We start from the raw sequence: 56,033 nt of genomic DNA, 5'->3' as shown, positions 1-56,033 counted from the left end.
AGCCGACCGGGCGCCGGGGCGGGCTCGGCGCCAGACGCGCTCGCCGAAGTCGTAGCCTCGGGTGAGCAGTGAGGGCGAGTCCTCGTGCAGGACCGCGTCGACATCGTCGGACAGTCGGGAAGTCAGTCGCTGAAGCATGATCCGACCCTGTCACGCGCCCGCGAGGCAGCCCAAGGGGGAGGCGTCCTCGGACCGATTGTGCTAGCCGGGACGGTCGGTGTCGCCGATGTCAAGCACCTGCCCGAGTGAGGTTCGCGGCGCGCAGGATGGGGGGCAGAACGGAGGAACCATGGCCACCAACACCCGCGACCTGACGTGCACCACCCATGACGTGTTCCGCGTGCTGGCGAACGGCTGGCTCTACCCCGCGTGGGTGGTCGGCGCCTCCCGCATGCGCGACGTCGACGACTCCTGGCCGGCGGCGGGGGCCCAGCTGCACCATTCGGTCGGCACGTGGCCCGCGCTCCTGGACGACACGACCGAGCTGGTGGAATGGCACCCGCCGCACCGTGCGGTCATGCGGGCCCGCGGCTGGCCGGTGGGCGAGGCGCAGGTGACGATCCGTGCGCGCACGACCCCGACGGGGTGCCAGGTGCGCATCGACGAGGAGCCGGTCAAGGGCCCGGCGACGATCCTGCCCCGGTTCCTGACCACGCCGATGCTCCGCTGGCGGAATGCGGAGACGCTGCACCGTCTCGGCTACCTCGCCGAGGGCCGCGCGTCCTGACGCGGGCTTTGCGCATCACGCTCCGGCGCGCATGAACTCCTCGGCGGCGCGTACCTGCTCCGCCGACGGACGGATGCCGGTGTACAGGACGAACTGCTCCAGCGCCTGCCGGGTCGCGACCTCGGCTCCCGTGATCACCGTCTTACCCGCGGCCCGGCCGGCGGCTATGAGGGGCGTCTCCGCGGGCAGCGCGACGACGTCGAACACGATCGCAGCGGCGTCGATGGCCTGTTCCGGGAAGGCGAGGGCGTCGGCCTCCGCACCTCCGGCCATGCCGATCGGGGTGACGTTCACGATCACGTCGGCCGTCGCGTCTCCGGCATCCGCACGCCAGGCGAACCCGTACAGCTCGGCGAGGGCGCGGCCGGCCGCCTCGTTCCGGGCGACGATCGTCACGTCCGTGAACCCGGCGTCGCGGAACGCGGCCGCCGTCGCCTTCGCCATGCCGCCCGAGCCGCGGAGGAGGACCGAGGACGTCGGGTCGAGGTCGTTCTCCGTGATCAGCTGCGCGATCGCCGCATAGTCGGTGTTGTGGGCCGTGAGTACGCCGTCGTCGTTCACGATCGTGTTCACGGAGTCGATGGCCTGTGCCGAGGGGTCCATGCGGTCGACGAGAGCGATGACGTCCTCCTTGTAGGGCATCGAGATCGCGCACCCGCGGATGCCGAGGCCACGCACTCCCGCGATGGCCTGGGTGAGGTCGGTCGGGGCGAAGGCCTTGTAGATCCAGTTCAGACCGAGGGCCTCGTACAGGTGGTTGTGGAAGCGCGTGCCGTTGTTGCTCGGCCGTGCGGACAGCGAGATGCAGAGCGTCATGTCCTTGTTCAGCATGGTCACCGGATCAGGCTACCCCCGCATCTGTCAAGGTCCATGGCGGCGGATCACGACCTCCCCTATGGTGAAAGTGCATGCAAGGGGATCGATCGTCTACGCCTCTCCCCAGGGGGCGGAGGCCCTCCCCACGGGCCGGACGATCCGTGCATGCGATTGGGCCCTCTCGAGTAGTTCAGTCCCCAATGAACTCCTCGAGAGGGCCGCTTCCCGGCCGACTGCCACGAAGATTTTTCAGATTTGTCCCCCAAAAGGGGGACAAGACCCGCGCGGAGGGGTTAGGCTGTTTCTGACGCACCCTCCGGTCGTCTTCGGCCCTCATCGCTCCCCCCGCGGTGAGGGCCACACCATTTTCCGGGCGCGTCCGCTCATGCAACATTTGGATTACCTTCTCGCAACGACTATTCCGCTGGGGGTCCCCTCCACTAGCGTTAGCGATGTCGGTGCACCCCTGCGTCGGCTTCTACATCAGCAGAACAGGCAGTACATGAGCACCCAGGGCACGGTCAAGTGGTTCAACTCGGAGAAGGGCTTCGGCTTCATCTCCCCCGACGACGGAGGCGCTGACGTCTTCGCGCACTACTCCGCCATCCAGTCATCCGGCTACCGCTCTCTCGAAGAGAACCAGCGGGTCGAGTTCGATGTGGCGCAGGGCCCCAAGGGCCTGCAGGCAGAGAACATCCGCCCCGTCTGAGGCGGAAGCAACACCGGGAACTCCCCGTCGGAATCACGCGCAGGCGCTGACCCGGCGGGGAGTTTCGTCTTCCCTGGCGGCCTCGGGCCGGTCAGGGCAGGAGGAGTGCGCGCAGCTCGTCGACGGTCGCGACGCGGAACGCCGCGTCGTCGCCCTCGTGCGGGTCGCTGAATCCCCAGCCCACGAAGATCACGGGAACGCCGTTGGCGAGACCGCCCTCGACATCATGGTGCCGGTCGCCGACGAGGACAGGGCGGGAGGTGTCGGCGCCGAGTTCGCGCAGCCGTCGCAGCGCCTCGGCGACGATGTCGGTCTTGGAGGCGAGCGTGGCCTCGTCCGGCGTGGCGCCCACGGTCGTGAGGAACGACGGCCGGAGTCCGAAGTGATCGACCAGGGCGTCGACCTGGTTCTCGGGCTTCGAGCTCGCCGTCGCCTGGGGGATACCCGCCGCGTGCAGGTCGTGGATCAGCTCGGCGACGCCCGGATACGTCCGCACGTCGGTCGTGTACCCGTCGGCCTTGCCGAGGGTGCGGTAGAACGCCACGGCCTCGGCCGACTGCTCCGGCGTCATCCCCGCCTGGTCCTGGAAGGACTGGAACATGGGAGGACCGATCCAGTGCACGAGCTCTTCCCGCGTCGGCGCCGGGTGGCCGAAGTGTGTCAGGGCGATGTTCAGGCGACGCAGGATCCCGACCGAGGCGTCGACGATGGTCCCGTCGACGTCCCAGAGCACACACGAGTAAGGCGAAGAGGGCATGCCTCCAGCCTAGGGTCCCGCGAACGGGTGCCCGCCCGTCCTGCACAGGTGTGCACGAAACGTGTTCATCCACCGAACACGTGAACACCCTTCACGCCGACCTATAGTCGTGACAGCGGCGGGATCACGGGTGAGAATGGGGGCATGTACGTGTCGGTGGAAGTCATCACGATGCTGGCGACGGCCGCGACGACTCTCGTCGCGATCATCAGCGGATTCGGCTGGATGATCGGTCGGATGGACACGCGGTTCGCCGCGATTGACGCGAGGTTCGCGATCCAGGACGCGAAGTTCGACCGGATCGAGCACGAGCTCACCGAGGTGAAGATCGCGATCGCGCGGCTCGAGGGTCCGCAGCCGCGTCTGGTCTCGACGCGCTGAGGTCAGAAGAGGCGGGGGACGCCCGACTCGATGCCCTTCATGTCGTCGTAGTCGAGCACGAGGCAGCGGATTCCGCGATCCTCGGCGAGGACGCGGGCCTGCGGCTTGATCTCCTGGGCGGCGAACACGCCCTGCACCGGGGCGAGGTGGGGGTCGCGACCCAGGAGCTCGAGGTAGCGGGTGAGCTGCTCGACGCCGTCGATGTCGCCGCGGCGCTTGACCTCGACCGCGATCGCCACGCCGTCGGCGTCGCGCACCAGCAGGTCGACCGGGCCGATGGCCGTGGGGTACTCGCGACGCACCAGGGTGGCACCCTCGGCGACGCGGTCCACCTGCTCCGCGAGCAGGCGCTGCAGGTCCGCCTCGACGCCGTCCTTCTGCAGCCCGGGGTCGATCCCGAGCTCGTGGCTGGAGTCGTGGATGACCTCGTAGATCTGCACGCGGAGGGCATCGCCGGTCTTCTTGTGGGTCACGCGCCACACCTCGACGACGCCGGCGCCGGCCTCCTCCTCGCCCGGTTCCTCGGTGGCGAGCACGCACGGCGGGCTCATCCAGTTCAACGGCTTGTAGCTGCCGCCGTCGGAGTGCACGAGCAGACTCCCGTCACCCTTGTGCACGAGCAGGCGGGTGGCGAGCGGAAGATGGGCGTTGAGCCGACCGGTGTAGTCGACCGAGCAGCGGGCGATGACGAGACGCACCCGACGAGCCTACTTCGTCGTCGCCGTGGTCGCGGTCAGAAGATCGCGCCGAAGAGCCCGAGCTCGGTGGCGGCCGACCGGGCGATGAGGAAGCCGATGATGCCGATGATCCAGGCGGTGTTCTCCGCGCCCGTCCGCTCCATCCAGGAGGCGAAGCGCTCCAGCGGCCGCTGCACGAGCGGGGCCGCCACCAGTCGCAGCACGAGGAGCACGACGGCCGGGGCGATCATGAGCGCACAGTATCCGGCCAGGGACAGGATCCGCAGCGAGGTGTCGACGCCGGCGTCCGCCAGCATCGTCATCGCCACGATGTAGGGGAGCATCGTCGCGACCTCCACGAGGCCGGCGGCGATGGCGACGGCCATGACCGCGAACCCGCGCGTCTTCGGGTCGAGCAGCCGTTCCCGCCAGCCGGTGATCCGTCCGGGCCGGGGCGCGGCCGTCGCGGCGGCGGCGGACGGAGCGGGAGGTTGCATCTGCGCGCCCGATGCCGACACGGGGTCTCTGCCCGGCATGCCGGGATCCGGCGGCGCGACGGCGGCCGTGGGCGCCCCGCCCGGCGCTGCTTCGGCGGGCTTCGTCGGCATCACGAACGCCGTGACGAGGAGGGCGGCGCCGACGACGAGGCGGGTGATCATTCCCGCCGGGGAGCCCAGGAAGTCGGAGGCGACGTCGACGAGGTTCACCAGCCCCCACAGGAAGAGGAGTCCGACCACGAGATAGAACACGGCGATCGTCGCGAGATAGAGGAGGATCCGCCCGGCGCGCACACGCCCGGGGTGCAGCAGCAGGAAGACCGGGATGAGCAGTGTCCCGACGCTCAGACCGTCGATGAGCGCGAGCACGGCGAGGGAGAGGGGCAGCGGCAGCCCACCGAAGAGTTCCATGCCTTTACGATCCGGACCCCTGGGCGAACGCGGATCGGGCGAAAGTCGGGGGTCGTCCTGAGCCCCCTCATCCTTTGGTCGGATGCGACGGAGTGCGGGCCGTGGTTGCATGAGGTCATGCACGATCCGGCCGACGGAGGGCCCGCCGCCTGGTACCGGCGGCACCGATGGTGGGTGGACCCCGTCGGCATGGCCGTCCTCGCGACGATCATGGCTGCTCTCGGGTTCCACGGGATCTGGGGCCCCTTCTCGCTGCTGCCCGAGGACGTCTCGCCGTGGTGGGCGCTGGTGCTCGCCATCCCGGCCTGCGCTCTGGCCCTCGGCAAGCGTCGGCACCCGTGGACCGTGCTGGCCCTCGTCACCGTGCTCTTCGTCGCCGACCTTGTCACCGTCGGCGGCGTCGGGACGCTGGTGGTGCTGCTGGACGTGCTGTGGACGGCGGCCTTCCTCGCCGGCCCGCGTGGGCGCCGCGTGCTGCTGGTGCTGCTGGGCACGGCGACCATCGCGCTCTTCCTCGCCGCCCTGCTCTTCTCGGGGGCAGAACCACCGGTCGCGCTGCTGTTCGGCGTGCAGTTCGGAGCGATCTTCGGCACCGACTACTGGTGGGCGGTGGCGGTGTCGCAGGCGCATGAGCTGGCCGAGCTGCACCGTCAGCGGGCGGAAGACGCCGCGGCGACCGCCGCCAGAGACCGGGTGCAGGCGGTGCAGCGCGAGCGGGAGACCATGGCCAGGGAGTTGCACGACGTGGTGGCGGGGCACGTGATGGCGATGGCCATCCGGGCCGAGGCGGCGCTCGCTGCTCCGCCGGACCGGTCGGACGACCGTGCCGCGCTGCAGGCCGTGCGGGATGCCGGGCTGGACGCGCACGGAGCCCTGCGCACGATGATCGGGGTGCTGCGCCGCGGCGACGGCGCGCTCGCTCCGACGCCGGGGTGGGCCGACCTCGACCGCCTCGCCGCCGAGGCCCGGCGCTCGGGGCTGGACGTGCGGCTCGCCGTCGACGATCCGGGCGCGCTCGGCGGGGGCGGGGAGCAGGCGGTGGTGCGGGTGGTGCGCGAGGCGCTGGGAAACTGCGTCCGCCATGCCAACGGGGCGGTGGTCGAGGTCGCGATCGGCCCGGCCGACGGGGCGGCCAGCGTCGCGGTGCGGTCGCGAGGCGGGGCGCCGACCGCGACCGCCGGGCAGGGCGGCGACGGGTGGGGGCTGCAGATGCTGCGGGAGCGCATCACCGCCCTGGGCGGGACGTTCCGGGCCGGACCGGAGCCCGACGGCTGGCTGGTCGAGGCACGACTGCCGGTGGAGGTGCGGGCATGACCGCGCCGACCGTGCTGCTCGCCGACGACCACGGCGCGATCAGGGCGGGCCTGCGCATCATGCTGGAGACGCACGACATCGCCGTGGTGGGCGAGGCGGCCGACGGGGAGGTCGCGGTCCGCAACGCGGCGGCGCTCCGGCCGGACGTGGTCCTCATGGACCTGCGCATGCCGGAACGTGACGGGGTCTCGGCCACCCGCGAGATCGTGGAGCGCGGACTGGGAGATGTCCTCGTGCTGACGAGCTTCGACGAGGATGAGCTCGTGCTCGCGGCGATCCGCGCCGGGGCCGTCGGCTTCCTCCTGAAGACCGTCGACGCGCCGACCCTCGTCCAGGCCGTGCGTGCTGTCGCTGCCGGAGAGGGGGCGCTGGACCCGCGGGTCACCCGGCGTGCGCTCGCCGCGGTGGCGGCGTCCGCCTCGAAGCCTCCGCCGATGACGACGTTCGTGCTCCCGGAACTGACGCCGCGGGAGCGGGACGTCCTCGACGGGATTCTGCAGGGGTGGTCGAACGCCCAGCTCGCCGCGCGCCTGAAGATCTCGGTGCCGACGGTGAAGACCCACGTGTCGAACGTGCTCACCAAGCTCGGGGCGCGTAGCCGGTCACACGCGGCCGCGTTGGTGCGCGGTGTCGAGGACTGAGGTCAGCGCTCGGTGGTCGGAACCGCTGGAGCCTTCTCCTCCGTGCGGAGCGGCCGGGCGGCGCCGGAGAACAGGCCGGAGAGCACCACGAGCGCGACGAGGATGAAGAGCGTGTTGAGCAGCCCGATGTGCTCGCTGATGACGCCGAGCACGGGAGGGCCGCCGAGGAACGCCACGTAGCCGATCGTCGCCGCCGCACTCACCCGTGCGGCGGCCTTGGCCGGGTCGTCCGCCGCCGCCGACATGCCGAGGGGGAAGCCGAGCGACGCGCCGATGCCCCACAGGGCTGCGCCGACGAGGACCAGCGGCAGTGTGGGCGCGAGGATGAACAGCAGGATTCCGGTGGCGGCCGTCGCGGCCAGGATGCGCAGCACCAGCACCCGGCCGAACCGGTCGACCAGCGGTCCGCCGAAGAGGCGCACCACCGTCATCCCGACGGAGAACACCGCCAGGGCGACGGCCCCCGTGCCCTCCGCGAACCCGTGCCCCTGCTCGGTGCCCAGGGCGATCCAGTCGTTGGCCCCGCCCTCCGCGAAGGACATGCCGAGCATGACGGTTCCCAGCAGGTAGGTGCGGGGTTCGCGCCAGGCCTCGAGGGCGGTGTGCATCCGCTGACGGAACGGGGGCTTCTCGTGGTCCTCGGGGTCGAGCGCGGCCTCGCGCACCGGCACCTGGAAGAAGCAGACGACGGCGATCGCGGCGATGAGGACGCCCATCGAGACGGCGTGCGTGCCGACGTCGACCTTGAGCGCCGCGGCGAGGGCGCCGATACCGGCGCCGAGCACGGTGCCGAAGCTGAAGAACGCGTGGAAGACCGGCAGGATGGTGCGGCCCATCTGCTGTTCGATGGCGGTGGCCTCGACGTTCATCATCACGTCCACGCAGCCGTTGCCGAAACCGAAGAGCACCATGCCGACGAGCACGACAGGCACCGACCCGAAGACGGTGGCGCCGAGGCCGACGAGCGCGATTCCGGTCGCGAACGTGAGCATCGCCAGGAGCATGCCGCGTCGCGCGCCGGTCCGCGCCATCACCGCAGGGCTGGTGGAGATGCCGAGGATGGACGCGACGCCCATGCCGAGCAGGATGAGGCCGACCTGCGCGTTGTCGAGGTCGAGCGCCTCCTTGATCCCCGGCACGCGAGAGGCCCAGGTCGCGATCGAGAGGCCGCTGGCGAGGAAGATGGCGAAGATCGCGGTGCGCCAGCGCACGAACTGCGAGCGGGTGAGGGCGGTGTCCATGGCGGACAGCCTATCGAATCGATTCGACCTTCGGTGACGGAACCGGGCTATCCTCGGAGTATGACCAGGGAGACGCCGCGACGGCCCACGATCGCCGATGTGGCTCGCGAGGCGGGGGTCGCCACCTCGACCGCGTCCGTCGTCTTCAGCGGCAAGGCCAAGGTCGCACCCGCCACCCGGGACCGGGTGCTCGCCGCCGCGACCGACCTCGGCTACACCGGCCCCGATCCCCGCGCCGCCTCCCTCCGGCGGGGGCGCAGCGGCATCGTGGCGGTGGTCCTGGAGGGACATCTGCGCGCGGCGTTCCTCGATCCGGTCACGACCGCGATGATGGACGGCCTCACCGACGGCCTGGCCGACCTCAGCGCCGGGATCCTCCTCATGCGCGACGAGCCGGGCGAGGGCGGCTCTGCCATCGCGAGCGCTCCCGTCGACGCCGTGGTGCTCATCGGATGCTCCGGGCGCACCCGCGCGTCCCTGGAGATCGTGCTCGGACGCGGTCTCCCGGTCGTCGTCATCGAGGGCGATGCGGGGCTCGATGTGCCGCGCATCACGCTGGACAACGTCGCCGCCTCCGCGGACATCGCCCGTCACGTGCGCGACCTCGGTCATCAGGACGTCGCGCTCGTCACCCTCTCGCTGGACGCGGAGCGCGAGCGCACCCTCATCACGCCGGAGCGGTTGGCGAACGCGACCGTCGACGTGACGGTCGACCGTCTCGCCGGGATGCGTGAGATCTTCCCCGATGCCCCGGCGATCTCGGCCTCCGGAAGCCTCATCGACGAGGGCATCCTCGTCGGCCGGATGCTGCTGGCCGATCCCGCCACCCGGCCGACCGCCGTGCTCGCGCAGAGCGACCTGCTCGCCGTCGGCGTGATCCGCGCCGCGGAGGAGCTCGGACTCCGTGTCCCCGAAGACCTCTCGGTCGCCGGGTTCGACGGGATCCCGCTCGACGGCCTCGGCGATCTCACCCTCACCACGAGCGTGCAGCCCGCGGTGGAGAAGGGCAGGGCCGCCGGGGAGCAGGTCGCCCGGATGCTGCGCGGGGAGCCGGGCGTGACCCAGGACCTGCATTGCGTGTTCCGTGCCGGCACGACGACCGCACCGCCCCCCTCGCGCTGACAGCGCGCACCGGTCACGAACGCGCGGGCCCGAGGGGAAGCGTCGCCGGCGCGTAGTCGAGGATGCGGTACCGCCCGCACTCGACGAGGGCGGTGGGCTCCGCGGTGGTCGGCAGGTTCCACGGCACGGTCTGCGTGTCCTCGACGAGGAACGACACCGCACCCACGGCGAAGTCCCGACGATCGACGAGCCAGGCGTAGCCGTGGAGCTCGTGGTCGACCTGCACGAGCCGGGCGGGATCCGACGCGTGCAGCTTGGGCAGTCGGATCGTCCAGAACTGTCCCGCACCGGTGCGCCCCGACGCGTCCACCCAGTCGGTCACGCAGGCGAGATCGCGGTCGGGCGCGCTCGCCGCCTGCACGATGCGCGGCACGGCCGCCGCGCTGCCGACGAGGAGGGCGATGGCGACGACGGTGGGGACGACGCGAGTCATCGCGGCTCGCGGCATCCGGACGCGCGGGAGTGCGACGAGGGCGAGGATCGGGGCGAACACGAGCGGCTGCAGGTACCGGGCCGCGTGGGTTCCCGCCGCGATGCCGCCGACGATCACGAAGAGCGGGAGGACCCAGGCTGCCATCGCTACGAGGCGGATGCCGCTGTCCGACGCGTGCGCCGTCCGCACGACCGCGAGCACCGTCAGCGTCAGGATGACGACCGCGGCCAGCACGCCGCCGGGGGTGGACAGGCGCTCGATCGCGAGTCCCGCGTAGTACTCGACGGCGTGGGCCCACTCCGAGGGCTGCACGTAGCCCGCGCCGGAGTTCGCGATCCATGCCGAGAACGGAATGCGACCGAGGAAGCCCAGAGCGCTGCCCCCGACCAGGGCCCCGATCAGGGCCGGCGCGTGACGCCGGACTGGGGGCGCAGCGAGGGAGACAGCGCCGAGGATCAGGGAGAGCGGCACCGTGGCCCATGCGGCGAACAGCGGATTGCTCATGGTCGCGACCGCCGCGACCGCACCGAGGGCGATCACCGGCGTCACGCCTCCAGAGGTGTCGTCGAGGGCGCGCCGACACAGAGCCACGGCGAGGAGCACGCCCACGACCGTGGCCGAGTAGTACGTGGTCGTCAGCATCAGCGACGCGAGCTCGAGCGCGTCGCGCGACGTCGACGACTCGGTGAGGATGAGGAGACAGAACGTCGCGAGGGCCGCGACCGACCAGGCGACCGGTGCCCGACCCTCGACGCGCCGACCGGCGGCGAGGCGGATCGCCCCGTAGAGCGCGAGCACGTTCACCACCGCGTTGGCCGCCAGCACGCCGTCCACGTCGAAGGGCAGCACGGCGTCGAGGGCCGTGAACACCGCGATCTCGGGAAGGAAGAGCACACTGGACATCGCCCAGTCGCCCCCGCCGCCGTCCGGGATCGATCGGGCGACCAGAGCCACGATCAGCGAGTCCCCGTCGTCGAACATCAGGGTCGACCGGGGTGACGACGCCAGGTATCCGACGACGATCAGCGCGAGTCCCAGCGCGGCCGCCCACCCCGCCAGCTCCCGCCCCCGGACCCGCCGCATGCGACCACTCTGACACGCGATCTCGAAGCTCGCGGAGCCGACAGGCGCCTCGGCCCGGTAAACTGGACGGACACCGCCCGCCTGAGCCGTACGGCCGACGAGCCCCGAGGAGCCGCGTATATGCTGATGCTCCTCGCAGTGTTCCTTCTCGGGTCGCTCTTGATGCCCGTTCTGGTGCGCTGGTTGCGAGCTCAGGCTTTCGCCGTCGCCGCCCTCGTCCCGGCCGCCGCGTTCGTGCACGCCCTCGTGCTCACGCCGCAGGTGCTCGACGGCCCGGTCCCGTTCGTCTCGGTGCCGTGGATCCCGCAGCTCGGGCTGAACCTGTCCATGAACATGGACGTCCTCGGGTGGGTGCTCACGCTCATCGTCACCGGCGTCGGCGCGCTCGTGCTGCTCTACTGCCGCTGGTACTTCCACGACGAGGCGGCCGGGATCGGGCAGTTCGCGGGCGTCCTCCTCGCCTTCGCCGGCGCGATGTACGGTCTCGTCCTCACCGACGACCTCGTGATGCTCGTGATGTTCTGGGAGGCCACGAGCATCCTCTCCTACCTCCTCATCGGCCACTACCGACGCCGCGCCGCCAGCCGACGTGCCGCGCTCCAGGCGCTCCTGGTGACCACGCTCGGCGGACTCGTCATGTTCGTCGGCGTCGTGCTCCTCGTCGTCGACGCGGGGACATCGAGCATCCGGGAGATCCTCGCGATCGCGCCGACCGGTCCGATCGTCGATGCGGCGATCGTCATGCTCCTGATCGGCGCCATCAGCAAATCGGCGCTCTTCCCCTTCCACTTCTGGCTCCCGGGCGCCATGGCGGCCCCGACGCCGGTCAGCGCCTACCTGCACGCCGCGGCCATGGTGAAGGCCGGCATCTACCTCATCGCCCGCTTCGCACCCATCTTCGCGTTCAGCCCGACGTGGCGGCCGATCGTGCTCACACTCGGCATCCTCACGATGCTCCTCGGGGGCATCCAGGCGCTGCGGGAGACCGACCTCAAGCGTGTGCTCGCGTTCGGCACGGTGAGCCAGCTCGGTTTCTTCGCTGTCGTCGTCGGCTACGGCACGCAGGCGGCCGCCCTCGCCGGCATCGCGCTGGTGATCGGGCACGCGCTGTTCAAGTCGGCGCTGTTCCTCATCGTCGGCGTCATCGACCGCCAGCTCTCCACCCGTGACGTGACCGAACTCTCCGGCGTCGGCCGGCAGGCGCCGGTCATGGCCACGGCCGCGTTCATCGCCGTGGCCTCGATGGCCGGGGTGGCTCCGACCATCGGATTCGTGGCGAAGGAGTCGACGCTCACGGCGCTGCTGGATGATGCGCTGGGCGGCTCCGTGTGGGGTCTGGTCGCCCTGATCGGCGTCGCGCTCGGATCCATGCTCACCGCGGCATATGGTGTCCGCTTCCTCTGGGGCGCGTTCTGGACCAAGCGCGACGCCGACGGACAGCGGCAGCCCGACACGGTCTGGCCCGATCCGCCGGTCGGCTTCCTCTCGGCACCGATCATCCTCGCCGGGGTGACGCTCGCCGCGGGCATCGGCGCCCCCGCGCTCGACGTCGCCCTGCAGCCCTATGCGCTGACCGCCACCCCCGGACTCGACCACGAGGGCGCGGCCGTCGAGGGTCCGGGACACCTCGCGCTCTGGCACGGCCTCGAACCCGCTCTCGGCATCTCGATCCTGTCGATCCTGCTCGGCATCGGCCTCTTCCTCCTCACCCGCCGGACCGGGTGGGACCGTCGCCCGCGACTGCTGCCGTTCACGGCCGCCGACGCCTACTACGTGGTGATGCGCGGCATCGACCGGCTCTCGGTGCTGAGCACCACGCTCACCCAGCGGGGCTCGCTGCCCGTCTACGTGGGGACGATCTTCGTCGTCTTCGTCGCCGCCGAGGTCACCGCGCTGGTGGCGAGCGACATCGACCGCTATCAGCTCTCGCTCTGGCACACGCCGGCTCAGCTCGCCGTGGCCCCGATCATGGCCGTCGCCGGCGTCGTGGCCGTGCGGGCCCGCAAGCGCTACACCGGCGTCGTGCTCGCCTCCGTCACGGGCCTGGGCATGGTCGTCCTCTTCGCGACCAGCGGAGCACCGGACCTCGCGCTCACCCAGATCCTCGTCGAGACGGTGACGATGGTGACCTTCGCCCTGGTGCTGCGCCGCCTTCCTGCGCGGATGGGCGAGCACAACGCCTCCGTCAGCCGCATCCCGCGCGCCCTGCTCGGGATCGGCGTCGGCCTGACCATGGCCTTCGTCGCCGTCGTCGCGACCCAGTCCCGCGTGGCCGACCCCATCTCGGCGATCTTCCCGGAGATCGCGTACGAGATCGGCCACGGCAAGAACGTCGTGAACGTGGCGCTGGTCGACCTCCGCGGTTGGGACACGATGGGCGAGCTGTCCGTGCTCGTGCTCGCCGCGACCGGTGTCGCCTCTCTCGTGTTCGTGACCCACCGCGCCGACCTGCTCGCCGCCACGAAGACCCTGCCCCGCTCGGTGCGGAAGTCGGCACGGAGCCGGCCGCTCGTGGAGACCACCGACGGCGTGCGCTTCCAGACCGCGGAGAACCGCTCGGCACCGCGCGCCTGGCTCGTGGGCGGCCAGAAGATGAAGCCGGAGAACCGGTCGATCCTGCTCGAGGTGATCGTCCGGATCCTGTTCCACACGATCATCGTCGTGTCGATCTTCCTGCTCTTCGCCGGGCACAACCTCCCCGGCGGCGGCTTCGCTGGCGGGCTCGTCGCGGGCATGGCCCTCGTGATGCGCTACATCGCGGGAGGCCGCTGGGAGCTGGGCGCCGCCGCGCCGACCGATGCCGGAAGACTCCTCGGCGCGGGCCTCATCCTCGCCGTGGGCACCGCCGTCGTGCCGCTGTTCTTCGGCATGGCGCCGCTCACCAGCACCTTCTGGGAGTGGGAGATCCCCGGCATCGGGCATATGGAGTTCGTCACCTCGACCATCTTCGACATCGGCGTCTACCTCGTCGTGATCGGACTCGTCCTCGACGTGCTCCGCAGCCTCGGCGCCGAGGTCGACCGGCAGGCGGCGCTCCGCCCCGGTGAGAGCACCGCCGTCGACTTCTCCTCGAGGACCGGGGGGAACGGCTGATGGACGTCTCGCTCGCCCTCATCGCGATCATGGCCGTGCTCTTCGCCTGCGGCGTCTACGCGATGCTGGAGCGCAGCCTCACCCGCGTCCTCATCGGCTTCCTCCTGCTCGGGAACGCCACGAACCTGCTCCTGCTCATCGTCATGGGCGTACCGGGGAACGCGCCGTTCTTCGGCACGGAGGGCGACCTGAGCGACCCGCTGCCCCAGGCGCTGACGCTCACCGCGATCGTCATCACGTTCGCCGTCTCGGCCTTCCTGCTGGCGCTCATCTACCGCTCCTGGCAGCTCGGTCAGGCGGACACGGTCGAGGACGACGAGGCCGACATCGCGCTGCGGGAGCGCACCGACGAAGACGAAGACCTCATGGACGACGAGTCCGAGACGGACGACGACGACGCCACGACCGACTTCGTGGGCGTGCAGACCGCGCCCATCACCGTCCTGCACATGCGCGACAACCCGGCGATCCACGATGACGCGCCGTACGACGCGCCGTACGTGCCCGAGCCGGAGCCGGAACCCGACGGCGCGGACGAGGCCGACGCGGACCGGGACGACGACACGACAGACGGGGAGGGCAGGCCATGACCACGCTCGTCCCCCTCCTCGTCGCCCTGCCGCTCCTCGGTGCCGCGATCACCCTCGTCTTCGGTCGCAACGCGCGCCTGCAGGTGTTCGTCACCGTCGCCACGCTCGCGGTCGTGTCCGTCATCGCGGCCGTGCTGCTCGTCGTCGTCGACGCAGGCTCCCCGCTCGCGGTCTCCGTGGGCGGGTGGCCGGTGCCCTTCGGCATCGTCCTCTACGTCGACCGCCTCGCCGCCCTGCTGGTGCTCGTCTCCAGCATCGTGCTGCTCGCGGTCCTCCTCTTCTCCATCGGCCAGGGTGTGGCCGACGGGGCGGACGAGACCCCGATCTCGATCTTCAACCCCTCGTACCTGATCCTCGCCGCCGGCATCTTCAACGCCTTCATCGCCGGCGACCTGTTCAACCTGTACGTCGGGTTCGAGATCCTCCTGGTCGCCTCGTACGTGCTCATCACCCTGGGCGGCACCGAGTCCCGTATCCGCACCGGGGCGGTCTACATCGTCGTCTCGCTCGTGTCGTCGATCCTGTTCCTCGCGTCGATCGCGATGATCTACGGTGCCCTCGGCACGGTGAACATGGCCCAGATCGCCGAGCGCATGTCGGAGCTCCCACAGGACACGCAGCTCGTCCTGCACCTCATGCTCGTGGTCGCCTTCGGGATCAAGGCCGCGATCTTCCCCGTGTCGTTCTGGCTGCCCGACTCCTACCCGACGGCCCCCGCGCCGGTCACCGCCGTGTTCGCCGGCCTGCTGACCAAGGTCGGCGTGTACGCGCTGATCCGGACCGAGACGCAGCTGTTCGCCTCGAACAGCATCGACACCCTGCTGCTCATCATCGCGCTGGCGACCATGGTCGTCGGTGTCCTCGGCGCCGTCGCGCAGGCCGAGCTCAAGCGGATCCTGTCGTTCACGCTCGTCAGCCACGTCGGCTACATGATCTTCGGTCTGGCGATCGCGACCCCGGCCGCCATCGGCGCGACCGTGTACTATATCGTCCACCACATCGTCGTGCAGACCACCCTGTTCCTCGCGGTGGGACTCATCGAACGCCGGGCGGGCAGCACGTCGATCCTGAGGGTCAAGGGCCTGCTGAAGATCGCCCCCGTCATCGCGCTGCTGTACTTCATCCCCGCCATCAACCTGGGCGGTCTACCCCCGTTCTCCGGGTTCATCGGCAAGTTCGCCCTGTTCGAGGCCGCGGCCTCCGTGGGCACGCCGCTCATGATCGTGCTCATCTTCGGCGGCATCATCACCTCGCTGCTCACCCTCTATGCGCTCATGCGCGCCTGGAACCTCGCCTTCTGGCGCGAGGAGGAGGACTCGACCGAGACCGAGGGCCGCATCTCCTACCTCACCGGAGCCCCCGCCGCGGATGAGCAGCAGGAGCGCCGGCACATTCCGAGGATCATGACCATGGCCACCGCCGGCATGGTCACGGTCACACTGGCCCTGACGATCTTCGCCGGACCGCTGTACGCTCTGTGCGACCGTATCGGGGCGGGCCTGTTGCAGCCGGTCAACCTCGTACAGCTGGAAGACGAGGTGGAGGGATGAGGCCCGAGACCAAGCGCGTCTGGCGGGACATCGGCATGCAGCTGCCGTTCCTCGCCTGGCTGATCGTGCTGTGGATGCTGCTGTGGGCCCAGTTCACGGTGCTGTCCTTCCTCACGGGACTCGTGGTGGCGATCTTCGTGACGCGGGTGTTCCGCCTCCCCACGGTCGAGCTCTCGGGGCGCGTCAACCTCTGGTACGGGGCCCTGTTCGTCGTGCAGTTCCTGTTCGCGATCCTCCGCGGCGCGCTCTCCGTGACGGCGCAGGTGTTCGACTTCCGCCGCCAGCCGGGTACCGCCATCGTCGCGGTACCCCTCCGCTACGCCGACGACCTCGTCATGACCCACGTCGCCGTGGTGTCGTCGCTCATCCCGGGCTCCCTCGTCGTCGAGGCCGACCGCGACCGCGGGATCCTCTATCTCCACGTGATCGGCGTGCGCAGCAAGGAGGGCGTCGAGAAGCAGCGGCAGGGCGTCCTCGGCTGGGAGAAGCGCATCGTCCGGGCGCTCGGCAACCCGACCCAGTACCGTGCGCTCAAGGCCGACGAGCGCGCCGGCCGCATCGACCCCGCGACGATCGGCGGTGCCCGATGAACACCCTGCTCCTCATCATCCTCGCCGTGTTCGCCGTGGCTGCGATCCTCGCCGTCATCCGCATCGTCCGCGGCCCCTCGATCCTCGACCGCGCCGTCGCTGCCGACGTGCTGCTGACCGAGGTCATGTGCGTGCTCGGCGCCGAGATGGCCATCAACGGCCACACCCGCAACATCCCCGTGCTCCTCATCATCGCGGCGGTCGGCGTGTTCGGGTCGATCGCGGTCGCCCGGTTCGTCGCGAGAAGGGACAACACGACACCATGAACGTGTTCGGTCTGATGATCCCTGATGCCGTCGTCGACGTGGCGGTGCTCGTCCTCATCCTGCTCGGGGCGATCCTCTGCCTCTCCGCCTCCGTGGGGCTCCTGCACTTCCGCGATGTGCCGACGCGACTGCACGCCGCGACGAAGCCCCAGGTGCTCGGGCTGCTGCTGATCTGCGTCGCGATCGCTCTGTCGCAGCGGTCGATCGGCGGCGTGCTGTTCGGTCTCGTGCTCGTGGCGCCCGTGGTACTCATGCAGTTCGCGACCGCCCCCCTGTCCGCGCACATGGTCGGTCGCCAGGCCTACCGCAACGGCACGATCGAGCAGCGGGGTCTCGTCGTCGACGAGCTCGCCGAGTCGAAGCAGACCCCTCCCGCCGCCGGCTGACCGCCTCGGCGCCGACGTAGCCGGTTCCGCCCGCCGTCGGTTCACAACTCAGGAGATCCGCGGCGTCATCGGGCCGCGCGTGCGCTCAGGTCGGATGGGGAACGGATTCTCCTGAATTGTGAACGCCGTGCGCGGCCCCCACTTCTCCTCCACCGCCTCGCGATCCGGAGCGGCCACTCCACATCCGGTCTCATTCCCCGTCCCGCCGTGTCGCGCCGGGCATCCTCCGGGATGTGATCGCCCACTCCGGACCCCAGCGCGCAGCAGAGGTCTTCGACTCCACGGTGTTCAGTCGAGCGGATCTTCGCTCCGCGGGGCTGAGGGGGCGCGAGCTGACCGCCCTGGTGCGGAGCGGGCGGCTTCTGCGACTGCGCCGGGACCGATACGCCCGCCCGGATGTGGATCCTGTCGTCGCGGAGGCCGTGCGGATCGGAGGTCGCGTCACCTGCGTCTCCCTTCTCCAGATGCTCGGGGTGTTCGTGCTCGCGGCCCACGGTGTGCACGTGCAGGTCGAGCCCCATCGCTCGCGGTTGGGGCGTCGAGACGCGGAGGCTCACAGGGTGCACTGGGCAGAGGACGGCGCAGCGAGTACGCTGCACTTCACGTCCCTGGATGCGGCCGTACGGCATGCCGTCCGATGCCAGTCGCCTCGGGCGTCGGTGGCCACCCTGGACAGCCTCCTCCATCAGCGCCTCGTCACGATGGACGAACTGCGCGCGATCTTCGCTCGGCTGCCGCCGCGGTTCGGCGCGGTGCTCGCCCTGGCCGACGCGTCATCCGAGTCGGGGCCGGAGACCTTCGTGCGGCTCCTCCTCCGGTCGCTCGGTGCCTCATTCGAGACACAGGTCCACATCCCCGGCGTGGGTCGAGTCGACTTCGTCGTCGATGGATAGCTGATCGTCGAGTGCGACAGCCGCGCTTTTCACGAGGGTTGGGCGAAGCAGCAGCGGGATCGTGCGCGGGACATGGCGGCCGCTCGTCTCGGCTATGTCACGATCCGGCCGCTCGCCGCTGACATCCTCTCCGATCCCGCAGGCACGCGAGAGGCGCTGCGGGAGGTTCTGGAGGCGCTCGGGCCCCGGCTCGTCGGCGCTCGCCGTTCACAACTCAGGAGAAAGGGCAGCCGCAGCCTGCCTCGGCCGCCGAACCGCCCCAACGCGCCGCGATCTCCTGAGTTATGAACGGTCGACGGACCCGAGGGGCGCGGGCAGCGATTCGAAGGGTCAGGTGCGGGCGGCGAAGGCCTCGATCAGGCGGGCGGCGGGCTCCGAGTCGCTGATGAGGGTGCCGTGGCCGTGGTCGGGGATGACGGCGAGCTCCGCGCCGGGGATCGCGTCGAGGATGACCTGGCACCAACTCATCGGCGCCAGCGGGTCGTCCTCCCCGCGCAGCACCAGCACCGGGCACTGGATGCGCACGAAGGCCTTCTCGGGCTTGTGCACGATGGTCGCGCGCATCTTGCGGATCAGATGCGGGCCGCCGCGAAGGTACTCCCGGGCACCGCGCCAGATGACGAGCGGTCGTTCGCCCACGAGGTCCTGCAGCAGGTATCGCGCCTGGGCGCCCACGTTCCGAGCGGCCTTGTCGACGGTCGGACCCGCCAGCACGACTCCGGCGACGAGGGTGGGATGCCGGGCGGCGAGCTCCGCGGCGATCTGACTCCCCATCGAGTGCCCGATCACCACCACCGGGTCCGCGTCGACGTACCGGAGGTAGGCGGCCACCAGGTCGGCGTGCCGCTGCATGGTCAGGGTGCGTGTGGGCTCAGGCGCCTCGCCGAAGCCGGGGAGGTCGAGCGCGATCACCCGCCCCTGCAGTCGCTGGGTGAGGTCGAGGTAGACGCTGCGCCCCATGCCGATGCCGTGCAGCAGGAGGTAGGTGGGCGGTCCGTCGCCGAAGGTCTCGGCGATCAGGGTCGCGCCTCCGTGCTCGAACTCCAGGAGGGTGGCCGGCGTCCCCTTCGGGGCGAGGTAGCTGGTGGGCACCTGTCCACGCTAGCCGAGCACCCTCCACGCTCCTCTCAGCCGGCGGGCGTGAGCGTCAGGGTGTCGACCGCTGCCGCCTTGACGGCCTTCGGTGTGAACGCCCACGACCGCTGCACCCCCGTCGACCAGTCCGTGGTCTGATCGACGTAGTGCTCGTGGAAGGCGTGCCCTGAGGCTCCGGTGAGGTGGATCCACGTCGAGTCGTCGAAGTCGGCGAGATCGACGACCATCCGCATGGAGGGCACGGTGGTTGTGGCGTACGAGACGCCGAGCTGCCACCCGGTCGCATCGACCACGGAGGCGCCGCCGCCGACCGGATACGGACCACGGTTGAAGAGGGCCTCGATCGGGGCGATGCCTGACGAGCCGAACGTGTCGCTCGTGAGGGTGAGGGCATGCAGATCGCCCCAGTTCCACCGCGCGACGTCCGTGCCCTGAAGCGCGGACAGCTCGTCGTACGCCTCCTCGGCCGACAGTGCGAGCATCTCGTCCCGGCCCTCGACATCGAGCTGGGGGTTGCTCCACAGCGGGTCCGCCGGGTTCTCCAGCATCGCTCCGACGACGGTGAACAGCCGGCCCTGACCGTCGATCGGCAGCGGCTGCTCGCGCTCGGCGAAGATGTTATGCACGAGGTTCGACCAGAGCACGTTCGCGTACGCGGCGCCCGCCGACGAGGCGCTGTTCTGCGCGTCCCAGCCGCGGAGCAGCTCGACGGCCTGCTGCGGACCCGCTCCCTCGACCTCGATGTCCTTCATCGCGGCGACGAGCTGCGTGCCGATCCACATCTCGCCGTCCATCTGGATGTCCCGCATGTCGTCGGCCGTCAGGGGCCCGGCCGCGGCCCGGCGCTCGATGAGGTGGGCGATGCGGGCGGCGCGGTATCCCTGGTCCCAGTCTCGGGAGAGGAAGTGCTCGTAGTCGTCGGTCACGATGGCGTTGTTGGCCGTGACGATGTATCCGGAGCTGGGGTTGTACGACACCGGCAGCTCCTCGAACGGGATGTACCCGGTCCAGTCGTAGCTGCTGTCCCACCCGGGCTGCGGCATCCAGCCGTCGCCAGCACCGCGGATCGGGAGCCGGCCGGGGGTCTGGTAGCCGATGTTGCCGTCGACGTCGGCGTAGATGAGGTTCTGCGCCGGGACGTCGAACAGGGAGGCCGCGCGGCGGAAGTCCTCGAAGTCCTGGGCGGTCGACAGCGCGAAGATCGCCGTCGCGGTGGTGCCGGGGTCGAGCGCCGTCCACCGCAGGCTCACCGCGTACTCGGCGGCATCCGAGCCGGGAGCGGCCGGAACGGCGCCCTCCGCGGTGAGCCCGGGTGTCGGGTCGTCCGCGATCGCCGTGAAGTCATCCGTGAGGCCGGAGATGATCGGTCCGTGCACGGTGGAGCGGATGGTGAGCTCGATGTCGTCCCCGCCGGCGACCTCGATGGTCTCCGTGCTCTCCTCCAGCGGCACGAGCTCGCCGTCGCGCCAGTAGGAGTCGCCCTCGATGCGCTCGACGTACAGGTCGGTGACGTCGGTGGTGAGGTTCGTGAAGCCCCACGCCACGCGCTGGTTGTGTCCGATGACGATGCCCGGAAGCCCCGAGAAGGAGAACCCGCCGACGTCGAACGGGCAGTCCTCGTCCACCGTCGAGCACTTCAGCTGCACCTGATACCAGACCGACGGGAGCGAGGCGCCGAGGTGCGGGTCGTTGGCCAGCAGCGGCATCCCGGATGCGGTGAGGTCCCCGGAGACGACCCAGGAGTTGGAGCCGATCCCCTCGCCGACGTCGCCGACGAGCACGCTCGCCGCTTCGATGACGGACGACGTCTCCTCCCACTCCACCGTGGTGAGCGCCTGCTGTGCCTCGCCGTCGCCCTCGGGAACGGTGAAGGCGGCGGGCTCGGCGCCGGTCTCCAGCGGCGGGACCGTGGAGATGGTGGGTACGATCACGGGGTTCCGGTCGAACGGATAGTCCGGATAGAGCGTGCCGAGCAGAGCCTCCACATCGACCTGCGGGTCCTCGGCGAGCTGCCCCGCGAGGAGCGCCCGCTCGGTCTCGTCCTCGACGTTGGTGCGGAGGTCCCAGGCCATCGCCTTCAGCCACGCCACCGAGTCCGCGGGTTCCCACGGCTCCGGCTCGTAGTCCGGGTTCTGCAGCCCGAGGACCGCGTACTCGAGGGAGAGCTCCGCGCCCGAGCGGGAGGACAGGTAGGCGTTGACGCCGTCCGCGTAGGCCTCGTAGTAGCCGCGGGTGACGTCGTCCATCGCCTCGACCTCGGCCTCGGCGGTCGTGCGCCAGCCCAGCGTGCGCAGGAACGCGTCGGTGCCGGCCTGGGAGGCGCCGAACAGCTCGGCGACTCGGCCGGAGGTGACGTGGCGGCGGAAGTCCATCTCGAAGAACCGGTCCTGCGCGTGCACGAAGCCTTCGGCGAAGAAGAGGTCGTCCGAGGAGTCGGCGGTGATCGTGGGCACCCCGCTGGCGTCGCGCTGCACGGTGACCTCCGCTTTCAGCCCCTCGAGCGTCGTCGAGCCGGAGGTCTGCGGGAAGGAGCGCTGGATCGTCCAGGTCACGAAGAACGCGCCCGCGACGGCCACCACCACGAGGGCGGCGACCACGAGGAACGCGATGCGTCCGATGCGAGCGCCGAGAGAGGGGCGCGGGGAAACGGCGGACGCCGTCGAATCGGTCATCATCGTCGAGAACTCTTTCGGGTAGCCAGGTGAGACTCAGTCCCACCGAGCCCCAGTGCGCGTTTCACGGGTACGCGCTCTCGCATCATAGCCGCCCCGCGCTCGCCGCGGGATGGTCCGCGGCGAGCGGGAGGGTCAGCCGATGAGGCTGGGCTGCAGATCGCGCAGCGTGCGGCGGTGCGTCATGCGGGTGACACCGATCATCGCCAGCAGCATGGCCCCGACGAGCCAGGCGCCCAGCACAGCCAGGTCCCAGCCGGCTCTCGCGTAGTCCCCGCCGTACATGAGCTGGCGCATGGCGTCGACGACGTAGCCGAGGGGCAGCACGTGGTGCAGCGCGGCGAGGGGAGCGGGCAGTGTCTGCCAGGGGAACGTCCCGCCCGCTGTGACGAGCTGGAGCACCATGAGCACGAGGCCGAGGAACTGCCCCACGGACCCGAGCCAGACGTTGAGGGCGAGGATGATCGCGGCGAACGTGGCCGAGGCGAACATCATCACCCCGAGCGTGCCGAGCGGATGATCGAACGTGAAGCCGAGCGTGAGTGCCAGGATCCCCATGAGGCCGAGCATCTGCACCGCGCCGAGCATCGCCGGCGTCAGCCAGCCCGCGAGCGTGATCCGGATCGGGGAGTGCAGCGCCGTGACGGCCCGGCGGGAGATCGGCTTCACGATGAGGAACAGCGCGTAGATGCCGATCCACGCGGAGAGGGCGGCGAAGAACGGGGCGAGGCCGGCGCCGTAGTCCTCCGCGGAGGCGACCTTGTCGCTGGAGACCTTCACCGGGTCCGCGATCGTGTCGGCCTGCAGGGAGCGCAGGTCGGGGGTGGAGGCGGGGATCGCCTGCACACCGTCGGCGAGCCCGTCCCGCAGCTCCGCGGTCCCGGAGGACAGTGTCTTCAGGCCATCGCGGAGTTGGGCCGCGCCCGAGTTCGCCGCGGCCGCGCCCGTCGCGAGGGTGCCGGCGCCGCCGGCGAGCTCGCTCGCCCCCGATGCCAGCGAGGCGGAACCGGCGGCGAGCTGGTCGACCTTGCCGACGGCGTCCTGCACCTGCGCGTTGCCCTCCTCGATCCGGGTTCCGAGCGGATCCAGGCGGGCGAGCACCTCGTCGATCTCCTCGGGCGCGAGTCCCTGCTCCGTCAGGAGGTCGGCGATGTCCGAGCGCACCTGCGGCAGCGCGTCCGTCGCCTCCTGCACCGCGGCTCCGGCCCGGTCGGCGACGTCGGCGAGCTGGCGGTTGCCCGCGCTCACCTGCTGCGCGCCGTCGGCGAGCGTCCGGGCCCCGGAGGCGAGCTGCGCGGAGCCGTCGGCGAGCTTCGCCGTCCCGTCGGCGAGCGTTGTACTCCCGGAGGCGGCGCTGCGCGCGCCGTCGACGAGCTGCGTGGCACCGTCGGTCGCGGAGACCAGGTTGTCGCGCACGTCGCTGAGGCCGGTCAGCAGTCGCTCCGCGGCCTCGCTGCCGACCATCTCGGCGACGGAGCTGCGGATCTTCTCGACGGCCTGCGATCCCATCGACGACGCGAGGTAGTTGTTCGCGTCGTTGGTCTCCAGCTCGATCCTGGCCTGGTGCGGGTCGTCGCCCGCCGCGGAGGTGAGGGCGGTGGAGAAGTCGGCCGGGATCGTCACGGTGAAGTCGACCGCGCCGTGGCGCAGGGCGTCGGCGGCTTCGTCCTCGGTCATGCGCTGCCAGTCGAACGCGTTCCCCTCGATCAGGTTCTCCGCCACGTCCTCCCCGTAGTTGACCGTCTCGTCGCTCGCCGGTTCGGTGCCGGTCGTGGGGGCGGGAGCGCCCTCGTCGTCGACCACCAGGGCCACGGGGACCTCTGAGAACTTCGCGTACGGATCCTGGTTCGCCCAGAGGTAGAGGCCGCCGTAGAGGATCGGCACGCAGATGAGGGCCACGAGGGCGAGGATGCCCATCCGGCTCGCGGTCAGGCGGCGGAGTTCGGCGGCGATCATGGCGGGGACCTTCATCGCGCTTCTCCTTCCTCGTCGGACGGGGCTTCGTCTTCGGTCAGCGGTTCGTCTTCGGTCAGCGGTTCGTCTTCGGTCAGCGGTTCGTCGTCGGTCACGGCCTCGTCGTCGGTCACGGCCTCGTCGTCGGGGCGCTCGAGGACCAGCGGCTCGACGGGACCGGACGCGTTGATCGCATCGAACTCGTGCATGCGCTCGAGGGCGACGGCGGCGGAACCGCCGACGATCACGAGCATCGCGTACCCGCGGTCCGCGAACTCGGCCGCGATGCGCCACCATCCGTCCGGGCTGCCGCCGTGGCGATCCGGGGCGACGAGGACGATGCCCTCGACGCCCTCGCGGAGCACAGCGAGCTCGCACAGGATGCGCACGCGGGCGGCCGGGTCGACCGAGCCGATGGGGACGGAGGCGAGCTCCTGGTATCCCACCCGGCCGAGCCAGCGTCGGGCATGGAGCGGGGTCGCACCGCGCCCGGCGAACATCAACTCCTCACCGACCACCCCGGCGAGGGTGATGTCCGGATGCGGGTCGCTGACGTCCGGGGCGTCGACGAGTGCGACCCGGCGACGCAGTTCCTTCGGGCTCGCCGCCGCATCGATGGTGACGCGGCCCGTGTCCGGGCGCATCCGCCCGCTCGCGATGAGGCCGAGCACGGTCGGCCGCTGCTCGGTCTCCGCGAGCGCGTAGCGGACCGCGCCCGAGTGGAACTCGAGGCTCATGGAGGGAAGAGCCTGTCCGGCGCGACCCTTGCTGACATCGTGCAGTGTGATCCTCATGCGCGGACCTCCTGGTCGTCGGCGGTGATGTCCGGGTGAGAGGAGAGCAGCTCGTCCGCCTCGCGCCAGGAGAGTCCCGCGATGCTGAGCACGGCCCGGACCGCGAGGTCCTCGGCGCCGCTGCTCTGCACGTCGGTGCGGGAGACGACCGTGCGCGCCATCTCCTCGATCAGTCGGGCGAGCGTGGGGGCGGCGAGATCCGTGCGGAAGCTGCCGTCCTCCTGTCCCCTCCGCACGAGGGCGGCGACGCTCCGGCGCAACGGCGCGAGGGCAGCGGCGGTGTGCTCGACGTGCGCCTCGTCGAGGGCGAGCGCGGCGGCGACCTGGATGTGCGCCGCCTCCTCCCAGAGCCGGGCGGCCAGTCGGGCGAGGGCGAGGCGGGCGTCGGGGTCGTCGATGGAGGCGGCGATGGCATTGAAGCGCTGGGCGCCGGTGGAGACGAGTTCGCGGATCAGGGTGTCCCGGTCCTCGAAGTGTCCGTAGAGGGTGCGGCGCGACAGGCCGGCGGTCCGGGCGATCGCGTCGAGGGAGGCGTGCGGGTCGGAGGCAAGGGCGCTGCGAGCCGCGGACAGGATGCCGGCGCGGTTCTCTGCAGCGTCGCGACGGAGGGCGCGAGTGGTCATCCCTCCATGGTAATAACATGCACAGCACTGTGCAAGATAACTCAGCAACCTCGCAGCGTACCGACCGCGAGGCAGGGCGCCGAGGCTCCTCCGGGGAAGGTCGTGTTATGTTACGCGTCGCGCTTCGGCGCATTCTCAGTGGAGAGACCGGTCCGGACCGGGGCTCCGGCGGGATCGGTCCATGCAACGGCGGGGGGACGCCATGATCGAGAAGAAGGATGATGCACGCGCGGTGAGCGGGACATCGGCGGGAGGGGATCGGCACGGCGGCCTGCAGGGCAGGCTGACGGATGCGATCGTCTCGGAGGCGCTCGCGCCGGGCACGCGGGTGGACGAGCGGGGGCTCGCAGCCGCCCTCGGTGCCGCGCCGGCGGATGTCCTCCGCGCCCTGGACGGCCTCGCCGCTGTCGGACTCATCGCGGTGCGCCGCGACGGCACCCGGTGGGTGACCGCCTTCGACGGCGACCGCGCGCGCGACGTGGTGGCCCTGTTCGGCGACGTCTGGATCGGCTCCGTCCGACGCACGATGGCAGTGCTCCACGCGGACGACCTCGACTACCTGGACGAGCTCGTCGAGGACGTGGCACTGGCGGTGCGGTGGCGGGACGGCTCCGCCTTCGGCGACGGCCTGCGCGCTCTCGCGGTCGCCTTCGCGCGGATCGAGGGCAACGCGGAGCGGGCCGAGCTCGTCGGGAGCCTGGGGACGCTTCTCGCGTGCGTCGCCCGTCGCGCGGGGAGTGTCTTCGACTGGTCGGACGTGCGCGCCGCGGTCGTACGGATCGCCGTCGTGCTGCCGGGACGCGACGCGGCGGCGATGCGCACCGCCCTCATCGCGCTGTTCGACGACGTGCTGCCGGGGATCGTCGACCGCGCCGTGGCGCCGGCGCATCCGCTCGCCGCGGCGTCCTGATCACGGGGGCGGGTGCACGGTCGCCCGCGGCGCCCCGTGCGCTCAGTCGGTGCCGGAGTCGAAGGCCGCGCGCTCGGAGGCCGTGTCGACCGCGTCGGCGAGGTTCTCGTCAGCCTCCGAGATCGAGCCGTGCACGGACTCGGTGATCTCGGCGGACTCGCCGGCGGTCACACGGCCGACGAGCTCGCCGGTCGCGCCGCCGACGAGGCCGAGACCCGCGTACTGCTCCAGGCGCGCGCGGGAGTCGGCGATGTCGAGGTTGCGCATCGTGAGCTGGCCGATCCGGTCCACCGGCCCGAACGCGGCGTCGCCGACGCGCTCCATCGACAGCTTCTCCGGTCCGTACGACAGGTTCGGGGAGACCGTGTCGAGGATCGTCCAGTCGTCGCCGCGGCGCAGGCGGATGGTCACGGTGCCCGAGATCGTCGAGCCGACCCAGCGCTGGATGGACTCGCGGAGCATGAGCGACTGCGGCTCGAGCCAGCGGCCCTCGTACATGAGGCGGCCGAGGCGGCGACCCTGCTCGTGGTAGGTCGCGAGGGTGTCCTCGTTGAGGATGCCGTTGACTAGGCGCTCGTACGCGATGAAGAGCAGCGCCATGGCCGGGGCCTCGTAGATGCCGCGCGACTTCGCCTCGATGATGCGGTTCTCGATCTGGTCGCTCATGCCGAGGCCGTGGCGACCGCCGATCGCGTTCGCCTCCTGCACCAGGGCGACCGGGTCGCTGAACTCGACGCCGTTGATCGCGACCGGACGGCCGCCCTCGAACGTCACCGAGACATCCTCGGTCTCGATGGCGACGGAGGGGTCCCAGAACTTCACGCCCATGATCGGGTCGACGGTCTCCAGCGAGACGTCGAGGTGCTCGAGCGTCTTCGCCTCGTGGGTCGCGCCCCAGATGTTGGCGTCCGTCGAGTACGCCTTCTCGGCCGAGTCGCGGTACGGGAAGCCGTGCGCGACGAGCCACTCGCTCATCTCCTGGCGACCGCCTAGCTCGGTGACGAAGTCCGCGTCGAGCCAGGGCTTGTAGATGCGCAGGCGGGGGTTGGCGAGCAGGCCGTAGCGGTAGAAGCGCTCGATGTCGTTGCCCTTGTAGGTCGAGCCGTCGCCCCAGATGTCGACGCCGTCCTCGCGCATCGCACGCACGAGCAGCGTGCCGGTGACCGCGCGGCCGAGGGGAGTGGTGTTGAAGTAGGTCTTGCCGCCGGATCGGATGTGGAAGGCGCCGCAGGAGAGCGCGACGAAGCCCTCTTCGACGAGCGCCGTCTTGCAGTCGATGAGACGAGAGGCCTCGGCGCCGTACTCCAGCGCGCGGCCGGGGATGGAGGCGATGTCGTCCTCGTCGTACTGGCCGAGGTCGCCCGTGTAGGTGAAGGGGACAGCGCCCTTGTCGCGCATCCAGGCGACGGCGACGGAGGTGTCGAGTCCTCCGGAGAAGGCGATGCCGACGCGCTCGCCGACGGGCAGGGACTGGAGGACCTTGGACATGGCTCCCAGTCTATCGGCGCGCGACCCACCCCCTTTCGTGTGTTCCGGCCCCTTTCGGACGCACGCAGAGGGGTGGCTCGCGCGAAAAGGGGTGGGTCGGCGGGAAGATGGGCGCATGGGTGGAGCGATTCTGTGGGGAGCCGTCGCGGCGGCTCCGCTGTTCGTCGGCGCGGTGCTCGCGATGCTGCGCACGTGGCCGCCGCGGTGGCTGGGCATCGTGCTGGGCTTCGGCGCCGGAGCCCTGATGGCCTCCATCGCCTTCGAGCTCTGGGAGGAGGGGCTCGACCGTGGTGGTCCGATCCCCCTCGTCACCGGCGTCGCGCTCGGAGCCCTCAGCTACTACATCGCCGCCCGCATCCTCGACGCCAGAGCCGCCAGGAAGAAGGGCGAGGCCGGGGGAGGCCAGCTCGCAGTGGGGGCGCTCCTCGACGGGATCCCGGAGCAGCTCGTGCTCGGCATCGGTCTCGCCTCGGGGGAGCCGGTGAGCATCGCGCTCGTCGTCGCCATCCTCGTCTCGAACCTCCCGGAGTCCATCGGCTCCGCCGCCGACCTGCTCGACGGCGGCATGCGACGGAGCAGGGTGCTGCTGCTGTGGGCCGGGGTCGCCGTGCTGTGCGCGGCGGCCACCGTCGCCGGGTTCGCCCTGGCGAGCGTGACCGGCGAGGTCTTCCGCTCCGGGGCGAGCGGTTTCGCCGCGGGCGCCCTGCTCGTCATGCTGGTGGACTCGATGGTCCCGGAGGCGCAGTCGAAGGCGAAGGAGTCCACGGGGCTGGCGACCGTCCTCGGATTCGCGCTCGCCGCGGGTCTCGCCTTCGCCTCCTGAACGGGACGGCGGGCGCGTTCAGACCCCGCTGGTGCGGGGGTCGCGGCGGACGCTGCGTCCGGTGATGCGCTCGATGCGGAACGACAGCGGGAGATCACGGTCGTCTCCGGCCCACGGGTGCACCCGCGCCGCCGCCCCGGCCGCCTGATCCTCCGGAACCGGCGACAGGACCCCGTGCATCAGCACACTCCACCCCAGGCCGCCGATCGGATCGTGGTAGTCGACCTCGAAGGAGACCGTGGCCGCCTCGCGGGACAGCGCCGCCAGGTGGCCGTCCGGTGAGGTGCGCAGGAGCAGCTCGTGCCCCGAGACGACGAAGTTCACCGGATGGATCTGCACCAGGCCGTCGTCGACGAATCCGATCCGGCCCACCGTGGTGGTCGCCAGCAACTCGTAGGACTGCTGCTCATCGAGTTCGTTGATCATGCGGACACTCCCTCCCCCTGTGCGGCCAGTGTAGCCACGCCGCTGCCGATCATCGAGGGGATGGACCGGGAATCACCGGGTGAGGTGTCAGGCCGACCACCTCTCCAGGTCCGCGGTGAGCGCGGCGAGGTACTCCGGAGGGCCGGCTTCCGCGAACCACAGCCACAACTCGGCGGCGTGCACGGGGTACCACGCACGGACGCGGGCGGGATCCGCACCGTACCCGTCGATGAGCGCCCGCTCCGAGCGCGGATCCTTCCGTGCGGCTCCCCACGCGGCTCGTGCCAGCTCCCGCAGCGGATCGCCGCTGTGTGCGGCCTCCCAGTCCACGATCCCGGAGATGCGTCCGTGCCGCGCGAGCAGGTTGCCGTCCGTCCAGTCGCCGTGGCAGAAGACGCTTCCGGACGGGGGCGGGATGTGCAGGGGGAGGCGCGGCGCTTCGGCGGCGCGATACCGCTCGATGATGGCCGCGTCGTCCGGCGCGGGAAGCAGGTCGTCCGGCGGTTCGAGCCGGTGCAGGGCGCGGAGCAGGGGTGCCGAGGCACGGAGATCCGCGATCCGGACGTCGGCGTCGGCGTCGTCGAGACGGGCACCGGGGAGTGCGGTCATGAGGATCACGCCCGGCCGCTCCTCGACCACCTCGGGCACCGGGAGCCCGGAGCCGACGAGCCCGCGAAGGGCCCGCACTTCGTTGTGGTGCCGCGCCGGATCGGACAAACGCTTCTCGACCAGCCGTCGCCCGCCGTGCTCGACGAGCCGCACCGCGCCGACCGCTCCCTGCCTCATCCCGTCATCCTCGCACCGGGCCGGTCACTCGAAGCCGGGGTAGTCCTGCAGCCGCTCCTCGAACTTCGCGCGGTCGTCCTCGCTCAGCACCTTGCCGGCGATCACGACGAGCTGGAGCCCCTCGATCGGTTCGCCGGTGCGCGCGCTCTGCGCCTCTCGCGAGCTGCGGAAGCCGCCGTCGGCATCGTTCGACAGGTCGTAGATGTTCGCGTAGAAGCGCAGCGGGTCGGGGTAGTTCTCCGTGTAGTACTCCCACGTCGTCTGCGTGCGAGGGTCATCGCTGCCGTAGAGCTTGGCGATCATGGACGGGTCGATGCCGGAGTTCGTCGGATCGTTGAACGAGTACAGGTTCCACAGGCCGTGGGACGCCACGACCTCATCGATCGCCGCCATCACGTCGAGCTTGCGCGCGTAGCCCTGCACGGGCTGCTCGGTCGCCCAGGCCGCCGACGTGTACTCCGACAGCATCGACTCGCCGCCGTAGCCGTTCCGCTCCGGCCGGACATCCTCGTCGCCGACCCGGACCCACGTGAACCCGAAGTCGGCGGTGAGCCGTTCACGGATGTCGGTGAAGAGGGAATCAGCCTCCGCGCGCACCTCCTCCATGGACTGCTGGGTGAGCGCCTCCTGCGGGGAGGTGCCCTTGATCCCGGGGTAGGCCTCCGCGTGCCGCTGTTCCGCGGTCTTCACGCCTTCGTAGTTCCCGGATGCCGAGGTGCGCAGCGCGCTGAGTGCCCCCACGGTCGCGACGTTGAACAGGAGGGTGAGGACGAGCGCGATGACCCCGAGCCGTCGTCCGCCGGGGGTGAAGAGCGCGGCCACGATCACTCCGAGCACCACGAGCTGCAGCGTGATCATCGTCACTCCGTACAGCAGGTCGGTGCCGCCGACCACGAGCGTGCCGAACAGGATCAGGGTGAAGAGGATCGCGGCGACCAGAGCGATCCAGCCGAGCGCATTCGTGGAGGTCTTCTTCTCCTCCGTGGGCAGCTGTGGATCGACCGGTGGCGTGAGGTCGATCGGCTGCTGCCGCCGGGCACCGCGGTAGCCCCCGGGCGGCGGGACGGGCGGGGCGCCCTCGGTACCGCCGACGTAGCGGGCGCGCTGCCGCTCGTGATCACTCACCATGGCCTGTCCGTCCCGGTGCCGCCGGGGTCGTCACCCTGTTGCTGGTCCCGCTCCTGCGTCCCCTGCTCGAGCTTGTCCTGGAGGTCCTGCAGCTTGTCCTCGGACGGCTGCGGTTCCTCCTGATCCTCTTGCGGCTCCTGCGGCTGCTGTTCCTGCTCCTGCTCCTGCTGCTTCTGCTTGAGGCGGTCCTCGGTGTTGTCCAGGGTGTCCGACATGTCGCGCTCGGGGTCGGGGGACTGCTGCTGCGCCTCGTCGCTGCGGCACTCCTCCGGGGTCTCGACCGTGACGGTCAGCGCCTCGCCGTAGAGGGCGGTCGCCCCGGCGCCATCGCCATCGGCCCTGGCGGCGTCGCCCATCCGCTCGATGACGAGAGCGAGGTTGATCCGGACCGGGCAGACCTCCAGGCCGGTCGCGAGGTCGAGGGAGCGCTCCAGCTCCGCACGGGAGGCGGGGAGCTCGTCGGCACCGGCCAGTGCGGTGCCGATGTTGTAGGGGGCCTTATACGGCTCGAACCAGTTCAGGACGTCCTGTCCACGCGCCGAGGCTTCGGAACCCGCGAAGTCGTCGACGACGTAGGCGGTGATGGCCTGGTGGGCGAACGCGTACATGCTCAGCAGTTTGCCCACGAAGAGCAGGGCGGCGAGGGTGAGCGGGATCGTCCCGATCGCGACCCACCGGCGGATGAGCCGGCGACGGCGGTTCGAGCGGAGGAGGGCTGCGGCGGGGTCGTCCTGCGCAGGCATCACGACCCACCTCCTCCCCTGTCGTCGGCGTCTGAACATCCTATCCGCGACGATCAGGCGCGACGGATACGGCGATGCGACGGACGCCGACCCCGGCTGATCGAGGTCGGCGTCCGTCGCGTGCGGTCCGATTACTCCGCTGCCCTGACGCGGAACGTGTCGAAGGACACGCCGCGCGGCGCGGTCGCGCTCGCGGAGCGGCTGCCACTCAGGCCCACACCACCCGCCGGCAGCGGGGTGGGGTCGCTCGCCCGCAGCTGCCAATCGGCGGGCTCCGCGGCGTCTGTGACCCAGAGCTTCGCGACGAGCGACGTCTTGTCCGTTCCGGTCACGGACGCCTTCAGCGTGTACGTGGTGCCAGGGGTGACCGTGACGCCGTTCAGTGCCCGGGTCGCGAGGACGGTGCCGTCGCGGTGCGCCACGAGCCAGACCGTGCCGTCAGGGCGAAGCCAGGCGCGGACGAGATACCGACCAGCGGACGAGTCGCGGGCGATGACCCCGATGTAGGAGCCTCCTGTGCTCGACGGCTGATCGATGCGGAAGGTCGTCTCCAATGCCGGATCCGGAACCGACGGCGCGTTCAGCGTCGCGTGGCGGGTATCGCCCGCGGCCAGCTTCAGCACGCCGGAGCCGTCGGCGACGCCGGCTGCGGCGGCCGATCCTCCCGTGATCTTCCAGGCGCCGCCCGTGAGGGCTTCGCCCCACCCCGGGCCGGCGGTCCGGTCGAACTCGTCGCTCGCGAGCGGCGCGGGCTCCGCCACCACGGCCTCCCGGGTGGTGGTCGCCGTGCCCCCGACGTCGTCCGTCACCGTGAGGGTGACCGTCCGCGTCCCGGCCGTCGGGTACGTGTGCGTCGCCGTCGCGCCTTCGCCTGTCGTGCCGTCACCCCAGTCCCAGCGGTAGCTGCGGATGCTGCCGTCGGCATCGGTCGATGCCGATGCGTCCGCCGACACCGTCAACCCCGAGGCGGAGAGGGTGAACGAGGCCGTGGGAGCCGCGTTGGCGCCCTGGACGACGACCGATTTCGTGACCGAGCCCACGAGATTCTGGCTGTCGGTGATCGTGAGCTTGACCGGGTAGGTGCCAGGCTTCGCGTACGTGTGCGTCGGCGTCCTCCCCGTACCGGTCGTACCGTCCCCGAAGTCCCAGCGATAGTCCGAGATCGTGGTGGTCCCCGGCGGCACCGAGGCGCTCGCATCGAAGGCCGCATCGAGCCCGGTCGTGGTCGCCGTGAAGGCTGCGACAGGTGCCGTGGAACCCCTGCCGACCCCGTAGTGCGTCTTGACCTGTGCGGCGCTCAGCCCGTACGGGTACACGGCGAACTCGTCGATGTTGCCGGTGAGGGACACCGACTTCGGGACGTTCGGCCAGTTGGCCAGCTTGCCGCTGCCGACCTTCCAGAAGCCCTCGTAGTCCTGACCCTTGGTCACACCGGTGATCTGATCGTTGAGCTGCCCGTCGACGAAGAGCTTCATCCCCTCAGGGCTCACCGAGGCCACGACGTGGTGCCACTGGTTGTCGTTGTACGCCGACGTGGTCGTGATGACCCTCGTGCCGTCGCTGTACACCCCGAAGTTCAGGCGTCCGTCGTTCGACATGTAGACGTTGCGATCGTAGTTCCTCGAGAAACCGGCGGCCGAGCTCTCGAAGTCGAAGAGCAGGCCCCCGGAAGTCGTCGACGTCTGGAACCACATCTCGGCCGAGTACGCGCCGGGCGCCGGCATCTTGGTGGTCGTGTCCACGCGTCCTGTCTCGGTGCCGTCGAGGCTCGTCGCGCCCGCGACACCCTTCGGAACGCCCGACGACAGCGGCTTCGCCCCCGCGCGGAAGAGCGGGCTGTTCGTCCCGGCGACGTCCTGGCCGATCGTTCCCAGGGGGTAGTAGAGCTGCGGTTCGTCGGCGAGCACGGCGTCGGAGTACGGCTGGCCGGATGCGGCGACCGTGACGGTCGCCGTCTTGCTCGTGACCGTGTTGCCGTCGCCGTCCGTGGCGGTGAAGGTGTACGTCTGCTGCGAACCGGCCGGAGCCGTCGTGTCCTCGAAGGTGACGGCGGGCAGGTTCCACCAGGTGGAGTCGACCTTCGTGGTGAACAGCGGAGTGGTCGAACCGGTGCGACGCAGCTCGTAGGTGAGCGTGAGGTCGTCACGATCCCAGTTGGCCGGGATCGACACCTTCACCTGGCCGGGGACGAGCGAGGTCGCGGTCGGCTCCCACCTGTCCCCGGAGAGCCGAGGTCCGTCCTTGGGCCCGCCGGGAGGAGTGGTCGAGAAGCGCACGAGCCCCTCGAACTGTCCGTTGTTGACCGAGCGGAACTCGCCGCCGATGGAGATCATGTTCCCCGTGCCGGTGATGGACAGCCCCGCCTGCCCCAGACCGGTGGTCACGCCGACCGCCCAGTCCGGGGACCAGGCGTACGGCGACGGCGCCGGAGTGCCGCCCCAGTCCTTGCGGCCCGGTGCCGCAGGCTGGGGGGCCAGCGTCCCCCTGGCGTCGGCGGTGTACGCCTCGGAGTACCGGTGGACGCGCGGAGCCTGCTCCGGGTGGAGGCCGAGGGTCAGGCAGGTGTGGGTGTGGCTGGTCGTGTAGACGACCTTGCCGGTGGAGTAGACGCCGTAGTGGTCGCCGATGCAATCCGCGATCCAGCGCACCTTGCCGGTGCCGGCCTCGGCGGCGAAGGTGCCCTCGAGGCTGCCGGTCGCGGCGTCGGCGAAGCCCCATCCGGTGCCGTAGACACCCGTCGCGTCGGTGGCGAGACCGAACGTCCCGGCCTTGCCGGCGTAGATGCCGGATCCGGCGCCGTTCTTGACGGTCTTGGCCAGCTCCCAGTCCGTGTTCAGCGCTCCGGTGGTCTTGTCCACGGAGGCGCTGCCGCGCATCTCGGTGTTGCCGTTGACCTGGGAGAAGCGTCCGCCGACGATCGTGTCCGCGCCGGCCGGGTCCATGACCATGGCATCGACCTGGAGGTCGGTCTGCGGAGCCCAGGGTCGGAGGGCACCGTTGGTGGTGTCGAAGGCGGCCAGGTTCTTCCGGGGCGTGCCGTTGGCCTGCGTGAACAGCCCGCCGGCGTAGACCGTCGTCCCCGACGTCGCGAGGGCGTACACGCCCGAGCCGCCGATGGACGGGACGAATCCGGGGACGAGCTCGCCGGTCGTGGCGTCGATCGCGGCGATGTTCCAGCGGTCCTTGCCGTTGACCTTGTTGAACGAGCCGCCGATGTAGATCCGGGTGCCGTCGGGCGAGGCGGCGACGGCCTTGATCACGCCGTTGACCTTCGGCGCGAACGGCAGGAGCGCGCCCGTGTCGATGTTGTAGGCGAGCACGTTGGAGCGCGCCGTCAGCGCCGTCCCAGGAGCGGCCTTCGGCTCGCGCGCGTTGTCGAACTTGCCGACCGCGTACACGATCGAACCGATCGTCGTCTGCGCCCAGACATACCCGTTGTCGATCTGCACGGTCGGGATCGGATCGGACGTGACCACGTTCTGATCCCGCTGCAACAGCGGAGTCAGGCCGCCCGGGGCTTCGGCGGCCACGGCAGCACCCCCACCGAGGGCGACCAGCCCCGCGGCGACCATCACCCCCGCGATCGCTCCGGCCACGCCCGTGCGCGCGCGCTTCCAGACAGCACTGTTCCCCATGTGTGTTCCCCAGTCTTCTGATGGCCGACCCCACGTCGGCACGACATCGCCGGACGACCGGCCGCGAGAGCTTCCCCCAGAGATGCTCGTATCGCAGTCGTCCGCCTCGGCGAACCCCCGTCGAAGGCATAAGAGCTTGCGACGGGTAACACAATACCATCGAAAGGCGCGGCACACACGCCGTATCTGCAGGGAAGCCCGGGGCCTCGGGTGCCGTCAGGGGGTGTGGGGTGGAACCGACCGTCCGGCGCGAGGGACGCGGAGGCCGCGGAGCCGGGCGACCAGGATCGTCGCGCGGGTGAGCTCCACCGGGAGCGCGGCGAGGATGACCAGTGCGGCGACCCAGTACAGCTCGATCACGTTCCCCACCTCGCCGGCGTCGGAATAGGCGGTGGTACTCGACGGTGCGGCGGGGAGCGACGGGGCGACGCCCGCCTCCCGGTGCTCGTACTCGACGCCGAGCTGTCCGGCGATCGTCTCGAGGTTCCCCTCGTCGATGACGGAGAGTGCATCGGCACCCTGGTACTGGATGTACTCGGAGCCGTTCTGATCGAGGCCGCCCGTCGTCACGCGCATCGGACCGCCCTCGGCCGTCCCGTACCCGAAGACGGCTCCGGCGTCGGTGTAGCGCGCGCTGTCGGCGAAGGACTCCGGCGCGGAACCCGTCGTCTGCTCGCCGTCGCCGAAGTAGAAGACCATGCGCGAACGGTCCGGCGACGACTCCGCCGCGGCGGCGAGGGTCTCGCTCAGCAGCGGTGCGGCCACCCCGATGGAGCTGCCGCGCGACTGGCTCGTGACCTCGGGGCGCAGCACGTCCAGCGATCCGAGGAGGGCGGTGGTGTCGGTGGTCAGCGGAATCCGCAGCTCGGCCGCCGCATCCGAGGTGACCAGGGCGAAACGGGCTCCGGGGTACTCCTCCACGAGGGCCCGCACGTCCGCGCGGACGCCATCGAGCCGGGGAGAGCCGTCGTCCCAGTCCTCGGCGACGATGCTCGCGGTGGTGTCGACGACCAGCACGATGTCGGTGTCGGTCGCCAGCGTCTGCGTGGATCCTCCGGGGAGCCCCGGCCGCAGCAGCATCACGGCGCAGGCGAGGACCATCACGAGCCGCAGGGCCCACAGCGACCGGTGCACGGCGAGAGCGCGTCGATCGGTCACGACCTCGCCGCCGACCCGCGGGGCGCGGACGAGCATCCAGACGCCCACCGCGGCGACGCCGGCGCACAGCAGCAGGATGAGGAACACGGGGAGGACGGGCTGGAAGATCACAGGCGCACCCTCCACACCAGGACGACGAAGCCGAGCGCGAGGACCGAGAGAACGGCGATCCACAGGTTCGGGGTGTCCGTCCAGACCACCTGCGCCTCGCCGCGCAGCGCCGTGGCCTCCTGCTTCTGCACCTCGTCGATGATGTCACCGACCGTGGTCGTGTCACGGAGTCCGTACGCGGCGCCTCCCGTGGCCTCGGCGGCGGCCGCGAGCTCGGCGCTGACGTCGGCGTCCTTGCCCTCGACCGGGTTGATCGCGAACACCCGCACGTCCTGGGAGGCCGCATACGCCGCGGCCTCGTCGAGCGTCACGATCGAGGCGCCGTTGATCTCGTTGTCCGTCGCGAAGATCACCGACCGCGACCGGTCGTCGTCCGGGTGGTCGAAGCCCATGGTGCACGCCGCGAGCCCGTCGCCGATGAGGGAGGCGCCGTCGCCGTTGAGGGTGCCGAGCCAGTGCTCCGGGATCTCGTCCACGTAGTCGAAGCTCGACATCATGCTCGCGAGGTGCTCGCGGATGAAGTCGTAGTCGTCGGTGAGGGGGAAGATCTGCACGGGCGAGCTGTTGAAGATCGTCAGGCCGATGCGCTCCCCTTCGAAGCCGTCGAGCAGCTCGTCGAACACGGAGAGCACCTCGACGTCGACCTCGGACATCGAGCCCGACACGTCCAGACACAGCATGATGTCGCGGCTGGTGTCGACGGGCTGCACCGTCTGGGCGGACATCGGCCGTGCGGCCACGACGCCGGCGGCCAGTGCCGCTCCCGCGCCGAGAGCGAGCAGGCCGGTCAGGGCGACGGCGCGACGGGACAGCGCCTGACGGAAGGACGGGAGCGCCCGCAGCCGCTCCGCCCTGGCCACGCGGGCCGTGTCCGCCGCGCGCCGGTCCCGATGGCGGCGCAGCCCCACCACGAGACCGATCACCACCGCGGCGACGACGACAGCCGCGGCGAGGACCAGCATCCAGACGTTCGCTAGTGCCATGCGCGCACCACCGTCCTGGCGGCTTCGGCTCCGGCGACCGGGTCGATCGCGGGCCCCTGCCGGAAGATGCTCGGATAGTAGTGACGACCCATCGCGTCGATGAGCGCCGGGTGGACGCCGCGGGACACGAGGTCGTCGAGGGCGAGCACCGGTGCCTCCAGACCGCTGTACTCGTTGACGAACGTGCGTACGACGCGGCTCAGCTCCAGGTTCGCCTGCCGTGCGGAGAGTCGGCGGTCCCGGTAGTCGTGCTCGACGCGGTCGATGCGGTCGAGGTACTCCGAGCGCAGAGCGGACAGCACATCGAGCGTGGACGGCTGCCCGGCATCCGCGGCCCCTCCGGAGGCGGCGGTGCGGGGGCGGGTGAGCCGGAACAGCAGCCAGGCGCCCACGATCAGCAGCGCCAGGACGCCGAGAGCGAGCAGCATCCATCCCCACCCGTACTGCGCCGGGGGGTAGAGCTCGTCAGAACCGGGCATCGGACCTCCGGTTCAACAGGTGCAGCAGCTGCGGAACGGCGTGGTCCTGACCGTCGAGCGCGGCCTGGCTGATCTCCATCCGTGTGAGCAGGTCGGCGAGCCGGGCGGCATCCGCCGCCCGCTGCGCGCTGAGCTCGTTCACGATCGTGCGGTCGCCCTGGATGAAATCGGGAACCTGCCAGAGGCTGTCGACGTCGGCGCGCAGCCGCGCGGACCGGTGATCGAGCACCGGTTCGGCGTCGCGCAGGGTGATCCAGAGCACGTCGTGCTGCACGCGCAGTCGGCGCAGCAGCCGCTCGGTCTCCGTCGTCACCGGGGCCTCGTCGGTGACGACGACGACGATCATGCGCCGCGCGATCGTCCGCGTGACGAAGGAGAGCAGGGCGTCGCGATCGCTGGGGGCGGCCGCGTCGTCGACCGCGCGGTCGATCGTCCGCAGCGCGTGTTCCAGGGCGCCTTCGCTGCGCCCCGGCGCCAGGCGACGGACGCGCGAGGAATCGCCGTAGACGACGGTGAAGTCGTCGCCGTGCCGGAGCGTCAGCACGCCGAGCGCTCCGGTCGCCAGGATCGCCAGGTCCTTCTTCGAGCGCTCGTCCGCGGCGAGAGCGGTCATGGAGCGCCCCGTGTCGACGACGAACATCACGGTGTGCATGCGCGTGGCCCGTGACCGCTTGACCAACGGCGTGCCGAGGCGGGCGGTCGCGCGCCAGTCGATGTCACGCACCTGGTCGCCGTACTCGTACTTGCGCAGGTCCTCGAAGTCGAGGCTCCGCCCGTGCAGCAGCGACGCATAGGCGCCGTCGAGCGCGTGCAGCGACTTGCGGTTCGAGTGGATGAAGAGCTTGCTCTTCACCTGCGTGATGAGGCTGGGCATCTGGCGCGGGGTCCCTGAGCGTGTCGACGGGTCAGGGCGTGGGCACGGCGGCGAAGATCTGGTCGATGATCTCCTCGCTGCGGATGCCCTCGGCGTCGGCCTCGAACGTCAGCAGCACGCGGTGCCGCAGCACGAGGTGTCGCAGGGCGCGGATGTCCTCGGGAAGGACGTGGGTCCGGCCGCTGAGGAGGGCGAGGGCACGCGAGGCCTGGAGGAAGGCGATGCTGGCCCGCGGGCTCGCGCCGTACTTGATGAAGCGGGCGCGCTCGTCCCCGATGTACGGCGCGGGATTCCGGGTCACGTACGCGATCGACACGATGTAGTTGCGGATCGCGGGGTCGACGTAGATGCGGCTCGCGACGTCCTGCAGCAGGTGCACGTCGTCCAGCGTGACGGCGCTGTGCACGTGCCGGTCGGGGTCGAGCACGCCCGAGTCGATGCGGCTGAGGATCTCGAACTCCTCCGCCGGGCTCGGGTACTCCACGATCTCCTTGAGGAGGAACCGGTCCATCTGCGCTTCGGGCAGCTCGTACGTGCCCTCCTGCTCGATGGGGTTCTGCGTCGCGATCACGAGGAACGGCTTCGGCAGCGGGTGGATCTCGCCGCCGATGGTGGTCTGGTGCTCCTGCATCGCCTCGAGCATGGCGCTCTGGGTCTTGGCGCTGGAGCGGTTGATCTCGTCGAGCAGCACGAAGTTCGCGTGCACGGGGCCGAGCACCGTCCGGAAGCTGCCCGTCGCGGCGTCGTAGATCTGGTTGCCCGTGATGTCGCTCGGCAGGAGGTCGGGCGTGCACTGGATGCGCTTGAACTTCGCCTTCACGGTGTCCGCGAGCGTGCTGGCGGCAGTGGTCTTGGCGAGGCCGGGCACGCTCTCGAGGAGGATGTGACCGCCGGCGATGAGCGCCACGAGCAGGCTGGTGCGCAGGCGCTCCTGGCCCACCATCTTCGCGGAGTACGCGTCGGAGATCGTCTGCAGCACGGAACCGGCGCGCGCCATCTCGGCGTCGGTCGGAGCGGCGGCGGGGGCCGCGGCGGCGATCGGCGCGGCGGACGCGGGCGGTGGCGGGGGTGCGGAGATCGTCGGCGGGGTCGGCGCGTCGGCGTCGGTCATCGGTCTTCGTCTCCCTCGGTCACACGCGGGCCCGCACGGCGCGCCCCTCCGCCGACCAGCGTAATCGCAACCTGCGCGGAGGTCGCCGCTAAGCGGCCGGATGAGTCTGCTCCCACGCCTCCATTGACATGCAACGTTTTACCCGCTGATACTTGGCTCGTTCGATACCGACCCGACTATGCGAGAGGAGGAGCTATGTCGTTCACAGTTCGGGCAACCAAGGAACGTGACATCAGCTGGGGTGTTCTCTGAGAACGCGCACGCCACCCCGTATCGCTCGGCCTCCTCGGTCGAGCGATACGGGGCCGGAAGGAACTTCATGCGACCGCAGATCAAAAGAGCGCTACCCATCTATTGGCTCGCTGACGATGTCGTCCGCATCGGCGCGCAGCAGGGGATCACGAAGGAGCTCACCGACCCGCAGGGCCAATTGCGCGTCCTGTTACCGCTGCTCGACGGCAGGCGTGAGTACGGCGACGTCCTTCGAGAGGCGTGCCAAGCCCTCGGCGACCTGTCTGAAGACGACGTGCGCGAGGGGATCCAGTATCTCGACGCAAGCGGCCTCATCGAGGACGCGTGCTCTTACGACAGCCTGCCCGTTCGGCTGGAGGCCAATCAGACGTTCTTTGCGGCCGCCGCCGAGAATACGCAGGCAGCGGCGAATCGTGCCCAGCACGTTCTCCGCGAGTCTCATGTCGTTCTGCTCGGGCTCGGAGGGGGCGGAAGCGCAAGCCTCCCGCAGCCTCTGGCGTGCGGCCTCCGTAAGCTCACCATCCTGGACTACGACGTCGTAGATGAGAGCAACCTCAACCGGCAGACTCTGTTCCGGACGAGTGATATCGGGCGGAAGAAGACCGACGTAAGCGCAGAGTATTGTCGAGCGTTCGCTCCGGACGTCGATGTCGAGGTGTTCGATCTGAAGGTCGCCTCGGTGGACGACATCGTTCGGGTCGCGCGGGGAGCCGACGTCATCATCTGCGCCATCGATGAGCCTCGGTTCATTGCCCAACGCCGTGCGAACGCCGCGGCGGTGCGACTCGGAATCCCCGTCGTCATCATGCTCACTCAGCACACCAGCGGCCGCTTCTTCTCGGTGGTTCCGCGAGAGTCCGGCTGCCTCGATTGCTTGCACATCTTCGACGAACTCAACACGGATGGCTTCCTGCGGCAGTTCCATGCACTGATGTCGCCGGCGAGAGACGCGGCGACCGCGGCGATTGCGCCGCACATTCAGAGGCTCACGTCCTTCGGCGTGGACGAGGCGATGCGCCTGATCACCGGATACGCGGCCCCTTTGGGTCTCGGCCGACAGGTCGAGGTGAACTACATCTCAGGAGCGCTCCGCATCATCATGAACTGGGATCGACACCCGGGCTGCCCGACGTGCGGATCGGGCGACTCCCAGTTCGACTACATCTTCGATGCCGACCCGCTGTGAATCCGCCTCGGCTGGGTCTCTGGCGCGTCCGCGACTATCGGGCGTGGTTCGCCGGTGACACGCTCACCCAAGTCGGCCTGAGCATCGGGGCCTTCGCCTTCACTCTTCTCGGCTACTACGTCACATCCGACGCCTTTCTCGCAGGGCTGATCGGCACTGTCTCGGCCGTCGCGCGGGCGGTGTCGACCCTTCCTGGTGGCGTTCTCGCCGACAGGTTCGACGCCCGAAGGCTGATGATCTGGTCGGGCGCGTCCGCGTTCGCAATCTACGCAGGGCTGTCGGCGATGTACGTCACGGGCACGCTGACGACAGCTGCGCTCATCGTGATCGCGGCAGGAGAGGGGCTCGTCGTGGGGCTCTTCTTCACGGTCACGGACGTCGCGCTCCCGCGCATCGTCGGGAAGCGATTCCTGGCCGAGGCATCCGCAGCCAACCAGTCTCGCGACGCAGCCATCCGGCTTGCGGCGGCACCGGTATCGGGGCTGCTCTTCGGTGTGCACCCTTCGTTGCCGCTGATCGTCTCGGCGGTCGCTCGGCTCGGAGAAGTCGGATCCGCCCTCGCGATACGCAAGGACCTCAGCCCCGAGGGCCTCGGTGACGAAGCGGAGGTGCGATCGCTCGCCGCAGGTCGTCGTTGGCTGGCGGTGTGGCGTCAACCGCGAACCCTCATCGGTCTGATCGTGCTGGTCAACTTCTGCCTGGGTGCCTGTGGAATGACCATCGTGCTCAGCCAGCAACAGACAGGCACCCCCGCGTGGCAGATCGGAACCATCCAGACCATGCAGGGCGCAGGCGTGCTCGCAGGTGGAGCCGTCGCGGGATGGATACTCCGCCGATACAGCGGGCGCGCGATCGTGCGCCTATCGATCTGCATGATCACTCTGGCGTTCACCGCTCTTCTCGTTACTCAGAGCGTTCCCGCTGTGGCGGTCATCGGCTTCGTCGCCTCGATGCCGTTGATACCTCTCAACGCCGTGCAGGGGTCGTACCTCGCGTTGATCATCCCCGACCAGATCCGCGGTCGCGTGCTGTCGCTTTCGTCCTTGCTCGGAGCGCTCGCCGGCGGTGCCGCGCCTCTGCTGGCCGGAGCGCTTCTGGAGTACGCCGGTTACTACCTTGCGGTCGGGGTGCCTCTCGCCATCCTCGCGGGGACGGCGGTGGCCGCTGCGCTCTCCGGGGCGGTCGGAGCTATTCCCCGGAGGAGCGAGTTCGACCAGGTCGAACCGCTTCCCCTGTCCGCGGGTGCCATCGCAGACGCGTGATGAGCACGCCGAGCAGGCACAGCGCGCCGCCCACGAACATGAGCGGGGTGGGCACCTCCCCGAGGATCAGCCAGGACAGCAGGATCGCGAGGGCCGGGACCACGTACGTCGTCGCGGAGGTCTTCCCCGCGGTGCTGCGCTGCAGCACGTACGCCCAGGTGGTGAAGGCGATCGCGGTGGGGAAGATCCCGAGGTAGACCACCCATAGCGTTGCGTCGAGGGGCGCCGTCTGTACGTCGGCGATCAGGGCGCCGAGCCAGGGAAGCAGGGCGATCGTGCCGGCGGCCGCCCCGAGCCAGGTCAGCGTGGTGGCGTCGACCCCTGAGGTGAGCAGGTTTTTCTGCAGCAGGGTGCACCCCGCGTACATGACCGCGGCGAGAAGGGCCAGCAAAAGGCCCGTGAGGTCGGGGCCGGTGCTGCTGGTGGAGTTCATGCCGATGAGGACCACCCCGAGGAAGGCGATGGGAGCGCCGATCACGAGGGGTCGGGGGAATCCCTCCCGGAGGAAGAGACCGCTGAAGACGACGACCATGAGCGGCGCCAGGTTCACGACCATCGCGGCGGTTCCGGCGTCGAGGGTGCGTTCGGCGCTGTTGAGGGCCAGGTTGTAGATGCAGAACCATCCGACTCCCCACACGGCGATCAGCAGCCAGTGGCGGCGCTCCGGGAGCCGGATGCCGTGCCGCAGCGCGATGATCGTCAGCACGAGGGTGCCCACGGCCATGCGCAGCAGCGCCAAGGCCCCGGGGTCGTAGTGCGGCCCCGCGCCACGGATCCCGATGAAAGCCGACGCCCAGAGTACGACGGTCACGCCGGCTGCGAGCAGCACGAGGGCACCGCGCGATCGCGCCGGCGAGCCCTGTGGGTCGAGCCGCTCTGACGCCCTGATGTCCTGTCGCACCGTTCGATCCTGGCACCGGCCGCCGACATCGGCGATGCGGGGAAGCGACAGCCGTCGTCGCATTCCCGCCAGCGTCGCCGCGAGGCACTGCTAACGTCGAAGAGCAGCCACTGTCCGGGCGGGTCGAGCGTTCCGCTCCCACCGGGGAAGAACTGTCCTCCTCTCCCGGATACGGCTGCGCCCGATACATGACGGAAGAGTTTGAGGACGATACGTGACGAACAGTGAACGAGTAGCGATCATCGGCGCCGGCCCCTCGGGGATGGCGCAGCTGCGGGCCTTCGAGTCCGCAGCCCGTGCGGGGGCGGAGATCCCCGAACTGGTCTGCTTCGAGAAGCAGGCCGACTGGGGCGGCCAGTGGAACTACACCTGGCGCACCGGGCTGGACGAGTACGGCGAGCCCGTGCACTCCAGCATGTACCGCAACCTGTGGTCGAACGGGCCGAAGGAGGCCCTGGAGTTCGCCGACTACACCTTCGACGAGCACTTCGGACGGCCGATCTCGTCGTACCCGCCGCGTCCGGTGCTGTGGGACTACATCGCGGGGCGTCTCGCGAAGACGCAGGTGCGCGACCTCATCCGTTTCCAGACGGCGGTGCGCTGGGTGGAGTTCGACGAGGAGCGTGAGGTGTTCCGTCTCACCAGCGAGCACCTGCCGACCGGGCGCACGACCACGGAGGAGTTCGACCGCGTGGTCGTGGCCAGCGGGCACTTCTCCTTCCCGAACGTGCCGCATTTCGACGGCATCGAGACCTTCCCCGGATCCGTCGCGCACGCGCACGACTTCCGGGGCGCGGAGGCCCTCGCCGGGCGGGACGTGCTCGTGATCGGGTCGAGCTACTCGGCGGAGGACATCGGCAGCCAGGCCTTCAAGATGGGCGCCCGTTCGGTCACCGCGAGCTACCGGACCGCGCCGATGGGCTACGACTGGCCGGAGGGCTTCGAGGAGCGTCCGTGCGTCGAGCGCTTCGAGGGACGCACCGTGCACTTCGCCGACGGCACCTCGAAGGAGGTCGACGCGGTCATCCTCTGCACCGGCTACCTGCACAAGTACCCGTTCCTGCCCGCGGAGCTCGCCCTGTCCTCGCCGAACAACGTCTACCCCGACGGGCTGTACCGGGGCGTGCTCTGGCAGGGCAACCCGCGCCTGGCCTATCTCGGCGCGCAGGACCAGTGGTTCACGTTCAACATGTTCGACGCGCAGGCCTGGTTCGTGCGCGACGTCATCCTCGGCCGGATCGCCCTCCCCGACGACGCCGAGCGTGCCGCGTCCATCGCCGCGTGGCGGAAGCGGTTCGCCGAGATCGACTCGGCAGCGACGGAGATCCGCTTCCAGGCCGACTACATCCGCGACCTGCTGGAGTGCACCGACTACCCGGCATTCGACCTCGATCGCGTCGTGGAGATCTTCCTCGCCTGGAAGCACGACAAGAAGGCCGACATCATGGGCTACCGCGACCGCGTGTACCCCTCGGTCATGACCGGGACGCTCGCCGCCGCACACCACACCCCGTGGCTGGACGAGCTCGACGACTCCCTCGAGCGCTATCTCGAGGCCGACGCGCTCCTCGTCTGATCGCCGACCCACCCCCTTCCGGCCGTCCCACCCCTTTTCGTACGTTCGCAAGGGGGTGGGGCGCACGGGAAGGGGTGGGTCACCGCCTGGCCCGACGCCGCCCGATCCCCACGACGACCGTGGCAGTGGCGAGGATGATCGCGGCGATGAGGAGCACCCAGAGCGCGACGCCGCCGTAGCCGCCGTTCAACGAGGGATCGAGGAAGGGGTACGGGTACCACCACGGGTTCCCGGTCGCGGGTGCGGTCACGAGGTTCGCGCGGAGCAGGGTGTAGACGACCCACACGATCGGGAAGATCGCGGCGATCCCCACGGTGCCCCAGCCGAGGGCACGACGACGCGGCGCGAACAGCACGTCGGCGAGCAGGACGAGCGGGATGACGACGTGCAGCACCTCGTTGGACCAGGCGACCGTGGCCCCCTGCGGCAGCGCGATCCCGCGGAGCAGCGTGTTGTAGACGACGCCCGTGACGATCATGTAGGTGCTCGCGCACACGAGCAGCGTCGCCAGCCACGTCGGTTCGACTCTCGCGTCGCGGTGCGTCAGCCCCCAGACCCCGCCGACGGCCAGCACCACCGCTGCAAGCACGTTGGAGAGGATCGTGAAGAAGCTGAAGAAGTTCGCGAACACGGTGGGCAGATGCGCGCCCCACGCGGTGTCTGCGGTGAGGGCGATCTCCAGGGTGCGCACGAGCTGCGCGACGATCGCCGCCACCACGAGCGCCGCCGCCGCGAGTCGGATGTAAGGCCACCACCGCGTCATCGCCACCTCCGTCGCCACTGTAGCGGGATCGAAACCGCGCCCTCCCGGCGCGGTGCGGGATCGAGACCGTGCCTCCGCCCGGGTGTGGGATCGAAACCGTGCCTCCGGCGACTCGGGGAGGAGCGTATTCCGTCCCGTATCGCGCTTCCCCGGCGGACAAGCTTCGGCAATGATGGTCGAGATGGCGTCACGAAGGCCACGGACCCGCCGGAGGTAGTCATGTCGTACGACATCGAAGTGTATGGAAAGCTCCGGCTCGCACCGTCCGTGGTGCAGACCGGGGCGGGTCCAGTCACAGCGAGCGAGATCCCTGGCGATGGACTCGTCCAGGTCTGCACTCATGATTCAGGGGAGTACTGCTTCATCGTCGACGGGCCCCACGACGTCGGCGGCGAGGACATGGACAGTGTTCCCACCGGTCTCCCCGACAACGTGCGCTTCCGGTACAGAGTCGTCGTCGAAGGTTCTGCGCAGCCGCATATCGGACACGCGCTGCGTTTCGCGGATGAGCTTGCCGGGGCGGTGGGAGGGGTCGTGCACGATCCACAGGTCGTCGTGGAGGAGACGTCCGACCCTCGATACGTGTCACGGAGGACCGGACCCAGCCGCGAGAAGTTCCTGCACGTCGAGTGGTTCCGGTGCTTCGACGAGGAAAGCCCTTCGCTTGCTCAGATGTATCTCGAGTCAGCGAAGGAGCATCTTCCGGCCGCACTGCCCACCGTGTTCGGGGTCAGCGAGCCACTACGAGGAAAGCTCGCCGAGGACGGGGTGGAAGGGGCCGACCGCATCTACCGCGAAGATAGTCACCAAAGCAGACTGGTCCTCCGGGGGCGAAAGCCCCTCATCTCGGGATTCCTGGATTCGTGGTCCGATCAGTTCGTCGCTGAACACCAGTCCGCACACCTACTCTTCGACGCGGCGGCGCTCTCCAAGCCTCGATTCGTCAGCGCCTTCGAGAGCTTCTTCGTCGATTTCGCACAGCGTTCGAGCAGCTTCTTCTCGTACGCCGAGGTCACGCAGTCCCGCTTCTCACCGACGATGGCGCTGCCGCAATGGGGTGAGTGGCCGGGGCTGCCGCAGAGCCCTCCGTGGCTGAGCTGGTTCTCCACGGAGTACGCCGACCTCGTCCGCCCGCATCTGACCGCGGGTGCGCATCGCGAGCTGAGCGGCGGCATGGTCTATCGCTCGAACATGCCCGCGACGAGCGTCAGCGCTTCATGGACGGAGCCGGGGGCCTGGGTCCCCTCCGAGTTCGTTCCTGTTCAGGCGGATCCTGACAATCACCGCAAATCGACGGCTCGCGCGAGCGAGATGCCCGTCGCGCTCCTGTCATCGGACTACTTCGTCAAGGTCCGGTGAACGCGAGTATTCGCACGATAGCGTCGGTGGGGCCGCTCGGAGGGCAAGCTTCCTGGCCAGTGCGAGGGGAGAAGACAGGTGTCATACGATCTTGACGTTTTCGGGAGCGTGAGATTGAGCCCTCGTGAGTTGGCGAAGATCGCCGCGCCACCGGGAATGCGCCTGAAGCGCGCCCTCGGCTGGGGGGTGAAAGACGTCAGGGCCCTGGATTCCTCGGGCGAAGTGGCGTTTTCTGTGGAAGGACCGATGCGCGTGGAGCGTGACGACCTTCCTGTGGTCGTGGCCCGCACCCTCCCCGGATCGACGTGCGTCTATCACGTTCGCGTGCCGTACGACGTGAAGTCCGTGGGCGACGAGTTCCGTGCCGAGCCCAACGATCACCATCTTGGCGCGGCGAAGGAGTATGCGGAGGATCTCGCCACAGCGGTCGGCGGGCAGGTGGTCGATCCTCAGGTGATCTCCTCACCTGAGGACGAGGAAGCCGACCCTTCACAGCGGACGGCGGAGAAGCTCTACGTTCACCTCCGGTGGTTCCGAAGGTTTGGCGAACTCGCGGACGCCACTGCGCTTGCCGAACGGTACCTCCAAGCGGTCCGGGAGAGCTTCCCGCTCGCTGTGCCTGTTCGCTTCGGGTCGCATGAACCCTTTCAAGGACGCCTTCCCCGCGACGGTGGCGCCGCCTTCGATGCCCTGTACCGGGCGGAACGTCGCGCCGACAGCCTTGCCATGACGAGCAAGGACTTCATCTCGGCGAGCATCTCTCCATGGACCCCGATCGGTGGCGACTATCAGACGATCTCGATCGATTTCGAGCTCGACCACTTGGTGGAGTCGGACGCGTTAGGCGCAGTCGCGGGGTTCCTCGTGGATGTGGCACGTCGCGTCGGCAGCTTCTTCGCCTTCGCCGAGCTCAACGACACTCGGTTCGCGACGGCGCGTCCGCGCGGTTTCGACGGAGCGTGGGGAGGGCTGCCGGTCGACCCTCAGTGGGCCACCTGGTACGACGCGGAGTACTCCACGCTGGTCCGGCCCCGTCTCCGAGGTGGCGAGATCCAGGAGTTCCCGGAGGGGCTCATGCACCGATGGTCCACCACACCGGCAAGGGCAGACGCGATACGCCGGGGGCTCAGCACCACATGGCCGCCACCCGATCTCGTGGGCTCGGTCCACACCGCACCAGGCGGTCCCCGTGGGATCGCACAGGCGAAGGTCGTGCCGGAATCGCTACGAGTCCCTTCCTCGTGAGCGGAAGTGCTGGTCCTCGGTGAGCCTTCGTCGACGAACGCGCGCCACCGCCTGATACGGGATCGAAACCGCGCCTCCAGGGCCTCGGGCCAGTGTGTATTCCGTCCCGTATCGCGCTTCCGAGGGCTGTCGGAGGCCTGCCGATAGGATGGGAGAGCCCGATCGGGCCAGCTCATCCGCCGGTGGAATCCCGGCGAGAGGCATCATCCAGGGGGTTACCCATGCCAGGAATCGTGATCGTCGGCGTGCAGTGGGGCGACGAAGGAAAGGGCAAGGCCACCGATCTGCTCGGTGAGCGCACCGACTGGGTGGTGAAGTTCAACGGCGGCAACAACGCCGGGCACACCGTCGTCGTCGGCGACGAGAAGTACGCCCTCCACCTGCTGCCCTCCGGCATCCTGTCGCCCGGCGTGAACCCGGTCATCGGCAACGGCGTGGTCATCGACCTCGAAGTCCTCTTCTCCGAGCTGGAGGCCCTGTCCGCCCGCGGCATCGACGTCTCGCGGCTCAAGGTCAGCGCCAACGCGCACATCATCACGCAGTACCACCGCACGCTCGACAAGGTCACGGAGCGCTTCCTCGGCAAGCGCAACATCGGCACTACGGGCCGCGGCATCGGCCCGGCCTACGCCGACAAGATCAACCGCGTCGGCATCCGCGTTCAGGACCTCTTCGACGAGAACATCCTGCGCCAGAAGGTCGAGGGTGCCCTCGACCAGAAGAACCACCTCCTGGTGAAGGTCTTCAACCGCCGCGCCGTCACTTGCGACGAGATCGTCGACGACCTGCTCTCCTACGCCGAGCGTCTGCGTCCGATGGTCGCCGACACCGGCTACCTCATCGACCAGGCACTGAGCCGCGGCGAGGTCGTCGTGTTCGAGGGTGGCCAGGCCACGATGCTCGACATCGACCACGGCACCTACCCGTTCGTCACGTCGTCCTCGGCCACGGCCGGCGGCGCCTCGACCGGGTCCGGCGTCGGCCCCGGCGCACTCGACCGCATCGTCGGCATCGTCAAGGCCTACACGACCCGCGTCGGCTCCGGCCCGTTCCCGACCGAGCTGTTCGACGAGCAGGGCGACTGGCTGCGCAAGCAGGGCTTCGAGTTCGGCACCACGACCGGGCGCCCGCGCCGCGTCGGCTGGTACGACGCCCCCATCACCCGCTACGCCACGCGCATCAACGGCATCACCGACCTCGTGCTGACCAAGCTCGACATCCTCACCGGGCTCGAGAAGATCCCGGTGTGCGTGGCCTACGACGTCGACGGGGAGCGCTTCGACGAGGTGCCGGTGAACCAGACCGACTTCCACCACGCGAAGCCGATCCTGGAGTACTTCCCCGGGTGGAGCGAGGACATCTCGACCGCCCGCACCTTCGAGGATCTTCCGCAGACGGCGAAGGACTACGTGCTCGCGCTGGAGGAGATGAGCAACACCCGTATCTCGGTGATCGGCGTCGGCCCGGAGCGCGATCAGGTGATCGTGCGCCACGACCTGCTCGACTGATCGGCATGACACGGTTCTGGCTCGGGGGCTACGGCCCGGCGATGGAAGGCTCCGCCGAGGGGATCGGCGTGCTGGCCGGTGACGAGGGCCGTGAGGCCACGACGCTCGCCTACCGCGGACCCGTGACGCAGACGCCGTCGCCGTCGTGGTTGGCGGCGCATCCGTCCCTCGACGTCGTGTACGCGGCGCTGGAGGGCGATGCCGCGGTGCAGGCGTTCGTGCGCACGGGCGAGATGGCGCTGTCCCCGCTGGGCGATCCGGTGCCGACGGGGGACGGCGTCTGCCATCTCGCGGTGTCGCCGAACGGCCAGACGCTCGTCGCCAGCTGCTACGGCGACGGGCGGGTCGTCCGCTTCGGGCTCGCCGCCGATGGCCGGCTCGTCCCGGCGAAGGAGGATGCGGCCGCGGCCCTGCGTGCCGCCCTGTTCGGCGACGGCGATCCGGACGCGCCTCCCGTCACTCCCGCCGGCGATGGCATCGCCGCGGTCGATCCGTACGGCGCCGCGGACCGCGCATCCCACGCGCACGCCGCCGCCTTCCTCCCGGACGGCCGCGTGGTCACCACCGATCTCGGGTTCGATCTCGTCCGGTTCTGGCGCCTGCAGGGTGGTGGGCTCGCCCTCGATCAGGAGGTCGTGCTCCCGCGCGGCACCGGCCCGCGGCACATGGTCGTGCATCCGAGTGGCCACCTGCACATCGTCACGGAGTACTCGTGCGAAGTGTTCACGCTCGCAGCGGCCGCCGACGGCACCTGGCGTGTGGTCTCCTCCGCTCCGGCGAGCCCCATCGCGCAGGTCGGCGGGGACTTCCCCGCCGAGCTCGCCCGCACGAAGGACGGGCAGTTCCTCTACACCGCTCTCCGCGGCAGCAACACCATCGCGGCGCTGCGGGTGCGTGGCAGCGGCGAGGCTCTGGAGCCCGTCGCGCTCGCCGATTCCGGTGTCGACTGGCCGCGGCATCACCTCGTCTACCAGGGCAAGCTCCTCGTCGCCGGGCAACGTTCCGACACCGTGACGCTGCTCGACCTCGATGACCGCACGGGAGCCCCGCTCGGAGTTCGGCACGAGGCGCAGGCTCCCGCACCGACGAGCATCCTCCCGCTCCGCTGAGCCTGTGCGGGGCTCCGCGTACCCCGGGCTTGACCTCAACCATTCTTGAGGTTCTAGCGTCGTCCTCATGTCGACCGAGACCGGGCGCGCTGCGCCGTCCACGCCCACCCCGCCCCGCATCCTCGGTGGCGAGTACGTCTGGATCACGATCGGCGCGTGCGCCCTCGTGTTCCTCGGCGCCTTCGAATCACTGGCGGTCACCACGGTGATGCCCGCGGTCAGCGCCGACCTCGACGGAGAGCGGCTGTACGCGCTCGCCTTCGCCGGGCCGCTCGCGACGAGCGTGATCGGCATGGTCGTGGCCGGAAACTGGTCGGACCGGCGGGGTCCCGTGGTGCCGTTGTATGCATCCGTCGTCCTGTTCACGGTAGGGCTGCTCGTCGCGGGGCTTGCGTCGAGCATGGAGGTGCTCGTCGCCGGGCGCTTCGCCCAGGGGCTCGGCAACGGCGGGCTCATGGTGGCGCTCTACGTCGTGGTCGCCCGGGTGTATCCGACGTCGCTGCACCCGGCGATCTTCGCGGGGTTCGCCGCCGCGTGGGTCATCCCCTCCCTCATCGGTCCGACGATCGCAGGAGCGGTCACGGAGGTGTGGAGCTGGCACTGGGTCTTCCTCGGGGTCGTGGTCCTCGTCGTGCTGGCACTGCTGATGGTCGTCCCGGCTCTCCGGGGACTCGCCCGCAGCGGGGACGCGAACACGCCCTGGGCGCTCGGACGGCTGGGATGGTCGGTGCTCGCCGCCGTCGCGGTGCTCGCCCTCGACCTCGTGGGAGAGGTCCCGGTCGCCGGTCCGTTCCTTTCGGCGGTGGCGGTGGTGGTCGCGGTCGCGGCGGTGCGCCCACTCGTTCCTCGGGGCACCCTCGTCGCCCGTCGGGGGCTGCCGTCGGTGATCCTGGTCCGCGGTCTGGGGGCGGCGGCGTTCTTCGGGGCGCAGATCTACCTGCCGTACCTGCTCACGGATCGATACCTGCTGTCGCCGACCCTCGCCGGGCTCGCGCTGACCGGGGGTGCGCTCGCCTGGTCGGCGGCGGCGACCGTCCAAGGGCGGATGGGCGAGCGCCTGTCGAGCGTGACGGCCGTGCGGGTGGGGACGATCCTCGTGGTCGTCGGGGTCGCGCTCGTCCTGGTGATCACCGTGATGCAGGCGCCCGCGCTGCTCGCCGCGTTCGCCTGGATCGTCGCCGGCGCCGGGATGGGGTTGATGAGCCCGCGCACGAGCGCTCTCGTCCTGGCGATGTCGTCCCCCGCGGAACAGGGGTTCAACAGTGGCGCCATGACCGTGGCCGACTCGTTCGGCAGTGCGCTCGCCCTCGCCGTCACGGGCTCGCTCTTCGTCGCCCTCGGGGCTGCGGCAGGGGTGGATCCGTTCGCCGGGGTGTTCGCCCTCGCCGCCGTGGTCGGGGCGGGAGCGGCCGTCCTCGCTCCGCGGACGAGGGGTGTCGACCCGGCCGCCGCGGGGTGATTTGCGCCCCGCGTGGCCCGCCCTCTAGCCTGATGAACGGTGTTCAGGTGAACACCGTTCAGGAAGGATGGACCGATGACCCCCACGACCCGCGACACCTCGGCGACCCTCGGCCACGTCGCCGTCTTCGCCGCGCTCATCATCGTGCTCGGCACGGTCGTCGTCCCGCTGCCGGGCGGGGTGCCCATCACCGGACAGACACTCGCCGTCATGCTGGCGGGTCTCGTCCTCGGACCGCGTGTCGCGCCGTGGTCGGCCGCACTCGTCCTCGTGCTCGCGGCGATCGGTCTCCCGGTGCTCGCGGGCGGGCGTGGCGGACTCGGGGTCTTCGTCGGCCCCACGGCGGGATATCTGCTCGGGTGGGTCGCCGGTGTCGTCGTCATCGGACTCCTGATGCGCACCGGCCGCCCGACCTGGTGGCGCGCCGCGATCGCGGCGTTCGTCGGCGGCGTCCTCGTCGTCTACGCCTTCGGCATCCCCGTGCAGGCCCTCGTCACCGGCGTCCCGCTCGACCTCACGGCCCTCTCGACCCTGGCCTTCCTTCCCGGCGACCTCATCAAGGTGACCGCGGCCACCCTCATCGTCGTGGCCCTCCGTCGCGCCTATCCCCGGGCCTTCGCCGACCCCCGCCCCGTCCCCTCCGTCGTCGCCTGACTCTCGGGCCGCCCTTGCCGGTCCCGTCGACTCCGTCCGTTCCGTCGACTCCGTCCGTCCCGTCGACTCCGTCCGTTCCGTCGGTCCCGCGGTCCCGCTCCGCATGCACGACCGTGACACGTCTGCCGGCGGATCGCCCCGTCCGGATCGTGCGACCGTCCCCACGTCGTGCATCCGAAACCTCGGACCGGGCTCGCCGACCCGGGTCCGGTCCCGCAGCCAGCCGGGACGAGTCCCTGGTTCCTGGTCCGGATGCACGACCAGGTCACGTCTGCCGGCGGATCGGTCCCGTCCGAGTCGCGCAGCCGCACTCGGGTCGTGCACCCGGAACGTCGTCGGAAGGAACGTCGTGGATCCGGAACGGGAACCCCGAGGAACACGGGCATATCGGCCGACGGGAACAACTCACCCGTGACTCGACGTTCCTCATGAGCGAGACTGGGCCACGGACCGATGCGGCCACGAGAGGGGCGAGCATGACTGCTGCCGAGAAGACCGACGAATACGACCTCATCGTGCTGGGCGGTGGTCCGGTCGGGGAGAACGTGGCGGACCGGGCGGTGCAGGGCGGTCTCAGCACGATCATCGTGGAGAGCGAGCTCGTCGGCGGGGAGTGCTCGTACTGGGCCTGCATGCCGTCGAAGGCCCTGCTCCGTTCGGCCCAGGCGCTCCGTGCCGCGCAGCACGTCGCCGGCGCCGCGCAGGCCGTCACCGGGACCCTCGACGTGCGGGCGGTGTTCGAGCGCCGCGACTCCTTCACGAGCAACTGGTCCGACGACGGACAGGTGAAGTGGCTCGAGTCCGCCCACATCGACCTCGCCCGAGGCCACGGCCGGCTGACCGGGGAGCGCGAGGTGACCGTGACCGACCAGGACGGCGGCACCCGCGTGCTGCGCGCCCGTCACGCGGTCGCCATCAGCACCGGCTCGGACGCGGTCATCCCGCCGATCGAGGGTCTGCGAGAGGCTTCGCCGTGGACGAGTCGCGAGGCGACCAGTGCCGAGGAGCTGCCCGAGAGCCTCGCGGTGATCGGCGGCGGCGTGGTCGCGGTCGAGATGGCCACCGCGTACGCCGCGCTCGGCTCGTCGGTGACGCTCCTCGCGCGCAGCGGGCTGCTGGGCGGGATGGAGCCCTTCGCCGGGGAGCGGGTGGCCGACGGCCTGCGTGAGCTCGGCGTCGACGTCCGCACCGATACCGGCACGACCGCGGTGCACCGCGACGGCGACCGGGTGACGCTCACGCTCGACGGCGGGGAGACCGTGACCGCCGCCGAGGTGCTCGTGGCGACCGGACGCTCCCCGCGCAGCGCCGATATCGGCCTCGACGTGGTCGGCCTCGAGCCGGGTCGCTGGATCGAGACCGACGACACCCTCCGCGTCCCCGGACACGACTGGCTCTACGCCGTGGGCGACGTCAACGGCCGTGTGCTGCTGACCCACCAGGGCAAGTACCAGGCGCGCGCGGCGGGCGACGTCATCGCCGCCCGCGCGAAGGGCGACGCCGTCGACGACGCCCCCTGGGGGCGTCACGCCACCACGGCCGATCACGCCGCGGTGCCCCAGGTCACCTTCTCGATCCCGGAGGTCGGATCGGTCGGACTCACCGAGGCGGCGGCCCGCGAGGCCGGCACCGCCGTCCGGGCCGTCGACTACGACCTCGGCTGGGTGGCGGGCGCGAGCCTGTACGAGGACGGCTTCGCCGGGCAGGCGCGCCTGGTCGTCGACACCGACCGCGACGTCGTGATCGGGGCGACCTTCGTCGGCCCGGAGGTCGCCGAGCTCGTCCACGCCGCGACCATCGCGATCGTCGGGGAGGCCCCGATCGCCCGACTCTGGCACGCGGTGCCCTCCTACCCCACGATCAGCGAGATCTGGCTGCGGCTGCTGGAGGGCTACGGCCGCGACTCGGCCTGATCCGGGCAATCCGATTCCGGACGCGTGACGAACAGAACGCGCAATATGTCCCAGATTGACGACCCCGCGCGCAACCCGGTGCCGGATGTCGCACCCGTCTTATACGCTCGAACCCACATCCGAGGAGGCAGGACCATGAAGGCTGTACTCGCAGGAAACGTCATCGCCGAGGCCGACCAGGACGACCTCATCCGCATCGAGGGGAACTGGTACTTCCCGCCGGCATCCGTCGCGCCGGACGCCCTCGTCGAGAGCCCCACCCCGTACACGTGCCCGTGGAAGGGCGAGTGCCAGTACTACTCCGTCCAGGTCGACGGAGAGCTGCACAAGGATCTCGCGTGGTCATACCCGCATCCGTACCCGTCGGCGTTCGACCGGGTCGGCAAGGACTTCTCCGGCTACGTCGCCTTCGCCCCTGGCGTCGAGGTCTCGGCCTAGTCCCGCACGACGCACGACCGCACGTCCGAACGACCGTCGGAGAGACACCCTCATGATCGAGTTCCGCAACGTCACGAAGCGCTTCCCCGACGGGACGCTCGCCGTGGACGACTTCAGCCTCGTGCTGCCCTCCCGCAAGACCACCGTGTTCGTCGGATCCTCCGGCTGCGGGAAGACCACCCTGCTGCGGATGATCAACCGCATGGTCGAGCCGACGTCGGGGGAGGTCGAGATCGACGGGGAGAGCGTGCTCTCGGGCGACCCGGTCGCCCTGCGCCGGCGCATCGGCTATGTGATGCAGAACTCCGGGCTCATGCCGCACTTCACCGTCATCGACAACGTGGCCACCGTGCTGCGGCTGAACGGGGTGAAGCGCACACAGGCGCATGAGCGTGCTCGCGAGCTGCTCACGACCGTCGGCCTCGACCAGGCGCTCGCC

Annotated in this window: 52 protein-coding genes (2 of these 52 only partly in view); 27 read left to right on the top strand and 25 right to left on the bottom strand. The window is 70.1% G+C overall.

All coding sequences use genetic code 11. The features are described 5' to 3' along the window. Window positions 1-138: the beginning of a cytochrome P450 gene (locus ACIGJI_RS09810; RefSeq protein ID WP_363445311.1), read on the bottom strand. It extends 1,182 nt beyond the left edge of the window; only the first 138 of its 1,320 coding nucleotides appear in the window; its start codon is at window positions 136-138; its stop codon lies beyond the left edge, outside the window. 151 nt (window positions 139-289) lie between these two features. Between ACIGJI_RS09810 and ACIGJI_RS09805 the strand changes: the two genes are divergently transcribed. After that, window positions 290-727 (top strand): SRPBCC family protein, encoded by a 438-nt coding sequence (locus ACIGJI_RS09805; RefSeq protein ID WP_060923431.1) that lies wholly within the window; start codon window positions 290-292, stop codon window positions 725-727. Between the two features lie 15 nt (window positions 728-742). Here ACIGJI_RS09805 and ACIGJI_RS09800 read toward each other — a convergent pair whose 3' ends face one another. Further along, window positions 743-1,564, bottom strand: coding sequence for a shikimate 5-dehydrogenase (locus tag ACIGJI_RS09800; RefSeq protein ID WP_363445309.1), 822 nt, complete (start codon window positions 1,562-1,564; stop codon window positions 743-745). A 481-nt stretch (window positions 1,565-2,045) separates the two neighbouring features. Between ACIGJI_RS09800 and ACIGJI_RS09795 the strand changes: the two genes are divergently transcribed. After that, on the top strand, window positions 2,046-2,252 hold the full coding sequence (locus ACIGJI_RS09795; RefSeq protein ID WP_017203899.1) for a cold-shock protein: 207 nt from the start codon (window positions 2,046-2,048) through the stop codon (window positions 2,250-2,252). A gap of 91 nt (window positions 2,253-2,343) precedes the next feature. On the opposite strand, the gene ACIGJI_RS09790 is transcribed toward ACIGJI_RS09795, so the two are convergent. Beyond that, window positions 2,344-3,009: an HAD hydrolase-like protein gene (locus ACIGJI_RS09790; RefSeq protein ID WP_363445307.1), complete on the bottom strand. Its 666-nt coding sequence runs from the start codon at window positions 3,007-3,009 to the stop codon at window positions 2,344-2,346. Window positions 3,010-3,153: 144 nt separating this feature from the next. On the opposite strand from ACIGJI_RS09790, the gene ACIGJI_RS09785 reads away from it, so the two are divergent. After that, complete coding sequence (locus ACIGJI_RS09785) at window positions 3,154-3,390, top strand: hypothetical protein (protein ID WP_062637647.1); 237 nt, start codon at window positions 3,154-3,156, stop codon at window positions 3,388-3,390. 2 nt (window positions 3,391-3,392) lie between these two features. On the opposite strand, the gene nucS is transcribed toward ACIGJI_RS09785, so the two are convergent. Continuing rightward, on the bottom strand, window positions 3,393-4,088 hold the full coding sequence (nucS, locus tag ACIGJI_RS09780) for an endonuclease NucS (protein ID WP_363445304.1): 696 nt from the start codon (window positions 4,086-4,088) through the stop codon (window positions 3,393-3,395). A gap of 35 nt (window positions 4,089-4,123) precedes the next feature. Next, window positions 4,124-4,975: a GAP family protein gene (locus tag ACIGJI_RS09775; protein ID WP_363445302.1), complete on the bottom strand. Its 852-nt coding sequence runs from the start codon at window positions 4,973-4,975 to the stop codon at window positions 4,124-4,126. Between the two features lie 117 nt (window positions 4,976-5,092). Here ACIGJI_RS09775 and ACIGJI_RS09770 point away from each other — a divergent pair, with 117 nt between their 5' ends. Together ACIGJI_RS09770 and ACIGJI_RS09765 are read left to right on the top strand one after the other, a co-directional pair. Continuing rightward, window positions 5,093-6,289: a histidine kinase gene (locus ACIGJI_RS09770; protein ID WP_363445300.1), complete on the top strand. Its 1,197-nt coding sequence runs from the start codon at window positions 5,093-5,095 to the stop codon at window positions 6,287-6,289. Next, window positions 6,286-6,930, top strand: a complete 645-nt coding sequence (locus ACIGJI_RS09765; RefSeq protein WP_363445298.1) for a response regulator transcription factor — start codon at window positions 6,286-6,288, stop codon at window positions 6,928-6,930. Before ACIGJI_RS09770 ends, ACIGJI_RS09765 begins: the two co-directional genes overlap by 4 nt. 2 nt (window positions 6,931-6,932) lie before the next feature. On the opposite strand, the gene ACIGJI_RS09760 is transcribed toward ACIGJI_RS09765, so the two are convergent. Continuing rightward, window positions 6,933-8,171, bottom strand: coding sequence for an MFS transporter (locus ACIGJI_RS09760; protein ID WP_363445296.1), 1,239 nt, complete (start codon window positions 8,169-8,171; stop codon window positions 6,933-6,935). A 60-nt stretch (window positions 8,172-8,231) separates the two neighbouring features. Here ACIGJI_RS09760 and ACIGJI_RS09755 point away from each other — a divergent pair, with 60 nt between their 5' ends. Further along, the gene (locus ACIGJI_RS09755; protein ID WP_363445294.1) at window positions 8,232-9,293 is read left to right on the top strand and encodes a LacI family DNA-binding transcriptional regulator; all 1,062 of its coding nucleotides are present in this window, start codon (window positions 8,232-8,234) and stop codon (window positions 9,291-9,293) included. Window positions 9,294-9,306: 13 nt separating this feature from the next. On the opposite strand, the gene ACIGJI_RS09750 is transcribed toward ACIGJI_RS09755, so the two are convergent. Then, on the bottom strand, window positions 9,307-10,809 hold the full coding sequence (locus ACIGJI_RS09750) for a hypothetical protein (RefSeq protein ID WP_363445292.1): 1,503 nt from the start codon (window positions 10,807-10,809) through the stop codon (window positions 9,307-9,309). Between the two features lie 120 nt (window positions 10,810-10,929). On the opposite strand from ACIGJI_RS09750, the gene ACIGJI_RS09745 reads away from it, so the two are divergent. From ACIGJI_RS09745 to ACIGJI_RS09715, 7 genes are all read left to right on the top strand, one after another. Further along, a complete protein-coding gene (locus ACIGJI_RS09745; RefSeq protein WP_363445290.1) occupies window positions 10,930-13,902 on the top strand; it encodes a Na+/H+ antiporter subunit A in 2,973 nt (990 codons plus the stop codon). Continuing rightward, window positions 13,902-14,492: a Na(+)/H(+) antiporter subunit C gene (locus tag ACIGJI_RS09740; protein WP_232089137.1), complete on the top strand. Its 591-nt coding sequence runs from the start codon at window positions 13,902-13,904 to the stop codon at window positions 14,490-14,492. Before ACIGJI_RS09745 ends, ACIGJI_RS09740 begins: the two co-directional genes overlap by 1 nt. After that, window positions 14,489-16,042 carry a Na+/H+ antiporter subunit D gene (locus ACIGJI_RS09735; protein ID WP_259954137.1) on the top strand — a complete coding sequence of 518 codons (1,554 nt, stop codon included), beginning with the start codon at window positions 14,489-14,491 and terminating at the stop codon, window positions 16,040-16,042. The genes ACIGJI_RS09740 and ACIGJI_RS09735 overlap by 4 nt, the downstream gene beginning before the upstream one ends. Next, window positions 16,039-16,632 (top strand): Na+/H+ antiporter subunit E, encoded by a 594-nt coding sequence (locus ACIGJI_RS09730; RefSeq protein ID WP_363445288.1) that lies wholly within the window; start codon window positions 16,039-16,041, stop codon window positions 16,630-16,632. Before ACIGJI_RS09735 ends, ACIGJI_RS09730 begins: the two co-directional genes overlap by 4 nt. After that, window positions 16,629-16,898 carry a monovalent cation/H+ antiporter complex subunit F gene (locus ACIGJI_RS09725; RefSeq protein WP_187662839.1) on the top strand — a complete coding sequence of 90 codons (270 nt, stop codon included), beginning with the start codon at window positions 16,629-16,631 and terminating at the stop codon, window positions 16,896-16,898. The genes ACIGJI_RS09730 and ACIGJI_RS09725 overlap by 4 nt, the downstream gene beginning before the upstream one ends. After that, window positions 16,895-17,284 carry a monovalent cation/H(+) antiporter subunit G gene (gene mnhG / locus ACIGJI_RS09720; protein ID WP_071328007.1) on the top strand — a complete coding sequence of 130 codons (390 nt, stop codon included), beginning with the start codon at window positions 16,895-16,897 and terminating at the stop codon, window positions 17,282-17,284. Before ACIGJI_RS09725 ends, mnhG begins: the two co-directional genes overlap by 4 nt. Window positions 17,285-17,517: 233 nt before the next feature. Further along, complete coding sequence (locus ACIGJI_RS09715) at window positions 17,518-18,177, top strand: hypothetical protein (RefSeq protein WP_363445286.1); 660 nt, start codon at window positions 17,518-17,520, stop codon at window positions 18,175-18,177. A gap of 330 nt (window positions 18,178-18,507) precedes the next feature. Here ACIGJI_RS09715 and ACIGJI_RS09710 read toward each other — a convergent pair whose 3' ends face one another. The 5 genes from ACIGJI_RS09710 to ACIGJI_RS09690 all read right to left on the bottom strand — a co-directional run bounded on the left by ACIGJI_RS09710 (window position 18,508) and on the right by ACIGJI_RS09690 (window position 25,314). After that, window positions 18,508-19,269 carry an alpha/beta hydrolase gene (locus ACIGJI_RS09710; RefSeq protein WP_315636806.1) on the bottom strand — a complete coding sequence of 254 codons (762 nt, stop codon included), beginning with the start codon at window positions 19,267-19,269 and terminating at the stop codon, window positions 18,508-18,510. A gap of 35 nt (window positions 19,270-19,304) precedes the next feature. Continuing rightward, window positions 19,305-21,944, bottom strand: coding sequence for a penicillin acylase family protein (locus ACIGJI_RS09705; RefSeq protein ID WP_396667026.1), 2,640 nt, complete (start codon window positions 21,942-21,944; stop codon window positions 19,305-19,307). Between the two features lie 135 nt (window positions 21,945-22,079). Continuing rightward, window positions 22,080-23,915, bottom strand: a complete 1,836-nt coding sequence (locus ACIGJI_RS09700) for a YhgE/Pip family protein (protein ID WP_363445282.1) — start codon at window positions 23,913-23,915, stop codon at window positions 22,080-22,082. Continuing rightward, window positions 23,912-24,691, bottom strand: coding sequence for a hypothetical protein (locus ACIGJI_RS09695; protein WP_366244274.1), 780 nt, complete (start codon window positions 24,689-24,691; stop codon window positions 23,912-23,914). The genes ACIGJI_RS09700 and ACIGJI_RS09695 overlap by 4 nt, the downstream gene beginning before the upstream one ends. Continuing rightward, a complete protein-coding gene (locus tag ACIGJI_RS09690) occupies window positions 24,688-25,314 on the bottom strand; it encodes a TetR family transcriptional regulator (RefSeq protein WP_363445278.1) in 627 nt (208 codons plus the stop codon). Before ACIGJI_RS09690 ends, ACIGJI_RS09695 begins: the two co-directional genes overlap by 4 nt. 202 nt (window positions 25,315-25,516) lie before the next feature. Here ACIGJI_RS09690 and ACIGJI_RS09685 point away from each other — a divergent pair, with 202 nt between their 5' ends. After that, on the top strand, window positions 25,517-26,224 hold the full coding sequence (locus tag ACIGJI_RS09685) for a GntR family transcriptional regulator (RefSeq protein WP_363445276.1): 708 nt from the start codon (window positions 25,517-25,519) through the stop codon (window positions 26,222-26,224). Between the two features lie 42 nt (window positions 26,225-26,266). Here ACIGJI_RS09685 and argG read toward each other — a convergent pair whose 3' ends face one another. Continuing rightward, the gene (gene argG, locus ACIGJI_RS09680; protein WP_025105204.1) at window positions 26,267-27,712 is read right to left on the bottom strand and encodes an argininosuccinate synthase; all 1,446 of its coding nucleotides are present in this window, start codon (window positions 27,710-27,712) and stop codon (window positions 26,267-26,269) included. Between the two features lie 115 nt (window positions 27,713-27,827). Between argG and ACIGJI_RS09675 the strand changes: the two genes are divergently transcribed. Next, window positions 27,828-28,535 carry a ZIP family metal transporter gene (locus tag ACIGJI_RS09675; protein WP_259954122.1) on the top strand — a complete coding sequence of 236 codons (708 nt, stop codon included), beginning with the start codon at window positions 27,828-27,830 and terminating at the stop codon, window positions 28,533-28,535. Between the two features lie 18 nt (window positions 28,536-28,553). On the opposite strand, the gene ACIGJI_RS09670 is transcribed toward ACIGJI_RS09675, so the two are convergent. The 10 genes from ACIGJI_RS09670 to ACIGJI_RS09625 form a co-directional block, all read right to left on the bottom strand. Beyond that, on the bottom strand, window positions 28,554-28,961 hold the full coding sequence (locus ACIGJI_RS09670) for a pyridoxamine 5'-phosphate oxidase family protein (protein WP_187662849.1): 408 nt from the start codon (window positions 28,959-28,961) through the stop codon (window positions 28,554-28,556). A gap of 87 nt (window positions 28,962-29,048) precedes the next feature. After that, window positions 29,049-29,747 carry a phosphotransferase gene (locus tag ACIGJI_RS09665; RefSeq protein ID WP_363445274.1) on the bottom strand — a complete coding sequence of 233 codons (699 nt, stop codon included), beginning with the start codon at window positions 29,745-29,747 and terminating at the stop codon, window positions 29,049-29,051. A 24-nt stretch (window positions 29,748-29,771) separates the two neighbouring features. Beyond that, window positions 29,772-30,875 carry a DUF4064 domain-containing protein gene (locus ACIGJI_RS09660; protein ID WP_363445272.1) on the bottom strand — a complete coding sequence of 368 codons (1,104 nt, stop codon included), beginning with the start codon at window positions 30,873-30,875 and terminating at the stop codon, window positions 29,772-29,774. After that, on the bottom strand, window positions 30,869-31,618 hold the full coding sequence (locus tag ACIGJI_RS09655) for a hypothetical protein (protein ID WP_187664061.1): 750 nt from the start codon (window positions 31,616-31,618) through the stop codon (window positions 30,869-30,871). The genes ACIGJI_RS09660 and ACIGJI_RS09655 overlap by 7 nt, the downstream gene beginning before the upstream one ends. Window positions 31,619-31,749: 131 nt before the next feature. Further along, window positions 31,750-35,253 (bottom strand): PKD domain-containing protein, encoded by a 3,504-nt coding sequence (locus tag ACIGJI_RS09650; RefSeq protein ID WP_363445270.1) that lies wholly within the window; start codon window positions 35,251-35,253, stop codon window positions 31,750-31,752. A 216-nt stretch (window positions 35,254-35,469) separates the two neighbouring features. After that, the gene (locus ACIGJI_RS09645; protein WP_363445268.1) at window positions 35,470-36,522 is read right to left on the bottom strand and encodes a VWA domain-containing protein; all 1,053 of its coding nucleotides are present in this window, start codon (window positions 36,520-36,522) and stop codon (window positions 35,470-35,472) included. Continuing rightward, window positions 36,519-37,505, bottom strand: a complete 987-nt coding sequence (locus tag ACIGJI_RS09640; protein WP_280565864.1) for a VWA domain-containing protein — start codon at window positions 37,503-37,505, stop codon at window positions 36,519-36,521. The genes ACIGJI_RS09645 and ACIGJI_RS09640 overlap by 4 nt, the downstream gene beginning before the upstream one ends. After that, window positions 37,496-37,984: a hypothetical protein gene (locus ACIGJI_RS09635; RefSeq protein ID WP_259954116.1), complete on the bottom strand. Its 489-nt coding sequence runs from the start codon at window positions 37,982-37,984 to the stop codon at window positions 37,496-37,498. The genes ACIGJI_RS09640 and ACIGJI_RS09635 overlap by 10 nt, the downstream gene beginning before the upstream one ends. After that, the gene (locus tag ACIGJI_RS09630) at window positions 37,971-38,858 is read right to left on the bottom strand and encodes a DUF58 domain-containing protein (protein WP_363445266.1); all 888 of its coding nucleotides are present in this window, start codon (window positions 38,856-38,858) and stop codon (window positions 37,971-37,973) included. Before ACIGJI_RS09630 ends, ACIGJI_RS09635 begins: the two co-directional genes overlap by 14 nt. Window positions 38,859-38,889: 31 nt before the next feature. Continuing rightward, window positions 38,890-39,897, bottom strand: a complete 1,008-nt coding sequence (locus tag ACIGJI_RS09625) for an AAA family ATPase (protein ID WP_370428279.1) — start codon at window positions 39,895-39,897, stop codon at window positions 38,890-38,892. Between the two features lie 391 nt (window positions 39,898-40,288). Between ACIGJI_RS09625 and ACIGJI_RS09620 the strand changes: the two genes are divergently transcribed. After that, window positions 40,289-41,407 (top strand): ThiF family adenylyltransferase, encoded by a 1,119-nt coding sequence (locus tag ACIGJI_RS09620; RefSeq protein WP_366244270.1) that lies wholly within the window; start codon window positions 40,289-40,291, stop codon window positions 41,405-41,407. Next, the gene (locus ACIGJI_RS09615) at window positions 41,404-42,669 is read left to right on the top strand and encodes an MFS transporter (RefSeq protein ID WP_363445264.1); all 1,266 of its coding nucleotides are present in this window, start codon (window positions 41,404-41,406) and stop codon (window positions 42,667-42,669) included. The genes ACIGJI_RS09620 and ACIGJI_RS09615 overlap by 4 nt, the downstream gene beginning before the upstream one ends. Here the strand turns inward: ACIGJI_RS09615 and ACIGJI_RS09610 are convergent. Further along, window positions 42,596-43,570 carry a DMT family transporter gene (locus ACIGJI_RS09610; protein ID WP_280565873.1) on the bottom strand — a complete coding sequence of 325 codons (975 nt, stop codon included), beginning with the start codon at window positions 43,568-43,570 and terminating at the stop codon, window positions 42,596-42,598. The two genes, ACIGJI_RS09615 and ACIGJI_RS09610, sit on opposite strands and share 74 nt — an antisense overlap. A gap of 214 nt (window positions 43,571-43,784) precedes the next feature. On the opposite strand from ACIGJI_RS09610, the gene ACIGJI_RS09605 reads away from it, so the two are divergent. Continuing rightward, complete coding sequence (locus ACIGJI_RS09605; RefSeq protein ID WP_363445262.1) at window positions 43,785-45,146, top strand: NAD(P)/FAD-dependent oxidoreductase; 1,362 nt, start codon at window positions 43,785-43,787, stop codon at window positions 45,144-45,146. Between the two features lie 79 nt (window positions 45,147-45,225). Here the strand turns inward: ACIGJI_RS09605 and ACIGJI_RS09600 are convergent, their stop codons facing one another. Continuing rightward, complete coding sequence (locus ACIGJI_RS09600; RefSeq protein ID WP_363445260.1) at window positions 45,226-45,909, bottom strand: Pr6Pr family membrane protein; 684 nt, start codon at window positions 45,907-45,909, stop codon at window positions 45,226-45,228. A gap of 534 nt (window positions 45,910-46,443) precedes the next feature. On the opposite strand from ACIGJI_RS09600, the gene ACIGJI_RS09595 reads away from it, so the two are divergent. From ACIGJI_RS09595 to ACIGJI_RS09555, 9 genes are all read left to right on the top strand, one after another. Next, complete coding sequence (locus tag ACIGJI_RS09595) at window positions 46,444-47,268, top strand: hypothetical protein (protein WP_366244267.1); 825 nt, start codon at window positions 46,444-46,446, stop codon at window positions 47,266-47,268. Between the two features lie 246 nt (window positions 47,269-47,514). Beyond that, window positions 47,515-48,513: a hypothetical protein gene (locus tag ACIGJI_RS09590; RefSeq protein WP_363445257.1), complete on the top strand. Its 999-nt coding sequence runs from the start codon at window positions 47,515-47,517 to the stop codon at window positions 48,511-48,513. Between the two features lie 221 nt (window positions 48,514-48,734). Further along, a complete protein-coding gene (locus ACIGJI_RS09585) occupies window positions 48,735-50,021 on the top strand; it encodes an adenylosuccinate synthase (RefSeq protein ID WP_363445255.1) in 1,287 nt (428 codons plus the stop codon). A 5-nt stretch (window positions 50,022-50,026) separates the two neighbouring features. Beyond that, on the top strand, window positions 50,027-51,130 hold the full coding sequence (locus tag ACIGJI_RS09580) for a beta-propeller fold lactonase family protein (RefSeq protein WP_363445253.1): 1,104 nt from the start codon (window positions 50,027-50,029) through the stop codon (window positions 51,128-51,130). A gap of 67 nt (window positions 51,131-51,197) precedes the next feature. Further along, window positions 51,198-52,589 carry an MFS transporter gene (locus ACIGJI_RS09575; protein WP_363445251.1) on the top strand — a complete coding sequence of 464 codons (1,392 nt, stop codon included), beginning with the start codon at window positions 51,198-51,200 and terminating at the stop codon, window positions 52,587-52,589. Window positions 52,590-52,664: 75 nt separating this feature from the next. After that, complete coding sequence (locus ACIGJI_RS09570; protein ID WP_363445249.1) at window positions 52,665-53,243, top strand: biotin transporter BioY; 579 nt, start codon at window positions 52,665-52,667, stop codon at window positions 53,241-53,243. A gap of 476 nt (window positions 53,244-53,719) precedes the next feature. Beyond that, the gene (locus ACIGJI_RS09565) at window positions 53,720-55,156 is read left to right on the top strand and encodes an NAD(P)/FAD-dependent oxidoreductase (protein ID WP_363445247.1); all 1,437 of its coding nucleotides are present in this window, start codon (window positions 53,720-53,722) and stop codon (window positions 55,154-55,156) included. A gap of 135 nt (window positions 55,157-55,291) precedes the next feature. Continuing rightward, window positions 55,292-55,594, top strand: a complete 303-nt coding sequence (locus ACIGJI_RS09560) for a DUF427 domain-containing protein (RefSeq protein ID WP_060922325.1) — start codon at window positions 55,292-55,294, stop codon at window positions 55,592-55,594. A 52-nt stretch (window positions 55,595-55,646) separates the two neighbouring features. Further along, window positions 55,647-56,033: the start of an ABC transporter ATP-binding protein gene (locus tag ACIGJI_RS09555; protein WP_259954095.1), read on the top strand. The gene runs 474 nt beyond the window's last position; 387 of the gene's 861 nt are visible here — the first part of the coding sequence; it begins with the start codon at window positions 55,647-55,649; its stop codon lies off the right edge, out of view.

The organism is Microbacterium sp. NPDC064978, from assembly GCF_044543605.1.
GTDB classification, from domain to species: domain Bacteria; phylum Actinomycetota; class Actinomycetes; order Actinomycetales; family Microbacteriaceae; genus Microbacterium; species Microbacterium meiriae.
The sequence above is the reverse complement of the archived record's forward strand: the minus strand, read 5'-3'. Positions and strand labels throughout refer to the sequence as shown.

Bases quoted from the DNA above. Each gene is read 5' to 3' on its own strand.
- ACIGJI_RS09770 (WP_363445300.1), top strand. From the start codon at position 5,093: ATGCACGATCCGGCCGACGGAGGGCCCGCCGCCTGGTACCGGCGGCAC.
- ACIGJI_RS09795 (WP_017203899.1), top strand. From the start codon at position 2,046: ATGAGCACCCAGGGCACGGTCAAGTGGTTCAACTCGGAGAAGGGCTTC.
- ACIGJI_RS09755 (WP_363445294.1), top strand. From the start codon at position 8,232: ATGACCAGGGAGACGCCGCGACGGCCCACGATCGCCGATGTGGCTCGC.
- ACIGJI_RS09735 (WP_259954137.1), top strand. From the start codon at position 14,489: ATGACCACGCTCGTCCCCCTCCTCGTCGCCCTGCCGCTCCTCGGTGCC.
- ACIGJI_RS09590 (WP_363445257.1), top strand. From the start codon at position 47,515: ATGCGCGTGGAGCGTGACGACCTTCCTGTGGTCGTGGCCCGCACCCTC.
- mnhG (WP_071328007.1), top strand. From the start codon at position 16,895: ATGAACGTGTTCGGTCTGATGATCCCTGATGCCGTCGTCGACGTGGCG.
- ACIGJI_RS09560 (WP_060922325.1), top strand. From the start codon at position 55,292: ATGAAGGCTGTACTCGCAGGAAACGTCATCGCCGAGGCCGACCAGGAC.
- ACIGJI_RS09690 (WP_363445278.1), bottom strand. From the start codon at position 25,314: ATGACCACTCGCGCCCTCCGTCGCGACGCTGCAGAGAACCGCGCCGGC.
- ACIGJI_RS09675 (WP_259954122.1), top strand. From the start codon at position 27,828: ATGGGTGGAGCGATTCTGTGGGGAGCCGTCGCGGCGGCTCCGCTGTTC.
- ACIGJI_RS09575 (WP_363445251.1), top strand. From the start codon at position 51,198: ATGTCGACCGAGACCGGGCGCGCTGCGCCGTCCACGCCCACCCCGCCC.
- ACIGJI_RS09745 (WP_363445290.1), top strand. From the start codon at position 10,930: ATGCTGATGCTCCTCGCAGTGTTCCTTCTCGGGTCGCTCTTGATGCCC.
- ACIGJI_RS09730 (WP_363445288.1), top strand. From the start codon at position 16,039: ATGAGGCCCGAGACCAAGCGCGTCTGGCGGGACATCGGCATGCAGCTG.
- ACIGJI_RS09790 (WP_363445307.1), bottom strand. From the start codon at position 3,009: ATGCCCTCTTCGCCTTACTCGTGTGTGCTCTGGGACGTCGACGGGACC.
- ACIGJI_RS09685 (WP_363445276.1), top strand. From the start codon at position 25,517: ATGATCGAGAAGAAGGATGATGCACGCGCGGTGAGCGGGACATCGGCG.
- ACIGJI_RS09670 (WP_187662849.1), bottom strand. From the start codon at position 28,961: ATGATCAACGAACTCGATGAGCAGCAGTCCTACGAGTTGCTGGCGACC.
- ACIGJI_RS09570 (WP_363445249.1), top strand. From the start codon at position 52,665: ATGACCCCCACGACCCGCGACACCTCGGCGACCCTCGGCCACGTCGCC.
- ACIGJI_RS09760 (WP_363445296.1), bottom strand. From the start codon at position 8,171: ATGGACACCGCCCTCACCCGCTCGCAGTTCGTGCGCTGGCGCACCGCG.
- ACIGJI_RS09630 (WP_363445266.1), bottom strand. From the start codon at position 38,858: ATGCCCAGCCTCATCACGCAGGTGAAGAGCAAGCTCTTCATCCACTCG.
- ACIGJI_RS09785 (WP_062637647.1), top strand. From the start codon at position 3,154: ATGTACGTGTCGGTGGAAGTCATCACGATGCTGGCGACGGCCGCGACG.
- ACIGJI_RS09665 (WP_363445274.1), bottom strand. From the start codon at position 29,747: ATGAGGCAGGGAGCGGTCGGCGCGGTGCGGCTCGTCGAGCACGGCGGG.
- ACIGJI_RS09635 (WP_259954116.1), bottom strand. From the start codon at position 37,984: ATGCCCGGTTCTGACGAGCTCTACCCCCCGGCGCAGTACGGGTGGGGA.
- argG (WP_025105204.1), bottom strand. From the start codon at position 27,712: ATGTCCAAGGTCCTCCAGTCCCTGCCCGTCGGCGAGCGCGTCGGCATC.
- ACIGJI_RS09695 (WP_366244274.1), bottom strand. From the start codon at position 24,691: ATGAGGATCACACTGCACGATGTCAGCAAGGGTCGCGCCGGACAGGCT.
- ACIGJI_RS09725 (WP_187662839.1), top strand. From the start codon at position 16,629: ATGAACACCCTGCTCCTCATCATCCTCGCCGTGTTCGCCGTGGCTGCG.
- ACIGJI_RS09765 (WP_363445298.1), top strand. From the start codon at position 6,286: ATGACCGCGCCGACCGTGCTGCTCGCCGACGACCACGGCGCGATCAGG.
- ACIGJI_RS09705 (WP_396667026.1), bottom strand. From the start codon at position 21,944: ATGACCGATTCGACGGCGTCCGCCGTTTCCCCGCGCCCCTCTCTCGGC.
- ACIGJI_RS09775 (WP_363445302.1), bottom strand. From the start codon at position 4,975: ATGGAACTCTTCGGTGGGCTGCCGCTGCCCCTCTCCCTCGCCGTGCTC.
- ACIGJI_RS09655 (WP_187664061.1), bottom strand. From the start codon at position 31,618: ATGCCTGCGCAGGACGACCCCGCCGCAGCCCTCCTCCGCTCGAACCGC.
- ACIGJI_RS09640 (WP_280565864.1), bottom strand. From the start codon at position 37,505: ATGGCACTAGCGAACGTCTGGATGCTGGTCCTCGCCGCGGCTGTCGTC.
- ACIGJI_RS09585 (WP_363445255.1), top strand. From the start codon at position 48,735: ATGCCAGGAATCGTGATCGTCGGCGTGCAGTGGGGCGACGAAGGAAAG.
- ACIGJI_RS09805 (WP_060923431.1), top strand. From the start codon at position 290: ATGGCCACCAACACCCGCGACCTGACGTGCACCACCCATGACGTGTTC.
- ACIGJI_RS09660 (WP_363445272.1), bottom strand. From the start codon at position 30,875: ATGGTGAGTGATCACGAGCGGCAGCGCGCCCGCTACGTCGGCGGTACC.
- ACIGJI_RS09600 (WP_363445260.1), bottom strand. From the start codon at position 45,909: ATGACGCGGTGGTGGCCTTACATCCGACTCGCGGCGGCGGCGCTCGTG.
- ACIGJI_RS09620 (WP_366244270.1), top strand. From the start codon at position 40,289: ATGCGACCGCAGATCAAAAGAGCGCTACCCATCTATTGGCTCGCTGAC.
- ACIGJI_RS09650 (WP_363445270.1), bottom strand. From the start codon at position 35,253: ATGGGGAACAGTGCTGTCTGGAAGCGCGCGCGCACGGGCGTGGCCGGA.
- ACIGJI_RS09700 (WP_363445282.1), bottom strand. From the start codon at position 23,915: ATGAAGGTCCCCGCCATGATCGCCGCCGAACTCCGCCGCCTGACCGCG.
- ACIGJI_RS09740 (WP_232089137.1), top strand. From the start codon at position 13,902: ATGGACGTCTCGCTCGCCCTCATCGCGATCATGGCCGTGCTCTTCGCC.
- ACIGJI_RS09565 (WP_363445247.1), top strand. From the start codon at position 53,720: ATGACTGCTGCCGAGAAGACCGACGAATACGACCTCATCGTGCTGGGC.
- ACIGJI_RS09750 (WP_363445292.1), bottom strand. From the start codon at position 10,809: ATGCGGCGGGTCCGGGGGCGGGAGCTGGCGGGGTGGGCGGCCGCGCTG.
- ACIGJI_RS09580 (WP_363445253.1), top strand. From the start codon at position 50,027: ATGACACGGTTCTGGCTCGGGGGCTACGGCCCGGCGATGGAAGGCTCC.